Annotated in this window: 57 protein-coding genes, 1 tRNA gene and 1 pseudogene (1 of these 59 cut by a window edge); 29 read left to right on the forward strand and 30 right to left on the reverse strand. The window is 70.9% G+C overall.

Annotated elements, in window-relative coordinates:
- Positions 1–274: 274 nt before the first annotated feature.
- Genes AB0383_RS46130 through cobF form a run of 3 tightly spaced genes read right to left on the reverse strand, consistent with a single transcriptional unit; the run spans position 275 to position 2,671 of the window.
- The gene (locus AB0383_RS46130) at positions 275–808 is read right to left on the reverse strand and encodes a pyridoxamine 5'-phosphate oxidase family protein (protein WP_364173484.1); all 534 of its coding nucleotides are present in this window, start codon (positions 806–808) and stop codon (positions 275–277) included.
- 23 nt (positions 809–831) lie between these two features.
- Positions 832–1,902, reverse strand: a complete 1,071-nt coding sequence (locus AB0383_RS46135; RefSeq protein ID WP_366190792.1) for a serine hydrolase domain-containing protein — start codon at positions 1,900–1,902, stop codon at positions 832–834.
- On the reverse strand, positions 1,895–2,671 hold the full coding sequence (gene cobF, locus AB0383_RS46140) for a precorrin-6A synthase (deacetylating) (protein WP_366190794.1): 777 nt from the start codon (positions 2,669–2,671) through the stop codon (positions 1,895–1,897). Before cobF ends, AB0383_RS46135 begins: the two co-directional genes overlap by 8 nt.
- Before the next feature lie 112 nt (positions 2,672–2,783).
- On the opposite strand from cobF, the gene AB0383_RS46145 reads away from it, so the two are divergent.
- From AB0383_RS46145 to AB0383_RS46160, 4 genes are all read left to right on the forward strand, one after another.
- On the forward strand, positions 2,784–2,990 hold the full coding sequence (locus tag AB0383_RS46145) for a cation transporter (RefSeq protein WP_366190796.1): 207 nt from the start codon (positions 2,784–2,786) through the stop codon (positions 2,988–2,990).
- Between the two features lie 6 nt (positions 2,991–2,996).
- On the forward strand, positions 2,997–5,231 hold the full coding sequence (locus tag AB0383_RS46150; protein ID WP_366190798.1) for a heavy metal translocating P-type ATPase: 2,235 nt from the start codon (positions 2,997–2,999) through the stop codon (positions 5,229–5,231).
- A gap of 212 nt (positions 5,232–5,443) precedes the next feature.
- Positions 5,444–5,668 carry a helix-turn-helix domain-containing protein gene (locus tag AB0383_RS46155; protein WP_366190800.1) on the forward strand — a complete coding sequence of 75 codons (225 nt, stop codon included), beginning with the start codon at positions 5,444–5,446 and terminating at the stop codon, positions 5,666–5,668.
- Complete coding sequence (locus AB0383_RS46160; protein ID WP_366190802.1) at positions 5,632–5,928, forward strand: IS3 family transposase; 297 nt, start codon at positions 5,632–5,634, stop codon at positions 5,926–5,928. Before AB0383_RS46155 ends, AB0383_RS46160 begins: the two co-directional genes overlap by 37 nt.
- A 100-nt stretch (positions 5,929–6,028) precedes the next feature.
- On the opposite strand, the gene AB0383_RS46165 is transcribed toward AB0383_RS46160, so the two are convergent.
- The 4 genes from AB0383_RS46165 to AB0383_RS46180 all read right to left on the reverse strand — a co-directional run bounded on the left by AB0383_RS46165 (position 6,029) and on the right by AB0383_RS46180 (position 9,032).
- Positions 6,029–6,310, reverse strand: a complete 282-nt coding sequence (locus AB0383_RS46165; protein WP_220243036.1) for a metal-sensitive transcriptional regulator — start codon at positions 6,308–6,310, stop codon at positions 6,029–6,031.
- Between the two features lie 78 nt (positions 6,311–6,388).
- The gene (locus AB0383_RS46170) at positions 6,389–7,108 is read right to left on the reverse strand and encodes a CPBP family intramembrane glutamic endopeptidase (RefSeq protein ID WP_364173464.1); all 720 of its coding nucleotides are present in this window, start codon (positions 7,106–7,108) and stop codon (positions 6,389–6,391) included.
- Between the two features lie 126 nt (positions 7,109–7,234).
- Positions 7,235–8,191 carry a hypothetical protein gene (locus tag AB0383_RS46175; RefSeq protein WP_364173461.1) on the reverse strand — a complete coding sequence of 319 codons (957 nt, stop codon included), beginning with the start codon at positions 8,189–8,191 and terminating at the stop codon, positions 7,235–7,237.
- A gap of 121 nt (positions 8,192–8,312) precedes the next feature.
- A complete protein-coding gene (locus tag AB0383_RS46180; RefSeq protein ID WP_364173458.1) occupies positions 8,313–9,032 on the reverse strand; it encodes an MgtC/SapB family protein in 720 nt (239 codons plus the stop codon).
- A gap of 73 nt (positions 9,033–9,105) precedes the next feature.
- On the opposite strand from AB0383_RS46180, the gene AB0383_RS46185 reads away from it, so the two are divergent.
- Positions 9,106–9,726, forward strand: a complete 621-nt coding sequence (locus AB0383_RS46185) for an L-threonylcarbamoyladenylate synthase (protein WP_220243032.1) — start codon at positions 9,106–9,108, stop codon at positions 9,724–9,726.
- Between the two features lie 2 nt (positions 9,727–9,728).
- Here the strand turns inward: AB0383_RS46185 and AB0383_RS46190 are convergent, their stop codons facing one another.
- Positions 9,729–10,289, reverse strand: coding sequence for a TetR family transcriptional regulator (locus AB0383_RS46190; RefSeq protein WP_364173455.1), 561 nt, complete (start codon positions 10,287–10,289; stop codon positions 9,729–9,731).
- Positions 10,290–10,401: 112 nt separating this feature from the next.
- On the opposite strand from AB0383_RS46190, the gene AB0383_RS46195 reads away from it, so the two are divergent.
- Positions 10,402–11,757, forward strand: coding sequence for an FAD-dependent monooxygenase (locus AB0383_RS46195; protein ID WP_366190806.1), 1,356 nt, complete (start codon positions 10,402–10,404; stop codon positions 11,755–11,757).
- Positions 11,758–12,039: 282 nt separating this feature from the next.
- Here the strand turns inward: AB0383_RS46195 and AB0383_RS46200 are convergent, their stop codons facing one another.
- On the reverse strand, positions 12,040–13,155 hold the full coding sequence (locus tag AB0383_RS46200) for an FAD-dependent monooxygenase (protein WP_364173449.1): 1,116 nt from the start codon (positions 13,153–13,155) through the stop codon (positions 12,040–12,042).
- A gap of 142 nt (positions 13,156–13,297) precedes the next feature.
- Positions 13,298–13,501, reverse strand: a pseudogene (locus AB0383_RS46205) (MFS transporter); the annotation flags it as partial.
- Here AB0383_RS46205 and AB0383_RS46210 point away from each other — a divergent pair.
- Genes AB0383_RS46210 through AB0383_RS46230 form a run of 5 tightly spaced genes read left to right on the forward strand, consistent with a single transcriptional unit; the run spans position 13,446 to position 16,669 of the window.
- Complete coding sequence (locus tag AB0383_RS46210; protein ID WP_364173446.1) at positions 13,446–13,649, forward strand: hypothetical protein; 204 nt, start codon at positions 13,446–13,448, stop codon at positions 13,647–13,649. The pseudogene AB0383_RS46205 and the gene AB0383_RS46210 sit on opposite strands and share 56 nt — an antisense overlap.
- Before the next feature lie 39 nt (positions 13,650–13,688).
- On the forward strand, positions 13,689–14,072 hold the full coding sequence (locus AB0383_RS46215) for a YciI family protein (RefSeq protein ID WP_364173443.1): 384 nt from the start codon (positions 13,689–13,691) through the stop codon (positions 14,070–14,072).
- Positions 14,072–15,301 carry a sigma-70 family RNA polymerase sigma factor gene (locus AB0383_RS46220; protein WP_366190809.1) on the forward strand — a complete coding sequence of 410 codons (1,230 nt, stop codon included), beginning with the start codon at positions 14,072–14,074 and terminating at the stop codon, positions 15,299–15,301. The genes AB0383_RS46215 and AB0383_RS46220 overlap by 1 nt, the downstream gene beginning before the upstream one ends.
- Positions 15,302–15,360: 59 nt before the next feature.
- Positions 15,361–15,750, forward strand: coding sequence for an SgcJ/EcaC family oxidoreductase (locus AB0383_RS46225; protein WP_364173438.1), 390 nt, complete (start codon positions 15,361–15,363; stop codon positions 15,748–15,750).
- Between the two features lies 1 nt (position 15,751).
- Positions 15,752–16,669, forward strand: a complete 918-nt coding sequence (locus AB0383_RS46230; RefSeq protein WP_364173436.1) for a sigma-70 family RNA polymerase sigma factor — start codon at positions 15,752–15,754, stop codon at positions 16,667–16,669.
- Between the two features lie 3 nt (positions 16,670–16,672).
- On the opposite strand, the gene AB0383_RS46235 is transcribed toward AB0383_RS46230, so the two are convergent.
- From AB0383_RS46235 to AB0383_RS46250, 4 genes are all read right to left on the reverse strand, one after another.
- A complete protein-coding gene (locus AB0383_RS46235) occupies positions 16,673–17,005 on the reverse strand; it encodes a YciI family protein (RefSeq protein WP_364173434.1) in 333 nt (110 codons plus the stop codon).
- A gap of 33 nt (positions 17,006–17,038) precedes the next feature.
- Positions 17,039–17,506, reverse strand: coding sequence for a nitroreductase family deazaflavin-dependent oxidoreductase (locus AB0383_RS46240; RefSeq protein ID WP_366190813.1), 468 nt, complete (start codon positions 17,504–17,506; stop codon positions 17,039–17,041).
- Between the two features lie 10 nt (positions 17,507–17,516).
- Complete coding sequence (locus AB0383_RS46245) at positions 17,517–18,257, reverse strand: alpha/beta fold hydrolase (protein ID WP_366190815.1); 741 nt, start codon at positions 18,255–18,257, stop codon at positions 17,517–17,519.
- Between the two features lie 69 nt (positions 18,258–18,326).
- Entirely contained in the window at positions 18,327–19,511 is a 1,185-nt protein-coding gene (locus AB0383_RS46250) for a sialidase family protein (RefSeq protein WP_366190817.1), read from the reverse strand.
- 139 nt (positions 19,512–19,650) lie between these two features.
- Here AB0383_RS46250 and AB0383_RS46255 point away from each other — a divergent pair, with 139 nt between their 5' ends.
- The gene (locus AB0383_RS46255; protein WP_364173426.1) at positions 19,651–20,256 is read left to right on the forward strand and encodes a TetR/AcrR family transcriptional regulator; all 606 of its coding nucleotides are present in this window, start codon (positions 19,651–19,653) and stop codon (positions 20,254–20,256) included.
- 38 nt (positions 20,257–20,294) lie between these two features.
- Positions 20,295–20,909: an MBL fold metallo-hydrolase gene (locus AB0383_RS46260; protein WP_366190819.1), complete on the forward strand. Its 615-nt coding sequence runs from the start codon at positions 20,295–20,297 to the stop codon at positions 20,907–20,909.
- Positions 20,910–20,919: 10 nt separating this feature from the next.
- Here AB0383_RS46260 and AB0383_RS46265 read toward each other — a convergent pair whose 3' ends face one another.
- Positions 20,920–21,165 carry a hypothetical protein gene (locus tag AB0383_RS46265; protein ID WP_364173421.1) on the reverse strand — a complete coding sequence of 82 codons (246 nt, stop codon included), beginning with the start codon at positions 21,163–21,165 and terminating at the stop codon, positions 20,920–20,922.
- A gap of 193 nt (positions 21,166–21,358) precedes the next feature.
- Here AB0383_RS46265 and AB0383_RS46270 point away from each other — a divergent pair, with 193 nt between their 5' ends.
- Complete coding sequence (locus AB0383_RS46270) at positions 21,359–21,937, forward strand: TetR/AcrR family transcriptional regulator (protein ID WP_364173418.1); 579 nt, start codon at positions 21,359–21,361, stop codon at positions 21,935–21,937.
- Positions 21,938–22,014: 77 nt separating this feature from the next.
- Here the strand turns inward: AB0383_RS46270 and AB0383_RS46275 are convergent, their stop codons facing one another.
- The 6 genes from AB0383_RS46275 to AB0383_RS46300 form a co-directional block, all read right to left on the reverse strand.
- Positions 22,015–22,875 (reverse strand): alpha/beta hydrolase, encoded by an 861-nt coding sequence (locus tag AB0383_RS46275; protein WP_364173415.1) that lies wholly within the window; start codon positions 22,873–22,875, stop codon positions 22,015–22,017.
- A 103-nt stretch (positions 22,876–22,978) separates the two neighbouring features.
- Complete coding sequence (locus AB0383_RS46280) at positions 22,979–23,353, reverse strand: nitroreductase/quinone reductase family protein (RefSeq protein WP_364173413.1); 375 nt, start codon at positions 23,351–23,353, stop codon at positions 22,979–22,981.
- Positions 23,354–23,383: 30 nt separating this feature from the next.
- Positions 23,384–23,731 carry a hypothetical protein gene (locus tag AB0383_RS46285; RefSeq protein WP_366190823.1) on the reverse strand — a complete coding sequence of 116 codons (348 nt, stop codon included), beginning with the start codon at positions 23,729–23,731 and terminating at the stop codon, positions 23,384–23,386.
- Between the two features lie 230 nt (positions 23,732–23,961).
- A tRNA-Arg gene (locus tag AB0383_RS46290) sits at positions 23,962–24,038 on the reverse strand.
- A gap of 1,495 nt (positions 24,039–25,533) precedes the next feature.
- Complete coding sequence (locus AB0383_RS46295; RefSeq protein ID WP_364173407.1) at positions 25,534–25,962, reverse strand: peptidase inhibitor family I36 protein; 429 nt, start codon at positions 25,960–25,962, stop codon at positions 25,534–25,536.
- Between the two features lie 313 nt (positions 25,963–26,275).
- The gene (locus AB0383_RS46300) at positions 26,276–27,343 is read right to left on the reverse strand and encodes a LacI family DNA-binding transcriptional regulator (protein WP_366190825.1); all 1,068 of its coding nucleotides are present in this window, start codon (positions 27,341–27,343) and stop codon (positions 26,276–26,278) included.
- A gap of 84 nt (positions 27,344–27,427) precedes the next feature.
- Here AB0383_RS46300 and AB0383_RS46305 point away from each other — a divergent pair, with 84 nt between their 5' ends.
- The gene (locus tag AB0383_RS46305) at positions 27,428–28,609 is read left to right on the forward strand and encodes an MFS transporter (RefSeq protein WP_366190827.1); all 1,182 of its coding nucleotides are present in this window, start codon (positions 27,428–27,430) and stop codon (positions 28,607–28,609) included.
- Here the strand turns inward: AB0383_RS46305 and AB0383_RS46310 are convergent.
- Positions 28,583–29,221 (reverse strand): histidine phosphatase family protein, encoded by a 639-nt coding sequence (locus AB0383_RS46310; protein ID WP_364173398.1) that lies wholly within the window; start codon positions 29,219–29,221, stop codon positions 28,583–28,585. The genes AB0383_RS46305 and AB0383_RS46310 overlap by 27 nt on opposite strands.
- A 63-nt stretch (positions 29,222–29,284) precedes the next feature.
- On the opposite strand from AB0383_RS46310, the gene AB0383_RS46315 reads away from it, so the two are divergent.
- From AB0383_RS46315 to AB0383_RS46350, 8 genes are all read left to right on the forward strand, one after another.
- Positions 29,285–31,303, forward strand: coding sequence for a cytochrome c oxidase assembly protein (locus AB0383_RS46315; protein WP_366190830.1), 2,019 nt, complete (start codon positions 29,285–29,287; stop codon positions 31,301–31,303).
- A 100-nt stretch (positions 31,304–31,403) separates the two neighbouring features.
- A complete protein-coding gene (ettA, locus tag AB0383_RS46320; RefSeq protein ID WP_364173392.1) occupies positions 31,404–33,080 on the forward strand; it encodes an energy-dependent translational throttle protein EttA in 1,677 nt (558 codons plus the stop codon).
- Positions 33,081–33,094: 14 nt separating this feature from the next.
- Positions 33,095–35,656 carry a hypothetical protein gene (locus AB0383_RS46325; protein ID WP_366190832.1) on the forward strand — a complete coding sequence of 854 codons (2,562 nt, stop codon included), beginning with the start codon at positions 33,095–33,097 and terminating at the stop codon, positions 35,654–35,656.
- A gap of 459 nt (positions 35,657–36,115) precedes the next feature.
- Positions 36,116–41,101, forward strand: a complete 4,986-nt coding sequence (locus AB0383_RS46330) for an NAD-glutamate dehydrogenase (protein WP_366190834.1) — start codon at positions 36,116–36,118, stop codon at positions 41,099–41,101.
- Positions 41,098–41,520, forward strand: a complete 423-nt coding sequence (locus AB0383_RS46335; protein ID WP_366190836.1) for a thioesterase family protein — start codon at positions 41,098–41,100, stop codon at positions 41,518–41,520. Before AB0383_RS46330 ends, AB0383_RS46335 begins: the two co-directional genes overlap by 4 nt.
- Positions 41,513–42,163, forward strand: a complete 651-nt coding sequence (locus AB0383_RS46340; protein WP_364173380.1) for a hypothetical protein — start codon at positions 41,513–41,515, stop codon at positions 42,161–42,163. Before AB0383_RS46335 ends, AB0383_RS46340 begins: the two co-directional genes overlap by 8 nt.
- Positions 42,164–42,348: 185 nt before the next feature.
- Positions 42,349–42,618 (forward strand): hypothetical protein, encoded by a 270-nt coding sequence (locus tag AB0383_RS46345; protein WP_366190839.1) that lies wholly within the window; start codon positions 42,349–42,351, stop codon positions 42,616–42,618.
- A gap of 232 nt (positions 42,619–42,850) precedes the next feature.
- Positions 42,851–43,255, forward strand: coding sequence for a DUF6292 family protein (locus tag AB0383_RS46350; RefSeq protein WP_364173373.1), 405 nt, complete (start codon positions 42,851–42,853; stop codon positions 43,253–43,255).
- Here AB0383_RS46350 and AB0383_RS46355 read toward each other — a convergent pair.
- Both AB0383_RS46355 and AB0383_RS46360 read right to left on the reverse strand, forming a co-directional pair.
- Positions 43,242–44,138 (reverse strand): fatty acid desaturase, encoded by an 897-nt coding sequence (locus tag AB0383_RS46355; RefSeq protein WP_364055339.1) that lies wholly within the window; start codon positions 44,136–44,138, stop codon positions 43,242–43,244. The two genes, AB0383_RS46350 and AB0383_RS46355, sit on opposite strands and share 14 nt — an antisense overlap.
- Before the next feature lie 338 nt (positions 44,139–44,476).
- On the reverse strand, positions 44,477–44,680 hold the full coding sequence (locus AB0383_RS46360) for a cold-shock protein (RefSeq protein WP_220243000.1): 204 nt from the start codon (positions 44,678–44,680) through the stop codon (positions 44,477–44,479).
- A gap of 459 nt (positions 44,681–45,139) precedes the next feature.
- Here AB0383_RS46360 and AB0383_RS46365 point away from each other — a divergent pair, with 459 nt between their 5' ends.
- The gene (locus AB0383_RS46365; RefSeq protein WP_220242999.1) at positions 45,140–45,328 is read left to right on the forward strand and encodes a hypothetical protein; all 189 of its coding nucleotides are present in this window, start codon (positions 45,140–45,142) and stop codon (positions 45,326–45,328) included.
- Between the two features lie 18 nt (positions 45,329–45,346).
- On the opposite strand, the gene AB0383_RS46370 is transcribed toward AB0383_RS46365, so the two are convergent.
- Genes AB0383_RS46370 through AB0383_RS46380 form a run of 3 tightly spaced genes read right to left on the reverse strand, consistent with a single transcriptional unit; the run spans position 45,347 to position 48,348 of the window.
- On the reverse strand, positions 45,347–46,945 hold the full coding sequence (locus AB0383_RS46370) for a glycoside hydrolase family 13 protein (protein WP_366190843.1): 1,599 nt from the start codon (positions 46,943–46,945) through the stop codon (positions 45,347–45,349).
- Positions 46,945–47,334, reverse strand: coding sequence for a globin (locus AB0383_RS46375; RefSeq protein WP_285973727.1), 390 nt, complete (start codon positions 47,332–47,334; stop codon positions 46,945–46,947). The genes AB0383_RS46370 and AB0383_RS46375 overlap by 1 nt, the downstream gene beginning before the upstream one ends.
- 33 nt (positions 47,335–47,367) lie before the next feature.
- On the reverse strand, positions 47,368–48,348 hold the full coding sequence (locus tag AB0383_RS46380; RefSeq protein ID WP_366190845.1) for a mechanosensitive ion channel domain-containing protein: 981 nt from the start codon (positions 48,346–48,348) through the stop codon (positions 47,368–47,370).
- Positions 48,349–48,746: 398 nt separating this feature from the next.
- Between AB0383_RS46380 and AB0383_RS46385 the strand changes: the two genes are divergently transcribed.
- Positions 48,747–49,199: an HNH endonuclease gene (locus tag AB0383_RS46385; RefSeq protein WP_220246993.1), complete on the forward strand. Its 453-nt coding sequence runs from the start codon at positions 48,747–48,749 to the stop codon at positions 49,197–49,199.
- 167 nt (positions 49,200–49,366) lie between these two features.
- On the opposite strand, the gene AB0383_RS46390 is transcribed toward AB0383_RS46385, so the two are convergent.
- A complete protein-coding gene (locus AB0383_RS46390) occupies positions 49,367–49,729 on the reverse strand; it encodes a hypothetical protein (protein WP_366190847.1) in 363 nt (120 codons plus the stop codon).
- Between the two features lie 285 nt (positions 49,730–50,014).
- On the opposite strand from AB0383_RS46390, the gene AB0383_RS46395 reads away from it, so the two are divergent.
- The 3 genes from AB0383_RS46395 to AB0383_RS46405 all read left to right on the forward strand — a co-directional run bounded on the left by AB0383_RS46395 (position 50,015) and on the right by AB0383_RS46405 (position 51,170).
- Positions 50,015–50,269: a hypothetical protein gene (locus AB0383_RS46395; protein ID WP_220242995.1), complete on the forward strand. Its 255-nt coding sequence runs from the start codon at positions 50,015–50,017 to the stop codon at positions 50,267–50,269.
- On the forward strand, positions 50,256–50,750 hold the full coding sequence (locus AB0383_RS46400) for a DUF5130 family protein (RefSeq protein ID WP_366190850.1): 495 nt from the start codon (positions 50,256–50,258) through the stop codon (positions 50,748–50,750). The genes AB0383_RS46395 and AB0383_RS46400 overlap by 14 nt, the downstream gene beginning before the upstream one ends.
- A gap of 288 nt (positions 50,751–51,038) precedes the next feature.
- Positions 51,039–51,170: a hypothetical protein gene (locus AB0383_RS46405; RefSeq protein ID WP_366190852.1), complete on the forward strand. Its 132-nt coding sequence runs from the start codon at positions 51,039–51,041 to the stop codon at positions 51,168–51,170.
- A gap of 72 nt (positions 51,171–51,242) precedes the next feature.
- On the opposite strand, the gene pepN is transcribed toward AB0383_RS46405, so the two are convergent.
- Positions 51,243–53,810, reverse strand: a complete 2,568-nt coding sequence (gene pepN, locus AB0383_RS46410) for an aminopeptidase N (protein ID WP_366190854.1) — start codon at positions 53,808–53,810, stop codon at positions 51,243–51,245.
- Positions 53,811–53,993: 183 nt separating this feature from the next.
- Here pepN and AB0383_RS46415 point away from each other — a divergent pair, with 183 nt between their 5' ends.
- Complete coding sequence (locus tag AB0383_RS46415; protein WP_364173354.1) at positions 53,994–54,614, forward strand: DsbA family protein; 621 nt, start codon at positions 53,994–53,996, stop codon at positions 54,612–54,614.
- A 4-nt stretch (positions 54,615–54,618) separates the two neighbouring features.
- Here the strand turns inward: AB0383_RS46415 and AB0383_RS46420 are convergent, their stop codons facing one another.
- A protein-coding gene (locus AB0383_RS46420) for an MBL fold metallo-hydrolase (protein WP_366190856.1) crosses the window boundary here: on the reverse strand, positions 54,619–55,042 show its 3' portion. It continues 380 nt past the right edge of the window; the window shows 424 of its 804 coding nt (coding positions 381–804); the start codon falls outside the window, past its right edge — the gene reads right to left on this strand; the stop codon is at positions 54,619–54,621.

The raw sequence follows: 55,042 nt of genomic DNA on the forward strand, positions 1-55,042 counted from the left end.
GTACTGCAACCGAAGGGTTGTGGGAGAGTAGGACGCCGCCGAACTTACTTAGAGTAGGCCCCGGTCGAGAATCTTCACGGTTCTCCCGGGGCCTGCCTCTATTTCCCGACCTTTTCGACCGCAGCCGGCCCGTCTGACCCGGACAGGTGATCACCCCGGGATAGACAAACGTCGGCTTGTTTGAGACCAGTTACTCGATCACCGGGAAGCTACGCCCTTCACCGGCGACTCCACGGTTCTCAAGCATTGCACCGCTGCCAGCCGGGTCCTCGACTCAGCTCCACCGGTAGCGAGTCTGCGACGACTCGCTACCGGTTGTGAAGGCGAAAGCCTTGTCGGGCTGGACCCGGTAGAGCTGGACGTTCCCGGTCCTGATGGCGTCGCCCAGTTGGTACCACGTTCCGTCCTCGCGGCTGAGCTGCCAGCCGTAGGCCTGCTCGAACGCCGTCGCCGCGGTATCCCTGGTGGCCTGGTCGGTGACCAGGCTCGCGGTGCCTTCGATGACGTAGTCCATGCCGGTCAGGGTGCCGGTTCCGGTGCTCAGCGTGCAGGCCTGGTTGGAGCTGAGATTCTTGGCCTTCTGCTCGTTGTCACCTGTGGTGAACCACATCGCGCCGAGCGCCCAGATCGCCAGCAGCGGTGTCACGTGGGGGCGGCCGTCGCGACGCACCGTGCACAGGTGGAATTTCTGGATGTGACGCAGCGCCCACTCCGTGGCCTCCCACGGCGTCGGGCTGGCGCCCGGCGAGGAGAACGGGCCGAGGCTGGTCTGTGGGGCGCTCGAGTTGTCAGCCGTAGGAGTGGACATCAGTTTCCCCTTCGTGCGGAAGCTCAACGGGTTCCGGACAGATGGTCGGCGAGGATCGCGGTGACCGACAGCGCGGTGTCGAAGTTCGGTACGAGCCGGGTTTTCGTGAGGGCGAAGGCGACTCCGCGAGCGGGGTCGGCGTAGGCGTAGCTGCCGCCTCCGCCCGGCCAGCCGAAGGCCGCGGAGTTCTCCTCGGCCGGGGCGCCGATGCGGCCGATCGGGAAGCCCAGGGCCATACGCGCCGGATTGCCGAAGACCTGGTCCGTGCCCTCGAACGCGAGCGCGGACAGTTCCGTCAAGCGCGCGGAATCCAGGAGCGTGCCTTGCAGGACGGCGTTGTACATCGCGGCGAGGCCGTGCGCGGTGGCCGTACCCACGGACGGGATGTCGGCGCGCAGGATTGTGCCGGTGTTTCCGAAATCGGCACTCGGCCGGCTTTCCCACGGGGCGAGGATCGGGGCGGCCGGCCAGCGCGAAGTCTGCTGCTCGAGGCGAGCGAAACCCGCCAGCTCCTCCTCCGGAGCGGCGAAGTAGAGCTGCCCCTCGATCCCGAGCGGCGCCGTGATCCACTCGCGTAGCAACTCGGACATGGACCGCCCGGTCGCACGGCGGGCCAGCTCGCCGACGAGGTAACCGAAGGTGTACGAGTGATAGCCCGTGGCGGTGCCCGCCGGCCAGCGCGGCTGGGCGGCGGCCAGCGACTCGCACACCCGGGACCAGTCCGGAAGCTCGCGCGGGGTGATCTCGCGCGGCATGGCCGGCAGTCCGACCGTGTGGGTCAGCACGTGCCGGAGTGTCGCGGTGGCCTTGCGGTGTGCGCCGAACTCGGGCCAGAGATCCGTGACCGGGCTGTCGTAGTCGAGGAAACCCCGCGCGACGAGCAGATGGGCGAGCGTGGCCGCCACGTTCTTGGCGGTGGAGAAGCTGAAGATCGGCGTGCCGGAGGTGAGCGGTCGCCCCGGCTCGGCCGTGCCCGCCACCGCGTCGACGACGAGCGCGCCGTCCTCGTAGACGGCGACTTGCAGACCGGTCTCCGCGCCGGTGTCGACCAAAGTGTCGAGCCGGCGTTGAACCCGGTCCTGGAGCTCACCCATCGCTGCGGCCCACCCGCCGGCGCAGCAGGTACGTGTCCATGATCCAGCCGTGCTCTGCGCGGGCCTCCGCTCGGACCGAACGGAGGCGGGCGGCCAACGCGGAGTCCAGGGGGCCCGACAGCAGGATCTCGTCCGGGGTGCCGACGTACGCGCCCCAGTAGATGTGCAGCCCCTGGTCGGTGAACTGGTCGAAGGTGGTGTGCGCGTCGAGCAGGACGAAGACGTCGTCGGCGTCCGCGGGCCAGCCCGTGGCGAGGCGCCGGCCGGTGGTGAGCTGGACGGCGCGGCCGATCTGGTTCATCGTCGTGCGATGGCGGGCGGCCAGGGCGGAGATGCTGCTCACGCCGGGGATCACCTCGTAGTCGAAAGCGATGTTGCCGCGCGCGAGCACCGCCTCGATGAGGGCGATGGTGCTGTCGTACAGCGACGGGTCGCCCCAGACGAGGAAGGCGCCGGTGTCGTCGGGGCCGAGGGAGTCGCGGATGAGACGCTCGTAGACGTCCGTGCGGAGCTCGTGCCAGTCGGCGACGGCGGCGCGGTAGTCGGGCGGCGTGCGGTCGCGGTCGGGGTCCGTGGCGGTGACCACGCGGTAGCCGGGCCGTGTGACGAAGCGCGACAGGATGTCCTGGCGCAGCCGTACGAGGTCGGCCTTCGCGGAGCCCTTGTCGAGGACGAAGAACACGTCGACGCGGTTGAGGCGGTCGATCGCCTGGACGGTGAGGTGTTCCGGGTCGCCGGCCCCGATCCCGATCGCGTACAGCTTCCGCATCACCGCAGTCTGCCGGGCCGGGTAACCGGTCCCACAGGCGGCCCACGTGGTGAACCCCTACCCCCAAGGGGTATAAAGAGATCAGGGACGCCACAGCACGAAGGAGCCGGTGATGACCGAAGCCACCTACACCGTCGAGGGTATGACCTGCGCGCACTGCGTCGGCGCGGTGCGCGAAGAGGTCGGGGAGATCACCGGTGTCCGGGAAGTCGACGTGGATCTCGCGTCGGGCGCGGTGAAGGTCGTCAGCGAGCAGCCGCTGGCCGTGGCCGCCGTCTCGGCGGCCGTGACCCAGGCCGGCTACCGGCTCGTCGCGTAGGCCGCCATGACCACGACGACACACGCTCCGCAGACGGTCGAGCTCGTCATCGGCGGGATGACGTGCGCTTCGTGCGCCGCGCGCGTGGAGCGCAAGCTGAACAAGGTCGACGGGGTCACGGCGAGCGTCAACTACGCCACCGAGAAGGCCCACGTCGAGTTCCCCGCCACGGTGTCGGTCGACGATCTGGTCGGTGTCGTCGAGGCCACCGGCTACACGGCGCAGCGCCCCGAACCCGAGAAGCCCGAACCCCCCGAGCCGGGCGATGAGACGCGCCCCCTGCGGGACCGGCTCGTTTACTCGGCGCTGCTGACGGTGCCGGTGATCCTGCTCGCGATGGTCCCCGCGCTGCAATTCGACAACTGGCAGTGGCTCTCGCTCACCCTGGCCGCGCCGGTCGTGGTGTGGGGCGCGTTCCCGTTCCACCGCGCCGCGTGGACCAACCTGCGCCACGGCGCCGCGACCATGGACACCCTGATCTCCCTCGGCGTCTCCGCCGCCACGCTCTGGTCGCTCTACGCCCTGTTCTTCGGCACCGCCGGCATGACCGGCATGCGCGACGCCTTCACCCTCACCGTGACCCCGGGGATGGGTACGAACAGCATTTACCTCGAGGTCGCCTCCGGCGTGACCACGTTCATCCTGGCCGGCCGTTACTTCGAAGCCCGCGCCAAGCGCCGCTCCGGCGCCGCGCTGCGCGCGTTGTTCGAACTCGGCGCGAAGGACGTCACCGTCCTGGCGAGCGGCACCGAACGCCGAGTCCCCGTGAGCGAACTCCGAGTGGGCGACAGCTTCGTCGTGCGGCCCGGGGAGAAGATCGCCACCGACGGCGTGGTCACCGAAGGCAGCTCCGCGGTCGACGTCAGCATGATCACCGGCGAATCCGTGCCCGTCGAAGTCACCACCGGCGACGCCGTGACCGGCGCGACCGTGAACGTCGGCGGCCGCCTCGTCGTGAAAGCCACCCGGATCGGCGACGACACGCGCCTCGCCCAGATGGCGCGGCTCGTCGAGGAGGCCCAGAACGGCAAGGCCGCTGTGCAGCGGCTGGCCGACCGCGTGTCCGGGATCTTCGTTCCGATCGTCCTCATGCTCACCCTGATCACGCTCGTCGCGTGGCTGGCCAGTGGCGGCGACGTCGCCGAGGCCTTCACGGCCGCGGTCGCCGTGCTGATCATCGCCTGCCCCTGCGCGCTCGGCCTCGCCACGCCCACGGCGCTGCTGGTCGGCACCGGCCGCGGAGCCCAGCTCGGCATCCTGATCAAGGGCCCCGAGGTGCTCGAGTCCACCCGCCGCGTCGACACCGTCGTGCTCGACAAAACCGGCACCGTCACCACCGGCCGCATGAGCCTCACCGGCGTCCACCCCGCCGACGGCATCACCGAAGCCGAGGTCCTGCGCTACGCCGGAGCCGTCGAAGACGCCTCCGAACACCCCATCGCCAAGGCCATCGTTGCCGGCGCCCGCGACCGCATCGGCGAACTGCCCGCGGTCCAGGAGTTCCGCTCGACCGAGGGCCTCGGCGTCACCGGGCTCGTCGACGGCACGGCCGTCCTCGCCGGCCGCGCCACCTTCCTGGCCGACTGGGGCATCCACGTCGACGGTGCCCTCGCCGACGCCAAGGCAGCGGCCGAGGAGCAGGGCGCCACCGCGGTGTTCGTGGCCTGGGACGGCGCGGCCAAGGCCGTGCTGGTCGTCGCCGACACGATCAAACCCACCTCGGCCCAAGCCGTCGCCGAACTCCGCGCTCTTGGCCTCGCGCCGGTCCTGCTGACCGGCGACAACGCGGGTGCCGCTCAGGCGATCGCCGAAGCCGCCGGCATCGACGAGGTCATCGCCGAGGTCCTACCCGAAGACAAGGTCGCGGTGGTCAAGCGGCTGCAGTCCGAGGGCCGCGTGGTCGCCATGGTCGGCGACGGCGTGAACGACGCCGCCGCCCTCGCCCAGGCCGACCTCGGCTTGTCCATGGGCACCGGCACCGACGCCGCCATCGAGGCCGGCGACCTCACCCTCGTCCGCGGTGACCTCCGCGCCGCCGTCGACGCCATTCGGCTCGCCCGGCGCACACTCGGCACGATCAAGGGCAACCTGTTCTGGGCCTTCGCCTACAACGTCGCGGCCCTGCCCCTGGCGGCGTTCGGCCTGCTCAACCCGATGATCGCCGGTGCCGCGATGGCCGTCTCGTCGGTGTTCGTGGTCTCGAACAGTCTCCGTCTGCGCGGCTTCCGCGCCGCACGCTGAACCACGTTGAACCGCGCTGAAAAAAAGAGGGGCGCCCCGTGAAAGCTCCCCGGAAGTTGGACTGGGTTTCCAGTTCCGTTCTTCCGGGGAGTAGCGGTGTGCAGGGCGGAGTTCGCCGTCGCAGCGGAAGCGTGCAGCGGCGGTGCGTGGAGGTGGGGCGCTGGTGGACAGGTCGACCAAGCGTTCGTTCCGTTCGAGTTCAAGCTTGAAGTGTGCGGCGGTCTCTGGTCGGTGAGTCCAAGCTCGATCTGGCTCGCGAGTTCGAGCTGGCCTCGCCGAAGCTGATCGAGACCTGGGTGCGTGTCTACCGCAACGAGGGTGAGGACGGGCTGCGTCCGAAATCGCGGGGCAGACGCCCGGCCCAGAGGCCGCGGCCGATGAGGCGGGTGAGCTGCAGCGGTTGCGGCGCGAGAACGAGCGGCTGCGAGCCGAGCTGAAAGCCGCGATCACGGACGTGTTCACCCGCAACCATGTCCGTTACGGGCATCGCCGTGTCCACCACGCGTTGGTCAAGGCCGGTTGGCGGATCGCGAGGAAAACCGTGCTGAGTCTGATGCGAGGGCTCGGGTTGGTCTGCCGAGCCATCAGGCGGCGAGACCATGTGTCGATCGAGGTGACCCAGGCCAGATCGCCTCGAACCTGCTGTTCCAGAAATTCACCGCCGACGCGCCGAACCAGAAGTGGGTCGCTGACGTGACCGAGTTCCGCGTCGGAGACGACAAGCTCACTTTCAGCTAGCCAGTCCAACAACAGCGGACCAGTCCAGCCGGGGCGCCCCTCTTTTTCATTGTCCGGACCTACGAGCGGACCAGCCGCGCGATCGCGTCGGAGGCCTCGCGGACCTTCAGGTCGGCTTCCTCACCCCCGGCCGCGGCGGCCTGCACGACGCAGGTTGCCAGGTGCTCGTCGAGCAGTTCCAGCGAGAACGACTGCAGCGCCTTCGTGGCCGCCGACACCTGCGTGAGGATGTCGATGCAGTACTTGTCCTCCTCGACCATGCGCTGCAGGCCTCGGATCTGTCCCTCGATGCGGCGCAGACGCTTCAGATAGGCATCCCGCTCGTTGCCGTACCCCGTCATCGCGCATCGTCCCCTTCGTTCGCACCTGTACGTCGTCCAGTATACCCACCCCACGTATCCGATACGGGGTATGCGTATTCACGCCCGGACGGCCACCGCGATGACGAGCCCGCCGACGTTCGTCGTGAAGTGGACCAGCACCGACGCCAGCACTCCCCGGCCGAAGTGCCGCCACGCGTGGAGGAAGACGCCCGCCGCCGCGGCCGCGACCATGGCGAGCACCTGCAGCAGCTGCGTCGGGATGCCGCCGAGCGCCGCGTGCACGGCCGCGTTGCGCCCGACGGCCAGCGCCGGCAGGAAGTGCCACAGCCCGAAGAACGCCGACGCCCCGAGGATCGGGCCCCACCGCCAGCGGTCGTCGCGCGCGCCGAGCAGCGCCGGCAGCACGCCGCGGAACGCGATCTCCTCGACGATCACCGTGCCGAACGTGATCCGCCCGAGCGTGAGCCACAGCAGTTGCGGCAGGTCGGGGTCGCCGACGCGCCCGTCGTCGTAGACGGTCCGCAACGCCGGCACCGCGGCCGCGATGCCGAAGACGACCAGGAACAACGCCGCCCCGATCAGCCCGGTGACGGCCGCCCGACCGAGCGTCGCGCGGCTGACGCCGAGGTCGGCCGGCGTGTACCCGGCACCGAACGCCAGCGCGAGCAGCACCGCCGCCGTCACGGCTCCGCAGACCGGGTACGCCCAGCCCGGCAAGACCCGGTTGGCGAGCGTGGTCGCCGTCGCCAGCACCACCACGCACACGACGACGAGCAGCAACCGCGTCGACGTCGTCCTCGGCCCGGTGATGGTCATGGCCCCAACTTAGGGGCGCGCGTGATCTCGGCGGGGCGCTCCACGCGGGGCCGGCGTGAAAAGCCGGGCCGGCGACCCCGTGTTCAGGCCGCTCGGCAGAAGTTGTAGGAGTGAGACAACCGCAGGTCAGCCGGTTGTGGTCGCCTCGGTGAGCGCCGGTTTGCGGCGCTGGACGGGTACGGCGGTGCTGGTGTCGTCGGGCCGCGGGTCCAGCGCGGCGGTCGCCGACGCCAGGAGCTCGCGGGTGCCGGTGAGCGCCGTTTTCAGGCGGTGGTGGATGGCTGTCAGCTCGGCGACGCGGTCGTCGGCCCGGGTGACGATGTCGTTGGCGTGCTCGGTCGCGCGGCGGACCCGGGTGTCGGCCTCCGTCTGCGCTTCCGCGGTCTGCGCGGCGAGTACCCGGTGGGTTTCCGTGCGCTGGTTCTCCAGGTCGCGCAGGGTCTCCGTGCGCTGGGCGGCCAGGTTGCGCAACGTCTCGGTGCGGTGGGCGTCGAGCTCGCGCAGCGTTTTCGTGCGTTGGATGTCCAGTTCGGTGATCGTCGCGGTGCGGCGCCGGTTCAGGGCCTCGGTGAGGTCTTCCTCCATGCGGCGGCGCCGCATCACGGCGGCCTCGTCGGCGGCGGCGCGTTCGGCGGCGGCGCGGCGCATGAACTCCTCGTGGGCGGCGTGCCCGCGGCGGCGATCTTCCTCGGTCGCGGCGACGAGCGCGCGTTCCTTCTCGGTGAGCCGCACGGCCTCGGCCTCCGCGTCGAGCCGCGTCTGCTCCGCTTTTTCCTTTGCCCGCGCGATGATTTCCGAAGCTTCTTCGCGAGTCAGCTCGATCATGCGCCGTGATCGTTCCTGGAGCGCGTCGGCTTCTATGGGCGTGCGGCTGATGCGGTCGATCGTCGCGTGCAGCTCGCGGTTGTGCTCCGCCAGCCGGGCCACGCGCCACATCGCCGCGTCGCGTTCGGCCGCCACCCGGCGGAGCTCTTCCTGGGCCCAGACCACGAATTCCTTGACCTGGCCTCGGTGAAAGCCGCGCCATGCCGGGTCGAAACGGGGCTCGACGGACATCAGGTCCTCGCCATCTTCGGGGGCCATGGCCTCACCTCCCATTTGGATGGTTTCTCCCCGGGCGCGATGTTTCCTTTGCCGCACCGAGGTTTCCGTGTGCCGTCCAGTGTGCCCGAAGACCGGGCCGCTGTGGGGGGCGGGCACTCGATCAATCTTCGAGCGGATCTTGCGCGCCCGTCGCGGTGCTCCGCACGCCGGGCAGTTCCGCGAGTTCGGCCGTCAATTCCGCAAGATCACCGCGGCCTTGCAACCGCAGCGTGACGACCGCGATCCGTTGCCCCTCTTCGGAAACCGTCTCCCTGTCGACCGCCACCTGGTGGACCACCCAGCCGCGTTCGGTACAGCCTGCGAGAACGTTTCGCAAAACTCCGTGCCCGTCGGAGTAACTCAGCCGCAGAATGGGTGGTTCGCGCCGATGCCGTGCCACGAACCGGGAAAGCGGCGGGAAACCGCGGGTGATCACGATCAGTCCCACGGTCGTCGCCACCGCGAGCACGGGCAGCCCCGCGCCGCATGCGACGCCGACCGCCGCCGCCAGCCACACCGTCGCGGCCGTCGTCAGCCCGCGCACGGCGTCGCGGCGCACGAAGATCAACCCGCCACCGACGAACCCGATGCCCGAGACGATCTGCGCCGCGATCCGCGACGGGTCGAGCGCCACGTGCTCGGTGTTCAGCAGGTCGGCGAACCCGTACTTCGACACGAGCATGAACACCGCCGACCCCACGCCGACCAGGGTGTGCGTGCGCAGGCCGGCCTGTTTGTTGCCGACCTCGCGTTCGAGGCCGATCGCCGTGCTCAGCACCAGCGCGAGCAGCACGGGGAGCAGCAGCGACCACTGTTCGTCCGTGGACCAAAGAGCGTGCACGTCGACACTTTGCCTCGCCGCTCGCTGGCGAGCCCGCCCGGCCCCCGAGGTGGATCACCCCTAAGCTCGCCGCATGGCCCGCTACTTCGACGTGCACCCGCAGAACCCGCAGCGGCGCTCGCTGGCCCAGGTCGTGGACCTGCTTCGCGAAGACGGGCTCATCGCGTACCCCACCGACTCCTGCTTCGCGCTCGGCTGCCGGCTCGGCAACCAGGAGGGCATGGAGCGGATCCGGGCGATCCGCAAGCTCGACCACCGGCACCACTTCACGCTCGTCTGCCAGGACTTCGCCCAGCTCGGGCAGTTCGTGCACGTGGACAACACGGTGTTCCGGGCGATCAAGGCCACCACACCCGGGCCGTACACGTTCATCCTCCCCGCGACCAAGGAAGTGCCGCGGCGGCTGATGCACGCGAAGAAGAAGACCGTCGGCGTGCGCATCCCGGAGCACGTGGTCACGCAGGCGTTGCTGGCCGAGCTGGGGGAGCCGATCCTGTCGAGCACGCTGCTGCTGCCCGATTCCGGCGAGCCACTCACCCAGGGCTGGGAGATCAAGGAAGAGCTCGATCACCAGCTCGACGCGGTGCTCGACTCGGGCGACTGCGGCGTCGAGCCGACCACGGTGGTCGACTTCTCGTCCGGCGAGGCGGAGATCGTCCGCTACGGCGCGGGCGACGCCACGCGGTTCGAGTGAGCTCAGTACCCCACGAGGTAGCGCTGCAGGGTCGGCCCGAGCCAGCGCACGGCCTCGTCCTCGGTCATCTGGGCGACCGGCGGTAGCCGCAGCACGAACCGGCACAGCGCCAGGCCCAGCACCTGCGACGAGATCAACCCGGCGCGCACCGGCGCCTCGGCGGGGTCCGGGCACACCTTCGCGACCTGCGGTCCGAGCTGGTCGGCGAAGATCGAGCGCATGCGTTCGGCCGCTGTCTCGTTCGTGACGCCCGCGCGCAGGAGCGCGAACAACGTCTCGTCCCCCGCCCAGCGCGCCAGCACGTGCCGAGCGAGCAGCGTGCCGGCTTCTTCGAGTGGCAGCTGTGTGAAGTCGGGCAGGCGCAGGTCGAAATGGGCTGCGGCCGCGAAGAGCTTCTCCTTGGAGCCGTAGTAGCGCATCACCATCGACGGATCGATGGCCGCGTCGGCCGCGATCGCGCGGATCGTCGCGCGCTCGTAGCCGTCCGCGGCGAAGCGCTCGCGGGCGGCGTCCAGGATCGCCGCGCGCGTCGCGTCGGAGCGGCGGGGTCGGGTCGAGGTCATGCCAACAACTGTAGGCCAACGAGTGTTGACATAGCTAGTACCAGGGCGTCTACTGGATGCCAACAGATGTTGGCAAACGAATGTTGACTTGGGGGTCGACATGGAATCGGAAGTGCTGGTCGTCGGAGCCGGACCCGTCGGGCTGCTGCTCGCGGGCGATCTCGCCGAAGCCGGCGTGGCCGTGACGGTGCTCGAACGGCGGACCACGGGATCGAACCTGACCAGGGCGTTCGGGGTCCACGCCCGCACGCTGGAGCACCTCGACGTGCGCGGCGTCGCCGACGAGCTGATCGCCACGGGCGCGCGGCTGGGCGAGCTGCGGCTGTTCGACCGGGTCGAGATCGATCTCGCGAAGCTGCCCTCGCGCTACGGCTACCTGCAGATCACGCCCCAGCCCCACACCGAGGAGATCCTGCGTTCGCGCGCCGAGCGGCTCGGCGCGAAGTTCGTGTGGGGCGCCGAGGTGCGCACGCTGGCCCAGGACCACGACGGCGTCGACGTCACCACCGCCGACGGCCAGCTCTACCGCGCCCGCTACCTCGTCGGCGCCGACGGGCTGCACAGCGTCGTGCGCCGGCAACTCGGCCTGCCGTTCCCCGGCCGTTCGGTACTGAAGTCGATCATGCTGGCCGACGTCCGGCTCGACTCGCCGCCCGAAGACCTCCTCATGGTCAACGGCGTCGGCGACGGCTTCGCGTTCGTCGCCCCCTTCGGCGACGGCTACTACCGCGTCTTCGCCTGGGACCGGCGCTCCCAGGTTCCGGACGACGCACCGCTCTCCCTCGACGAGGTCCGCGACATCACCCGCCGCTCCCTCGGCACCGACCTCGGCATGCACGACGCGCGCTGGCTCTCGCGCTTCCACAGCGACGAGCGCCAGGCCCCGCACTACCGCTCCGGCCACGTCTTCCTCGCCGGCGACGCCGCCCACGTCCACTCGCCCGCCGGCGGCCAGGGCATGAACACCGGTCTGCAGGACGCGGCCAACCTCAGCTGGAAGCTGGCCGAGGTGCTGGCCGGTCGAATGCCGGAGACCCTGCTCGACACCTACGAAGCCGAGCGCCACCCGGTCGGCCGCCTCGTCCTCCGCAGCAGCGGCGCGATCATCCGCCTGGCGATGATCAAGCCCCTCGTTCTCCGCGAAGCCCGCAACCGGCTCGTCGGCGCCGCCTTGTCCGCGGCTCCGCTCGCCCGCCGCGTCGCCGGCGTGATCTCGGGTGTCGGGATCCGCTATGCGCCGCCGGCTGGTGCTGACCGCCTTGTCGGCGCTCGTGCTGAGGACCGCGACCTCCCGCGCGGCCGGTTGTATGAACAGTTGCGGGGTGGCCGTTTCGTCTACGTCGGTGACCACCGTCCGGCCGGGTTGCCGGACCGGGTGGTGTTCGCGCGGGGTGCGGGGGAGGTGCTGGTTCGGCCTGATGCGCATGTCGGCTGGGTGGGGGATCCGGTGGGGTACTTCGGGCGTTGAGTTCGGCTTGTCTGGTGGCCGCCCGTGTCGGTGGTTGCGCGGCAGTCATTTCTTCGTGACGACCACCGTCTCTCGCGTCGACCGGGCCAGGTGGGTGTTCGTGCGGGGTACGGGGGAGGTGCTGGTTCGGCCTGATGCGCATGTCGGCTGGGTGGGGGATCCGGTGGGGTACTTCGGGCGTTGAGTCCGGCTTGCCTGCTGGCCGCGTGCGCCGGCGGCCGCTGAGTCGGGCCGAGCGTCGGGGCGGGCGAACTTCGACGGGCGCCCGTCCCGGGTGAGTGATCACCCACCGACGGCCGCCGGTTGGCCGAGGATGCGGGCGCAGGCGTCGTCGAGGGGGGTGGTGCAGGACGAGTGCCATGCGACCACCGCGTCGGGGCGGAGGAGGAGGGCGCCGTCGGGTGTGAGGGCGACGGAGTCGAGCCAGGCGGGGTCGGGGACCGAAACAGTGCGGAGGCCGAGGTGGCGGGCCGTCGCTGTCCAGTGGGTGTCGCCGGGCGCGGTCAGGAGCGCGAAGTCCGGGCCGGCGAGGTCCACAGTGGACACCCCGGGCGAGACCCAGGCGTGGGGCACGCGGGTGCCGGGACGGCCGCCGGGGGCGTAGTGGTCGACGGGGGCGGAGCCGCGGTTGTCGGGGACGAAGGCGCCCTCGTCGTACTGCGCGCCGAACAACGCGGTGACCGGGTCGGCGGGGACCTCGCCGCTGGTCACGGACGCGATCATGGTGCCGAGGTGGCCGCTGACCCGGCTGGAGAACTCGGCCGTCGCGTAGCCGAGGGGGTGGCGTTCGGCGTGGTAGGTGTCGAGCTGTGCCGGTGACGCGGACCCGGCAAGCACGGCCGCGAGCTTCCACGTCAGGTTGTGGACGTCGCCGATCGCGGTGTTCGCGCCGGCCGCGGCCATGGGCGGCATGGCGTGCGCGGCGTCGCCGGCGAGGAAGACGCGGCCCTCGGCGTAGCGGTCGGCCACGTACATGCCCGACTCCCACGGCATCAGGCTCAGCACCTCCACGTCGAGGTCCGGCACGCCGACCGCGGCGCGCAGCAGGTCGCGCCAGCCGTCGTCGCCCAAGGTCCCGGAGCCGGGGAAGTCCGACGTGGAGAACAGCCAGCGGTCGGTGCCGTTCACCGACACGAACGCGCCCGACGCCGCCGGGTTCTCGATCTGGCACAGGTTGAACTTCTTGTCCCGCACCAGTTCCGTGAGGTCGGCGCGGAACGCGATGTCCAGGTTGTCCGCGAGGTGGCCGTAGCCGCTGCGCGGAATCCCCAGCGCCTCGCGGATCGGGCTGCGTGCCCCGTCGGCCGCGATCAGGTGGCGACGCCGAACACGACCCCGGCGAGCACTGCCAGAGCCGCCGTCGTTGCGCCACCGGTGGCCAGTTCCTTGATCCCCCACACCGCAGGCAGCACGGTGGCCAGCGAAAGTACAACGCTCGCCGGGTCGAGTTTCGCCCCATCAGCCCACCAGAGCCACCAGTGCCACCGGTCCCACGGTGCTCCGGAAGCACGAGCGGGCCGGCCACCAGCAGCAGGAGCATCACGGGCGCGCCGAGCAGGAACACCGAACCCCACCAGAAGTGCGCGAGCAGCACCCCGCCGAGTACCGGCCCCAGGGCCGCGCCGCCGAACTGGCACAACGCCCACAGCGAGATCGCCGTGCCGCGCTGCTTCACGTCGGGGAACAGGGTGCTGATCAAGGCGAGCGTCGAGTGCATCAACGTCGCGCCCGCGATGCCGAGCAACGCGCGGGTGACGATGAGCGTGCCGGCGTCGGGCGCGAACGCCGCCACGATCGACCGGGTGGCGGGCATTTCGGGTCCCCTTCCGAAAGGTGGTTTCGGGCGAGGGTCGGAGCCGCGAAGCGCTTCCGGACACGGTCGTTTCCGCTAGGTTGAGGCCGGTCAGGATCCGGCTCCTGGGGAGGACGACGTGAAGTTCCTGCTGACGATGCACATGAACCCCGAAGTCTGGGATGGACTTTCGAAGGAGACGAAGGACGCGGTGATGTCCGGGCACGGGGACTTCATCGCGAAGATCCGCGCGTCCGGGGAGATGATCAACACCCAGGCGCTCGGCGCGCCCGCGGACAGCGCCGTGGTGCGCGTGCGCGGCGGGGTTCCGGTCGTGACGGACGGGCCGTTCACCGAGTCGAAGGAGTTCCTCGCCGGCTTCTACCTCGTGGAGTGCGAGACCCGGGAACGCGCGCTCGCGGTCGCCGCGATGATCCCCGACGCCGGCATCGAAGGCCTCGGCATCGAGGTCCGCCCGGTCGCGTTCTTCGCCGGCGCCGAGGGCGACACCGAGCCCGGCTGATGGACGTGGACCTGCTCCGGTCGCTCGTGCCGCAGGTGCTCGGGGTGCTGGTGCGCCGGTACGGCCAGTTCGAGGCCTGCGAGGACGCAGTGCAGGAGGCGCTGCTCGCGGCCGTCGAGCAGTGGGCCGACGGGGACGTGCCGGACAACCCGCGCGCGTGGCTGCTCACCGTCGCGGCCCGGCGGCTCACCGACCTGTGGCGCAGCGAGAGCGCTCGCCGCCGGCGCGAAGAGAACGTGGCCGTCCAGGAGGTCACACAGGCGGTGCCGGGGCCGGGGGAGGACCGCGCGCCGGAGCACGACGACACGTTGACGCTGCTGTTCCTCTGCTGCCACCCGGCGGTGACGCCGAGCTCGCAGGTCGCGTTGACGTTGCGCGCGGTCGGGGGCCTGACCACGGCGGAGATCGCGACGGCGTTCCTCGTGCCCGAGGCCACGACGACGCGGCGGATCACGCGCGCGAAGGAGAGCATCGCGGCCGCGGGGTCGACGTTCGCCGAGCCTTCGGCCGAGGACTGGCCTTCGCGGCTGCAGGTCGTGCTCCACGTGCTGTACCTGATCTTCAACGAGGGTTACACCGCGTCTTCGGGCGAGGAACTGCACCGCGTGGAGCTGACGGCGGAAGCGATCCGGCTGGCCCGCGCCGTGCACACGCTCCTGCCCGACGACGGTGAGGTCGCGGGCCTGCTCGCGCTGATGCTCCTCACCGACGCCCGCCGCCCCGCGCGGACGCACGAGGGCGCGCTGCTGCCCCTGGCCGACCAGGACCGTCGCTTGTGGACGGTGCCGCTGATCGTCGAGGGGGTCGAACTCGTGAGCCGCACGCTCGGGCGAGGACCCGTGGGCCCGTACCAGGTGCAGGCCGCGATCGCCGCGCTGCACGACCGCGCGGTGAGCACCGAGACCACCGACTGGCCGCAGATCGTCGAGCTCTACGACGTGCTGGCGGAGCTCGCGCCGAGCCCGGTCGTGACGCTCAACCGCGCGATCGCCGTCGCGATGGTCGACGGGCCGACCGCCGCGCTGGCCCTGCTCTCCACCGTCGAGGACGACAGCCGGCTCAAGCAGGGCCATCGCCTCGACGCCGTGCGGGCCCACCTGCTGGAGCTCGCGGGCGACACCGACGCGGCCCACACGCACTACCTTCGGGCGGCCAAACGGACGTCGAGCCTGCCCGAGCGCCGCTACCTGCAATCGCGAGCCGAAAAGTTTCTGCCGGCGCAGCGATGAGTTCCACGCGGCCAGCCGGTATGTCCCTGCGAAACCACTTCAGGGAAGGGACCACCACGATGACCACCACCGCCACCCCCGCCGAGATCCACGACCTGCTCACCAGCCTCTACGCCGCCTGGGCCGACAACGACGCCGACGCGTTCGCCGCGCTGTACACCGAGAACGCGACCGTGGTGATGCCAGGCGTCTTCCACCAGGGCCGCACCGCAGTGCGCGAGTACATGGGCGCCGCGTTCGCCGGCCCGCTCAAGGGTTCCCGCGGCGTCGACGAGCCGCAGGACGTGCGCGTCGACGGCGACACCGCGATCGTCGTCAGCCGCGCCGGGATCCTGTTCGCGGGCGAGGACTCGCTGCCCACCGAACGCGAGCGCATCGCCACCTGGGCCCTGAGCCGCGCCACCGGCTCGTGGTCGGTCGCCGCCTACAGCAACGCCCCGGCGCACTGACGTGCCCGACTTCGCGGCGAGCACCGGTCCGCACCGGGCCGAGCTGGTGGTGCACTGCTACCGCCTGCTCGGCTCGGTGCACGAGGCCGAGGACCTCGTGCAGGAGACGATGCTGCGCGCCTGGCGCGCGTGGGAACGCTACGACAGCACGCGCGCCTCGATCCGGACCTGGCTCTACCGCATCGCGACCAACGCGTGCCTCACCGCGCTCGAAGGCCGCGCCCGCCGTCCGTTGCCGACCGGGCTCGGCGGCCCGAGCGAAGATCCGCTGCAGCCGCTCGTGCCGGCGTTCGACGTGCCGTGGCTGCAGCCGCTGCCCGACGACCCGGCCGCCGTCACCGCCGCCCGCTCGGGCGTGCGGCTCGCGTTCGTCGCGGCGATGCAGCTGCTGCCCCCGCGTCAACGCGCGGTTCTCGTCTTGCGCGACGTGCTCGATTTCAGCGCCGCCGAGGTCGCGAACTTGCTCGGCACCACCACGGCCTCGGTGAACAGCGCTTTGCAACGCGCGCGAAGCGGGGTCGCCGGGGTGTCGGCCGACGAGCTCACCGAATCCGGCGAAGAGGTGATCGACGACTACGTCCGGGCTTTCGAGGAGGCGGACGTCGACGCGTTGGTGGCCTTGCTGACCGACGAGGTCGTGCTGGAGATGCCGCCCGTCCCGCTCTGGTACCGCGGCCGCGACGACTACGCCCGCTTCATGGCGCGCGTGTTCGAGATGCGCGGCACGCGCTGGCAGCTGCAGCGCACGCACGCCAACGGCCAGCCCGCCTTCGCCGCCTACTGCTGGGACGGCGCGGACTTCCGCCTGCACACGCTGCAGGTGTTCTCGATCGCGGACGGCCGCGTCGCGCACACCGTCGTGTTCCAGGACCCCGCGGTGTTCGAGGTGTTCGGCCTGGCGCCGGTGCTCACGCGCTGAGGCTCAGCCGCCGAGCAGCGGCCGGACCTCGACGCCGCCGTCGAGCACCGGGACGAAACGGCCGATCTCCACGGCGTGGTCGAGGTCGCGCGCGTCGACGATGAAGAAGCCGGCCATGGCCTCCGGGCTCACCGCGAAGGCGCCGGGGGCGACCGACGCGCCGCGAAGCGATCGCGTCATGGCCGAAGGCTGCGTGGCGTACCCGGCGATCAGCGTGCCGCCGGAAGCGGTGATGCGGTCCTCGACGCGGGCGTGCTCGTCGAGCAGCTCGGGCGGGAGATCCGCGACGCCGCCGGGTGTCTCGCGCTCGTAGATCAGGATCGCGTAGTGCGGCATCCGCCTCTCCTTCGCTCGGCCGAATGGCCCAAGCTACCGGGGCGAGAGGAGGAACACCCGGATTTCGCGATGGGCGGCGCGCACGGCGTAGGTGTCGTAGGCGGGCCAGTACCGGGCCACGGCGTCCCACATCTCCTGGCGCTCGTCGCCTTCGAGCAGCCGCGCGCGGACTGCAGTGGTGCGCCCGCGCATGCTGACGGTGGCGTCGGGCTGGGCGAGCAGGTTCGCCGACCACGCGGGTTGTTTCTCCCCGCCCCAGTTGGAGCCGATCACGACGTAGCCCCCGTCGCGTTCGACGTAGAGCAGCGGCACCTGGCGCGGCTCGCCGCTCGTGCGCCCGACCGTGGTCAGCAGCAGGGCCGGCAGTCCCAGCAGCGTGCCGACACCCAGGCGTCCGCCGGTCACGCGCAACATCACGCGGTCGGCCGGGACGAGGGCCCGCCCGAGCGCGGCGAACGCGGTGGTCTTGCCGAACCCGGTGAGGAGCTTTCGCAGTCCCATTTCGCGCACCCTACTGGGTGATCGCGAGGGTCTTGCGCAGTGCCGCCACGACGTCCGGAAGCCGTTCGGTGAGGTAGAAGTGGCCGCCGGCGTGGGTCGTGAAGTCGAAGCCGCCGGTGGTGTGGGCGGCCCAGGCGCGAACGTCTTCGGGGGTCACGCGCGGGTCGTCGGCGCCGGCGTGCGCGTGGATCGGCGCGACCAGCGGCGGGGCGTCGGGGTGGGTGTGGGTTTCGACGGCGGTGTAGTCGGCGCGCAGCGCGGGGAGGACCACTGCGCGCAGTTCTTCGTCGGCGAGCACGCGCGGGTCGGTGCCGCTGAGATTCGCGACTTCGGCGAGCAGGGCGTTGTCGTCGAGCAGGTGTCGGGTGTCGTCGCCCGGGCGGGACGGGGCGCGGCGAGCCGAGACGACGACGGCGCGCGGCCCTGACCCGCGTGCTTCCAGCCGGAGGCCGACTTCGTACGCGAGAGTGGCGCCCATGCTGTGGCCGAAGAGCACCACGGGCACGTCGAGCCACGGCAGCAACGCCTGCGTGATCGCGTCGGCAAGGTCCGGGATCCGCGTGAGCGGGGGTTCGCCGAACCGGTCCTGCCGGCCGGGGTACTGCACGGCGAGCACATCGACGTCGGGCGAGAGCGCCTTCGAGAACGGGTGGAAGAACGACGCCGATCCGCCCGCGTGCGGGAGGAACACCAGCCGTGCCGGTGCGTCGTCCGCCGGGTGATAGCGCCGGATCCACCGGTCTTCGGTCATCGCCGTGCCCCCTTCTGCCCCGGCCCCGATCCTGCCGCACCCCCAGGCGCGGCAGGACCGAGGTGTGGGTCAGCGCACGTCGGTGAGCGGGACGCGCTGGAACACCACGCTTTCGTACGGGCCGGCGGTGCCCGTCTCGTAGAGCAGGCCGACGGTCGCCGGGTCGGCTTGCACGAGGTCGGAGTAGCCCGCCGGGTTGCTCGTCAGCGTGCGGCCCGCGCGCCACGTGCACCCGCCGTCGGAGCTGAGCCGCAGCTGCATCACCGCGCGGGTGGCCGGGTCGGCCGGGCCGGAGTACAGCAGCAGCCAGGGGATCGTGGTCTGCAGCACGCTGCCTTCCACCTTCGTGCCGGAGATCCCCGGCTGCACCTGGTACGGCCGCACGAGCGTCTTCCCGCCGTCGAAGCTGTAGCCGTCGACGCGGTGGTCGGCGGCGGAGCCCTGGTTGCGGCTGGTGAAGTACAGCGCGCCCGTGGGCAGTTCGGTCATCGACGTCTCGTTGGCGGCGATCACGCCGTCGGTGCGGTCGTCGGTGAAGCCGATGTGCCAGGTGCGACCGTTGTCGTCGCTGTAGAGGTCGTGGCCGCCGTAGTACTTCGCCTCCGTGCCGACGTCGGTGGAGCCGGCGGGCGGAGCGCTGGAGTGGTTGGCGGGCACCACGATCCGACCGGCGTGCGGGCCGTGGCGCAGCAGCGTGGCGTGCCCTGGACCGGTGGCGTACCAACGCCAGGTGGGCAGTTTGGTTTCGGAGGTGATGTCGCGGGCCGGCGTCCAGGTGCGGCCGTTGTCGCGGCTGCTGGACACGAACACGCGACGGGTGTCCTGGGCGGATGCGGTGCCGGACATGATCTGCGCTTCGCTGACCGGTCCGTTGTGGACGGTCAGCAGCACGAGCTCGCCGTCGCGCGCCACGGCCGGTGTGGGGTTGCCGGCGGTGTTGTCGCCGTTGGTGTCCACGACGGTCAGCGGGCCCCAGGTGCAGCCGCCGTCGCGTGAGGTTTTCGACACGGTCTGGATGGCGCCGGAGTCTCCGGCCGAATCGCGCCGGCCTTCGGCGAACGCCACGAGTGACCCGTCGGCGGCCCGCACCACCGCGGGGATGCGGAAGGTGTCGTAGCCCTCGGAGCCGGAGGTGAAGGGCACCGACGACGTGCAGCCGTGGTGCGCGGGTGCGGCCGTGGCCGCGGGGGTGAACGACAGCCCGAGTGCGGCTGCCGCGAGAAGAGTCGTCCCGAACCTGCGGATCGGTGACACGTTCCGCCTCCTCGTCAGTGGGGATGGGGGAGAGACACAGGACGTGGGATGTCCGACGTCCTATGTCCGGACAACCTAGGGAGCGGTGCGGGGTTCGTCAAGGTGTTGTCGCTGCCTACACTCGCGTAGGGTTCCGGCCATGACGGAGGCGCGCACCAGCTACCACCACGGCAACCTGCGGGCGGTGCTGCTCGAGAACGCCGAGCGGGTGCTGGAGGAGTCGGGGCCGGACGAGCTGTCGCTGCGGCAGCTGGCGCGCGACGCGGGAGTGAGCCACGGTGCGCCGCGCCAGCACTTCGCGGACAAGCGGGCGTTGCTCGACGCGCTCGCGGAGCGGGGTTTCGAGCAGCTGGGGCACGAGCTCGAGGTGGCGCGCGCGGACGACGGCGCGCCGTTCGCCGCCGCGCTGCTGGCCTTCGCCCGTGCGTGGGTCGGGTTCGCGACGCGGCGGCCGGCACTGCTGGACCTGATGTTCGCGGCGAAGAACCGCGAGGACGCCCGTGAGCTGCAGGCGGTGGCAGATCGGACGTTCGCCACGACGTCGGCGATGATCGCTCGCGCGCAGGCGGACGGCGACGTGGTGGGGGGTGAGCACGTGGCGTTCGCGATCTTCGCGACGCTGCAGGGGCTCGCGTCCCTGGTGACCAGCGGCATGAGCGGGGCGCGGCCGGTGGCGCAGCTGGTGGACGAGACCATCGCGACACTCGTCGACGGGCTGCGGCCGCGCGGAGCTGTCGCTATTTGAGACCGCCGCGGCTCGTGGTGCGTGCCATCGTCCCGGGCGTGGACGTCGATCTCACGGTGACCGCCGGGAACTACCGCTTCGACGGGGTGTCGTTCGCCGTCGACACGAACATCTGGCTCCTCGGCGACGAGGAGGAGGTGCTGGTGGTCGACGCCGGGTTCGACGCGACTGCCATCGCCGCCGCGATCGACGGGCGCGACGTGCTGGGCATCCTGTGCACCCACGCGCACAACGACCACGCCGACGCCGCGCTCACCCTGGCCGACGCGACGGGTGCGCCCGTGCTGCTGCACCCGGGCGACGCCAAGCTGTGGGCCACGGTTTACCCCGGCCGCCGCCCCGACGCCGAGCTGGCCGACGGGCAGGTGCTCAACGTCGCCGGCTCACCGGTGGTCGTGCTGCACACCCCGGGTCACACAGCGGGTTCGGTGTGTTTGCACCTGCCCGACGAAGGCCTGCTCTTCAGCGGCGACACGCTCCTGTCCGGCGGCCCGGGCATGACCGGCGACGTGATGTCGAGCCGATCGACGCTGCACGATTCTGTGCGCCGGAAATTGCTCGTGCTGCCCGATGAAACGGTGGTGCACCCGGGTCACGGATACGACACCGACATCGGGACCGAGCGCGTGGAATCGTGGGCCGGAAACATTTGAGCGGGCGTGGTCAGATTCTTTCGCAGGCGATCGTGAGGTCCACGCCGTAGAGCACGTAGAAACACTCGTGCGACGCGTGCTCGGCGTCGGTTTCCGTACAGGCCAACGGGAAACCGAGCACGTCGATGGAACAGTAGGCGTAGAACCGGTCCGGGTTGCCCGGCACCTGGTCGGCCGCCGCGGGCAGGGCTGTGGCCACCAGTCCGCCGCACACGAGTGCGCCGGCCGTGGCCCAGGAAGTGATTCGGGTTTTCATCCTCGCCGTCCTTTCCTTCGAACGCGGGGTTTCCGCTATTCGGGAAATTCCCGGATTCCGGTGGTTCCACCCCTCGAGTCACCCCAACGTGTCATGGAGTCCGTGGTCGGGCTGTCGTGGGCGTCACGGTCGTCGACGGCGAAAAGATGATGGTCGTCATATATCATGGGGAGAGGTTTACTTAGGAGGACGCATGGGACGCGTGTCGCGAGCCGAGGCCGATCGGCACCGCAGTGAGGTTGTCACGGCAGCCGCGCGGCTGTTCCGCGAGCGGGGTGTCGGCGGCGTCAGTGTCGCCGAACTGATGGGCGAAGTGGGCCTCACGCAGGGCGGGTTCTACCGGCAGTTCGCCTCGAAGGAGGCGCTGGCCGGGGAGGCGGCGGCGGAGGCGTTCGAACAGCTCGCGGCGGAGCTGCGGCAGATCCCGGAGGCGTCGGTGAGCGAGCGTCGCGCGGAGCTGGCGGCTTCGTACATGTCGCAGGAATCCCGGGACGCGCCTGGTGAAGGCTGTCCCGCCACGGCGCTCGGCGGTGAGGCGGCGCGGGACGAGCAGGGGAGCCCGCTGCGCAAGTCGTATGCCGACGGCGTGCGGACGTTCCTCGACGTGCTCGCCGAGTTCGACGGTGAGTCCGCCACGCGGGAGGACCACATGGCGACGCTGGCGACGTTGGTGGGCGCGCTGTACCTGGCCAGGGGGACGGCGGGGGATCCGCTGTCCGACGAGATCCTGGAAGCCGCGCGCCGGCGGGTGGTCGAGACCGCGCACAAGTGAGACCTTTGTGGAGTCTTGTTTGACCGAACGACAATGGTCCGGCACGGTGGTGCCGGACCATTGTCTGTTGTGGAGGGTCAGCCGAGGAAGGCGTTGACGTCGCCGGCGAACTCGGTGGCGTAGTGGAACAGGAAGCCGTGGCCGGCGCCGGGGTAGATCGCGAGGCGGGCGTTGGGCAGGTGGTCCGCCAGGACCTTCGAGTTGGGCGTGGGGACCATGATGTCGTTGTCCCCGTTGGCGACCAGTGTCGGCTGCGTGATGGCGGCGAGGCGCGCGAGGCGGCTCGGGTCCGGGATGCCCCACGCCGTGATCGCGTCGAGCTGCGCGTCGCGGGTGGCGAGCGAGACGCCCTCGTCGCGATCCTCGGTGCGCGTGAAGATGCGCTGCACGAACTCCCAGCCCTTCGCGACGCCGGTCGGGGTCTTCGCGAAGAACAGGTGCAGCAGGTGCTCGGCGCCGGGCTCGTCGGATTTGGCGGCGTTGCCGGTCTCGCCGGTCCAGGTGTGGAAGCCGAAGCCGCCTTCGTGGCTGGTGCCGGCGAGGACGAGCCGGTTCACCAGCAGGGGTCGGATGAGGGTGAGTTCCTGGGCGACGAACCCGCCGAGCGAGAAGCCGAGCACGTCGACGTCGGTGAGCCCGAGCGCGTCGAGGAAGGCCAGCGCGTCGTGCGCCATGGCGGTGATGGTGCGCGGGGTAGCGCCCGAGCTGCCGCCGACGCCGGTGTTGTCGAAGAGGATCACCTCGCGCTCGGCCGCGATCGCGTCGACCAGCTGCGGGTCCCAGTTGTCGAGGTTGCCGCGGAAGTGCTGCAGGAACACGAGCGGGCGCACGTCGCGCTCGGTGTTGCCGAAGCGGCGGTAGGCGTAGGTGACACCGTTGCCGGCCTCGATGGTGAGGTTCGGGGTGGTCAGCTGGCTGGGGGTGATGGTCTGCGACATCTCCGGGACTCCTTCGAGCGGGTCGATCTCCTTGCTTAGATTATGTACCTCATCTATTTGAGAGTGATAGATGATGTGCATCACCTAAACGGGAGGTCTCGGGCTAGTCCAGGAATTCCAGGCGCAGCACGGTCGTGGCCCGGCCGTCCGGGAAGTTCGCGGTCTGAGCCCGGAGCACGGGCTGTGCTTCTTCGTCGCCGACGGGCCGGACTCGCCGGACGGTGTCGCGGTCTTGGGGCCCGTCGCGCTCCACGCGGCAGTACCCGGCGGCGTGCAGGTTGCGCACCCAGCCACGGCCGTCGGGAGCGCAGACGTACTGCCGGCCGTCCAGCTCCGTCACGTTCAGCACCACCGGCCGCGACTCCCCGGATCGCCGTCCGACGACGTCGACGACCCGGAGCACCGGCACCCCGTCCGCGTACGGTTCGACGGCGGCTTCCCGCACCTGCTCGACGTCCACGACCTCTCCCTTCGTCACTCGAAGATACGGTTCGCCTACGGTCGGGCGTCAGGCAGCGTCCGATGTGGACTGAGCGGTGGTTGTCCTGTCGCTCTTCGGTTCTTCTTCCGCGGCGAAGTCGAACACCAGCTGAACCGCGGGTGGTGTGCGGCGGCGTCGGCGCGGTGTGCCGCCGAGCGGGAACGGCGCGACCGGGTTTTCATTGTGCTGCTGCGGGTGATCGGCGAGGTAACGCAGCTTGAGCAGGTGCCGCCGCACGAGCCCGACGCGGCGCGCCTCGTCGAACAACGCACGCGCCACCTGGTTCCCGGCGCGCCGCCGGTTTCGCGATTCGTTGTGGTTCGCGGGGTCCTCGATGGGTTCGTTGTGGCTGCGCGTGACCGCTCCGTCGCGCATTCCGCGTGGCGGCGCCAGATAACAAGCGTGTCTCAAGTGGAACTCGGCCCGGAGCTGTTGGCCCATTCGGACGCTGCGCGATCCGGCGTCCGGTCGTGTGGAAGATCGGCGGCCGCTGCGGGCCGTCCACAGTGGGCGCTCTCGACCGCGCCGACGCGACCCGTGGCGTGGCGCCGATTTCTCGGCCACGGCGAATGCCGCGCGCTGACTGCGCGCGGCATTTCCGCTGGTGGTGCCCCCGGCAGGACTCGAACCTGCGACCTAGAGATTAGAAGGCTCTTGCTCTATCCAGCTGAGCTACGAGGGCCCGGGTCGACGACGGTTGCCGATCTCCAGCACCGGCAGCTTAGTCGTCGCCATCCTCTCGATCGTTCGACACCGTCGAATCGTTTCAGGTCTCGTTCGCCGGATTCGCCGGATGCCGCGCCCCCGCCTGGTCCCCGCGCGGGTGATCTTGGTCGTTGCCGCGGCGGCCGGGCGGCGGCGCGTTCACCAGGGGTTCATCGGGCGCTCCGGGCTTCCCCGCGGCCGTTGCCCGCCCACGACATCTCGCTCGAACGGGTGGGATCGCCACGACCTCTTGTCGGCGTGCGCGGCAGGGGCCTCGGTGGGGTGGCGAGAGGCGTGGTTTCGGCAGGTCGTCGGGCGAGGGTCGGGGTGCATGGGGGAGTTCCTCTCGAGGTGAGGTCGGACTTCGGCCAGACGTGATGAATGGGGGGCTTGTCGGCGCACCGGGCTGGGGCGCTGGGACGGTCACGGTGGTCGAAATCGATCAGAGCGATCGACCGTGGCCGCCGCGGCTCCGGCTGCGACGCCCACCGCCCACCACCGCCCCCGGTCCGGCACCGGTCGCGAGGCGCGGCCGGAGCGCAGCGAAGGAGACGGGCGGAGATCGGAGCATCGGTGGCTGGATAGCGGTCGGGCAGCGGTGATGGGGTGGGCGGTATCTGCGGCCGCAGCGGATCTGGACCGGCGGTAGGCGGGGGACAGTGGCAGGGGCCGGGGAAGGCCCCGTGGGCGCGCTGGACACGGGGAAGGTGGCGCGCCCACGGGGGTGGGGCCGTTCGGGGGACGGCCCCGGGGGCCGGTGATCGGTGGGGCGGCGCGGTGGGGGCCGCGGGTGACCGATCAGCCGGTCCCGGTCGGGTGGTCGAGGTGGTGGAAGGTCCCGGGGCACGGTGGTGCGCGTGCCGCCAGGGTTGGTGGGCCGGGTGCGGCGGCTCCGGGGGATCAAGGCGGGCACGGGCACCTCGGGGTGAGGTCACTGGTGGGGAGCGCCGAGGAGCAGGCAAGTCGGGTGATGCGCCCCGGGTGATCGCCCGGGAGGTGGGTGAGCCCGGTGAGCACGCCGGATGAGTGCGCGTCGGGGTGGCCTCGCTGGTTGAGAGCGCCCCAGCGGCGAGGGAGCCGGGTGAGCTCGCCTCGAGGAGAACTCGTTGGTTGCCGTTGCCGTCCATGATCGTGCTGAGCGGCAGCTCGCCGGTCCCGGTCGCGGCGAAGTGCCACACCCGGTCGTGAGAGCGCCGAGGAGCGGGGCAAGTCGGGTGGGTGCGCCCCGGGGCGAGCGAGTCGGGTCAGGGCGCCCCGCAGTGAGCGAGCAGAGTGCGTGCGCCGTGGGGTGAGCACGCCGGATGAGGGCGTCCCGAGGCGGCAAACGGGGTGCCTGCGCCACGGGTGAGCACGCCTGATGAGGGTGCCCCGGGGCGGCGAGCAGAGTGCGTGCGCCGCGGGGTGAGCACGCCGGGTGCGTGTGCCCCGGGGCGGCAAGCGGGGTGCGTGCGCCCCGGGGTACGGCGCCCGCGTCAGTTCCAGATTTTGATGGCGCGAACCACGAAGGGGGATTGCGGAACGTAAGTGCCGCCACCCGGGTAGGTGGTGAAGTCTCCCTCGGTCGTGCATTCTTCGCTTTGGTAGACGGTGACGTCGCGGGTCAGGCGGTTGACGAAGGAATGCCCTTCGAATCCCTCGGGCAGGGGAATGCAGTCTTCGGGATTGGCGGTGCGGAGGTCGTAGTGCTGAGTGGTGCCGGAGTAGGTTTCGGTGTTCCAGAGGCACAGTTCGCCGACGGCGCAAGCCGGGTCGGAAGTGGCGGTCGGGGCCGGAATGGTGAGTGCCGGGCCCGGAGTCGCACGGGTGAGGTGCTCGGCCGCCGGGGAGGTGTGGGTGGCGCGGTGAGCCGACGCAGCGGCGGAACCGTGCACAGCCTGCCCGGAAGGTGCGGCAGAAGCCATCCCTGTCCCCGCCAGCAATCCGGCCGTCGCCAGGAGCAGGACGCGTGGCAGGCGCGCCGGCAAACCCGGCAGGCGGGACGGGGTCGTGGGCCGGCCGGAGTGGCCGGGGAACACGGGCAGCTTCGGCAGCAGGCGTCGGAACATCGTGGGAACTCCCCCCTCGGTGGCGGCCGGAGTGGGCCGCCGTGGAATGTGTGGTTCCTACGATGGCGGGTGGGGGTGAGTTTGTCTGCCCGCATTCCTACGTCTGTGGACAAGTAGTATTCCGTCGCTCGAACGGCGCGAGTTGTCCACAGATCGGTGAACGGTATTGCTAAACGGCGGCCGTGCTGTTTCGGCGGATCAACGACACCGGCAGCACCACCGGCGGAGGCGGATTCTCGCCGGCCATCAAGCGCAGGATCAGCTCGCCCGCAGTGCGTCCCTTGCCGGCGAGGTCCTGGCGGACGGTGGTCAGCGGCGGCTCTGCCCAGGCGGCCTGCGGGGTGTCGTCGAAGCCGACCACCGAGACGTCGTCCGGCACGCGCAGGCCCAGCTGCCGGGCGGCCGCGACGGCGGCCAGCGCCAGCTGGTCGGACATGCACAGCAGCGCCGTCGGCCGGGGCGTACCGGTCAGGAGCTCGGCCGCGCTCGCCCGGGCGGTGTCCGCCGACAGCCACGGCGCCTCGGACACCGCGACGTCGGTCACGCCCGCCGCAGAAAGCGTCGACAGGTAGCCCGCCAGGCGCTCGCGCGTGCCGTGGAACGAGCTCGCGCGCGCGGACTCCAGGCCGGAGGGGCCGTCGGGCGACAGCCGCGGCGCGGACAGGATCGCGAAGCGTCGGTGCCCCAGTTCCAGCAGGTGCCGCGCCGCCAGCGCGGCCCCGCCCCGGTCGTCGCAGCCGACGCGGGCGGTGCCGGGCAGCAGGGGCTGGTCGATCACCACCAGCGGCAGCCCCCGGTCGCGCACGGCCTCCAGCGCCGGGCTGCCGTCGGCCAGCGAGTAGGCCACCGCGATGTCCGCCTGCGCCGCCAGCACGCGCTCGGCAGGCGGCCCGCCGTGGGCTTCGCCGCCGGGCAACAGCAGCAGCGCGTGGCCGGTCGGCTCCACCGCCTTCGCGAGTGCGTCGAGCGTGATCGACAGCGCCGGGTCCGAGAAGGCCGCCGACAGCGATGCGTCGAGCAGGAACGCGATCGCGCCCGTCCGGCTCGTGGCGAGGCTGCGCGCGGTCGGGTTCGGTCCGGGGTAGCCGAGCTCCTTGGCCGCGCGCAGCACCTGCTCCCGCAGCTGCGCGGACAGCTGGTCAGGCCGGTTGTAGGCGTTCGAGACGGTCGCGCGGGACACCCCGACCGCCTCGGCGACGTCGTCCAGCGTCGGACGCCGGCGCCGGGTGCTCGTCATCGGCGGAGCATAGCGCGGCCTTGACCCTCTGAAGCGCTTAAGTCATTCTGGGCCAAGGGCTCCCGGGCAGAGAGGCAGGCGGCGATGCGCGACCGGACGGCGGTGTTCGCGGTCTTCGCGCTCAACGGGGCGGCCCTCGGTTCGTGGGCTCCGCGCACGCCCGCCATCGCCGCCCATGTGCACGCCGTGCCGGGTGTCTTCGGGCTCGCGCTGCTCGGCGCGAGTGTCGGGATGCTCTGTGCCGCACCGGTTTCCGGCCGGATCACCGAACGCGTGGGTGCCCGCGCGGCCGTCGCGGGCAGCACCGTGGTGGCCGCCGTCGCGCTCGCGCTCGTCGGGTTCGCGCCGAATGTGCCGTTGCTCGCCGGTGCCCTGTTCGTGCTCGGCGCGGGTGTGGGTTCCCTCGACGTCGCCATGAACATCGCGGGCGTCGCCGTCGAGCGCCGCACCGGTCGCGCCGTGATGCCGACGCTGCACGCCGGGTTCAGCTTCGGCGCGCTCGGCGGCTCCCTGCTCGCGGGGCTGGCCGCGGGGCACGGCTGGTCGCCCGCGCGCCATCTCTCCGTGGCCGCCGTGGTGGCCCTGCTCGTGCTCGTCGCCGTGCTCAAGGCTGTGCCGGGGGACCGGCCGCCGAAGGAGACCAAGCCGCCGGAACGGGGGAAAGCGCCGATCCGCCGGCCCGCGCTGTGGCTGCTCGCGGCCGTCGCGCTGTGCTCGGCGATCGCCGAGGGCGCGAGTTCCGACTGGTCGGCCCTGCTCATGGTGACCGTCCACGGCGTCGGCCAGGGCGCGGCGGCGCTGGCCTACTCGGGGTTCTCGCTGGCCATGGCGCTCGCGCGGCTCGGCGGTGCGTGGAGCCAGGAACGCTTCGGCGCCACGCGTTCGCTCGCCGTCGGCGCGGGCGTCGCGGCGGTCGGCCTCGTCTGCACCGCCGTGTTCACGCCGGCCGCCTTCGCGTACGTCGGCTTCGCGCTGGCCGGCGCCGGCCTCGCCGCGGCGTTCCCGCTGGCCCTCAGCCTGGCCGGCAGCGCCGGGAAACGCGCCGACGGCGGAGGCGGCGAACGCGAGCTGGCGTTCGTCAGCACCATCGCCTACTCCGGCTTCCTCGCCGGTCCGCCGATGATCGGCGGCATCGCGCAGGCGACGTCCTACTCCGTGTCGTTCGTGGTCGTCGGCCTCATCGCCGCGCTGATCGTGCCGGCCGCCCTCGTCGCAGCCCGTGCGCGCCGGCGTGAGGAGCTAGCCCTGGGTCTCCCCGTCCGGTGACTCGCGCCACTGCCCGAACGGCCGGTCGAGCGACCACTTGTCCCCGTCGTGCTCCAGCACTCGGTGCTCGCACGTGCGCAGGTTCGACAGAGACTCGAACAGATCCACGCTCCAGCCGAACAGCCGGCGGCACAGCAGCCGCAGCGTGAGGCCGTGGGAGACGATCAGCACGCTGCGCGGGTGAGTTCCGCCACTGTGCAGCAGCTCGGCGAGGAAACCGGCCACGCGATCGTCCACGTCGGCGCCCGACTCGCCGAACGGCAGCCGGTAGAAGAAGTGCCCGAACTCGTGCCGCCGCTGCCGCTGCACCTCCTGGTCCTGCGGGTCCTGCAGGTTGCCCCAGTCCTGTTCGCGCAGCCGCGGCTCCTGCACCACGCGGTCGCAGTCGCTGTCGATGCTCAGCAGCCGCAGCGTCTCGCGCGTACGCAGGTAGGGGCTCACGTACACGTCCGGACGCTCGCCCCGCAGCAGTTCCTTGATGACCGGTCCCGTCGCGACGGCCTCGGCCCGGCCGGTCTCCGTCAGCGGAATCGCGTGGTCCGGGATCCGGGTGTAGGCGAGTTGGTCGACGCTCCCGAGGGATTCGGCGTGACGCAGCAGGATGATCCGCACGAAACCATCATGCCCGTCCGCACCCCCGTGCCGCGGGAAACGGGACCGGCCTAGTCTCGAACGGTGAGCACGGACGCAGTGACGAAACCCGAACCGGCCGCGCGGCGCAGGACCAGCGTGCTGCCGCTGGTCTCGGTGGGCGTGGTGCTCGCCGCGGTCGTCGCGGTCGGGCTCGTGGCGCTCACCGGTGGCGCCGGCTACCTGATCACCGGTCTGCCCGACCCGGGCCTGGTCACGCGCTACGGCATCACGGTCGTCCGGGTGCTCGCCGAAGCCGCCTCCGTGGTCTGCGTCGGCGCGCTGCTGCTGGCCGCGTTCCTGGTGCCGCCGCAGAAGTCCGGCACGCTGGGGCCCGAGGGCTACGCCGCCGTGCGCGCGGCCGGCATCGCCGCCTGGGTCTGGTTCGCCTCGTCGCTGCTCTCGGTGGCCTTCACCGCGGCCGACGGCGCCGGCAAGCCGTTCCTGGAAGTCCTTTCGCCCCAGACGCTCCTGGACCTCGTCGACGCGATCGAGCAGCCCAAGGCGTGGCTGTGGACGGCGCTGATCGCGGTGCTGCTCGCGCTCGGCTGCCGGCTCGTGCTCACGTGGGGCTGGACGGCAGTGCTGTTCTTCGTGGCCGTCGCCGGCCTGGTCCCGGTGGCCGTCACGGGGCACTCCGCGAGCGGCGGCTCGCACGACATGGCCACCAACAGCCTGCTGTTCCACCTGATCGCGGCCGCGCTGTGGGTCGGCGGGCTCGTGGCGCTCCTGGCGCTCGGCTGGCGCCGGGGCGCGCACCTGTCGCTGGCCGCCCGGCGGTTCTCCAAGCTGGCCCTGGTCTGCTGGGTCGTGATGGCGATCTCCGGCGTGATCAACGCGCTGGTGCGCATCAACCTCGGCGACCTGTTCACCACCGACTACGGCTTGCTCGTGGTCGCGAAGGTCGTCGCGCTGCTGCTGCTCGGCGTATTCGGCCACCAGCAGCGCCAGCGCGGCGTACGGGACCTCGTCGACGGCAAGGGCGGAGGGCAGCTGCTGCGGCTGGCGGCCGTCGAGGTGCTGATCATGTTCGTGACACTCGGCATCGCGTCCGGCCTGGCCCGCACACCACCACCGGCCGACGCGGTCACGCAGCCCTCGACCACCGAGCTGCTCATCGGCTACAACCTCGACGGCGCGCCCACCTTCTGGCGCCTGCTCACCGACTGGCGCTTCGACCTCATCTACGGCACGGCCGCGATCGTCCTGGCCGGGCTCTATCTCGCCGGCGTATGGCGGCTGCGCAAACGCGGCGACTCGTGGCCCACCGGCCGGATCGTCGCGTGGCTCGCCGGCTGCCTGGTGCTCCTGATCGCCACGTCGTCGGGCATCGGCCGCTACTCGCCGGCGATGTTCAGCGTGCACATGGGCACGCACATGCTGCTGTCGATGGTCGTGCCCGTGCTGCTGGTGCTGGGCGGCCCCGTGACGCTCGCGTTGCGCGCCCTGCCGACCGCGGGTTCCGGCGCGCCTCCGGGGCCGCGTGAGTGGCTCCTGGCGGCCGTCCACTCGCCGGTGTCGCGGTTCCTGACGCACCCGGTCGTCGCGCTGCTGCTGTTCGTCGGCTCGTTCTACGCGCTGTACTTCTCCGGCCTGTTCGACGCCGCGCTGAACTACCACTGGGCGCACCTGGCGATGAACGCCCACTTCCTCCTCGCCGGCTACGTCTTCTACTGGCCGGTGATCGGCGTCGACCCGGCGCCGCGCAAGATCCCGCCGGTCGGGCGGCTCGGGATGATGTTCGCCGCGATGCCGTTCCACGCGTTCTTCGGCGTGATCCTAATGAACATGCAGGCCGTGATCGGCCAGGAGTTCTACACCTCACTGCGCCTGCCGTGGGTCGGCGACCTGCTCACCGACCAGCGACTCGGCGGCGGCATCGCGTGGGCCGCGGGCGAGGTGCCCGTGCTGCTGGTGCTGATCGCCTTGCTCGTGCAGTGGGCGCGCGCCGACGAGCGCGAGGCCAAGCGCAAGGACCGCCGCGAGGAGAACACGGGCGGCGAAGAGCTGGCCGCCTACAACGCGATGCTCAAGAACCTGGCCGACGGCAAACGGGCGGAATGACCGCGCCGATGATGTCGTCCGCGTGATGTGCGCATGACCCTCGGTAGCGCGGTGGTGACCGCCGTCGGGGCGCGGATCGGGCCACTCTACGATCGCTTTCATGGCCGAGTTCATCTACACCATGAAGAAGGTGCGCAAGACCGTCGGGGACAAGGTCATCCTCGACGACGTCAGCACCGCGTTCTACCCCGGCGCCAAGATCGGCGTGGTGGGGCCGAACGGTGCCGGTAAGTCCACCGTTCTCAAGATCATGGCGGGGATCGAGCAGGCCAGCAACGGCGAGGCGTTCCTGCAGCCGGGTGCCACCGTCGGCATCCTCATGCAGGAGCCGCAGCTGGACGACACGAAGACCGTCCGCCAGAACGTCGAGGAGGGCCTCGGCGAGACCAAGCAGAAGCTCGACCGGTACAACGAGATCGCCGAGCAGATGGCGACCGACTACACCGACGAGCTCATGGAAGAGATGGGCCAGCTCCAGGAGGAGCTCGACCACGCCGACGCGTGGGAGCTCGACTCCACGGTCGAGCAGGCGATGGACGCGCTGCGCTGCCCGCCTCCGGACGAGCCCGTCGACCACCTCTCCGGTGGTGAGCGCCGCCGTGTCGCGCTGTGCAAGCTGCTGCTGTCCGCGCCCGACCTGCTGCTGCTCGACGAGCCCACCAACCACCTGGACGCCGAGAGCGTGCTGTGGCTGGAGCAGTTCCTCATGAACTACGCCGGCGCCGTCCTGGCCGTGACCCACGACCGGTACTTCCTGGACAACGTCGCCGAGTGGATCATGGAGCTCGATCGCGGCCGCGTCGTCGGCTACGAGGGCAACTACTCCACCTACCTGGAGAAGAAGCGCGAGCGCCTCGAGGTCCAGGGCAAGAAGGACGCGAAGCTCGCCAAGCGCCTCAAGACCGAGCTCGAATGGGTGCGGTCCAACGCGAAGGCCCGCCAGACGAAGTCCCGCTCGCGCCTCGACCGCTACGAGGAGATGGCGGCGGAGGCCGACAAGCACCGCAAGCTCGACTTCGAAGAGATCCAGATCCCGCCGGGCCCGCGCCTGGGCAGCGTCGTGGTCGAGGTCGAGAAGCTGCGCAAGGGCTTCGACGACCGCGTGCTCATCGACGGGCTGTCGTTCGACCTGCCGCGCAACGGCATCGTCGGCGTGATCGGCCCCAACGGCGTCGGCAAGACCACGCTGTTCAAGACGATCGTGGGGCTCGAGGAGCCGGACGGCGGCACGGTCAAGATCGGCGAGACGGTCAAGCTGTCCTATGTGGACCAGAATCGCGCCGGCATCGACCCGAAGAAGACGGTGTGGGAGGTCGTGTCGGACAAGCTCGACTACATCCACGTCGGGCAGACCGAAATGCCTTCGCGCGCGTACGTGAGCGCGTTCGGCTTCAAGGGGCCGGACCAGCAGAAGCCGGCGGGCGTGCTCTCCGGTGGTGAGCGCAACCGGCTGAACCTGGCGCTGACGCTCAAGCAGGGCGGAAACCTGATCCTGCTGGACGAGCCGACCAACGACCTGGACGTGGAAACCCTGGGCTCGCTGGAGAACGCGCTGGAACAGTTCCCCGGGTGCGCCGTGGTCATCTCCCACGACCGGTGGTTCCTCGACCGGGTCGCCACGCACATCCTGGCGTGGGAAGGCACGGACGAAGACCCGGCGAAGTGGTTCTGGTTCGAGGGCAACTTCGAGGGCTACGAGAAGAACAAGGTCGAGCGCCTCGGCGCCGAAGCGGCGCGGCCGCACCGGGTCACTCATCGCAAATTGAAGCGCGACTGACGCCGGGGGCCGGAGTGGAAGCCAGCAGGCACAACCGGTCGAGCTCGCCCGCACCCGCGGGCGGGCGGCTCGCTGCTGCCGGCGGAGCGACCCTCTCCGACCTCGGGCGGCTGATCGAGCGCGCGGACGCGCTGCACCTGCGCGCGCCCGAACTCGCCTTGGTGCTCGGCGAGCGCGCCGCCGCGCTCGCCGAGACCGCGGGCGCGGACGAGCAGTGGATCCGCGCCGAAAGTCTCGTGGTCGCGGCGCGCGTGCGCCTCGGCGGTCGCACGTCGACCGTCGGGCGCGCCGTCGCCGCCCTGCGGGCCGCGGAGCACGCCGGGTACACCGACACGGCCGCGCGGCTGCGGATCGACCTGGCCGTGTGCGCGCGCAGCCTCGGCACGCCGCTGACCGGGCTCGCCGCGCTGCGGCCCGTGCTGTCGGAGCCGGCGGTTTCGGCCGTGCACCGCGCGGAAGCGCTGTGCCACCTCGTGGGCTGCCTCGCGCAGTTCGGCCGCAAGCCGGAGCTCGACCGCGTGCTCGTGGAGGCCGACAAGCTGGTGGTCGCCGACGAGTCGCTCGACGCCGACACCCGGCTGCTCGTGCGGGCGTTGCTGCGCAACGGAGCCGCAGCCCACCGGCGTCGCCACGGTGACCTCACCGCGGCCGCCGACGCCGCCCGTACCGGCCTCGGTTTCCTGGAGAAGCTGGACAAACCCGACGACGACGGCGGCCTCGTTCGCGTGCGGCTCGTGCTGCAGCTCGTGAGCACGCTGCTCGACCGCGGCGACACCGCCATGGCGTACGACATCGCCGAACCCATGCTGAACGAGCCCGTGCGTGCGGCCGGTGTCGCGCCCACGGCGTGGCTGAGGCTGGCCGTCGCGACGCGCATCCACCTGCCGGCCGGCGCCGGCGACGCCGCGGCCGAGCTGGTGCGCGAAGCCGTGGCGAGCACCGATCGCCACGGGCTGTCCGCCGTCACCTCACGGCTGTGGCTGGAACTGGCGCAGATCGAGGAACGGTTCGGCAGCGCCGAGGAAGCCATCGCGTGCCTGCACCGCTCGCGCGCGGCGGAACACGTCCACTCGCGGGCGCGCCGCCAGGCGTGCGGGCTGCTCGCGGGCGAGTTCGGCGCGGACACGGTGGCGCCACTGGACCTCGACGACGTGATCGCGCGGTCGGCGCCGCAGGGTGGCCGTCCGGTGCCGATGGCCGTCGAGCCGCCGCTGCGCGATGTCGAGACGACGGCGTTGATCCGGGCGATCCCCGCGGAACCGGCTGCCCCGGAACCGGCCGCTGCGAAGCCGGCCGTGGCGAAGGTTCAGCGCGCGGAAACCCAGCCGCGGAAGGAAACCCGGTCGCGGGCGGAAACCCCGGCGCGTCCGGAAGCACAGCCGCGGCCGGCCGCTCCGGCGGAGACGACGTATGTGCGCGCGGCCGGTTCGGTGCCGGAGAAACCCGTGCGCAAGCCGGAGAAATCCGGCCCGAAGACGCCGACGTGGTCCTTCGGGAGAGCGGCCGCGGAGTCGGAGGTCGAACGGACGTCGGTGATCCCGGTGATCCGTGACGAGCCGGAACCCGCGGCGCCCGCCGAGCGATCCGAGGCCCCGGCCGAACAGGTCGCGCGCTTCACACTGTCCGCACCGCGCGCCGAGGCTCCGGAACGACCGCGCGTCGCCGAGCCGCCCGCGCCGTCGGCCAAGCGGCCCGTGAACGGGTCGCACTCGTCTTCCCGTCAGACTCGTGCGGAAACGGGCCGTCGGGCGGCACCCGAGCAGCCGGCGGCGTTGCCGGGCTGGGTCAAGCCGTTCAAGAAGCCGGAAGCCGTGCCGGCTCCGAAGCCGGAACCCGTGGCCGAAGTCGTGCGCGAAGAACCGGCGCCGCAGCGCCCGGCCGAGGGCCTGCCGCGGCTGTCGCTGCCGGACCTTTCGAACATTCTGCCCGAGCTGCCGATGGCCCCCGCGCCCGCGGACGATCCCGCCGCGCCGCTCTGGGAGGGCGACGAGTGGGCCCGCGAGGAACGCGCCCGCCGCGACGAGGTCTCCCGCGGCCGCAAGACCCGGCACGACGCGGAACACGGTTCTGTCGCGGCTCGGTCCGTGCTGGACCGTCTGGGTATCTCCACCGGCGGCGGTGGCGGTCGCCGACGCGCCGACGAGGCCGGGGCACGCGAGGAAACCGCGCGCACGGAGGAACCCGAGGCGGTCTCCGACGTGACGGACCCGCCGTGGAAGCGCGAGTCCCCGGACCTGGCGCCGGCGCCGCGTGACGAACAGGTGTCCGAGGAAGCCGTGGACCCGTGGCTGCCCCGGCTGCGGATGCCGCCGGCTCTGGACCCGCTCGAGGACTTCGACTCGTGGACGCCGACGTCGCAGCCCTTCCCGGAGAGCTACGCCCGCGCGATCGCCGAGGACGAGCCACCCCCGGACGCCGGCCTGGCCGAGCTGCTGGCCCGCGCGCTGGCCGAACACCAGGCGGGAACGGCAAGTGCCGCCGCACTGGTCAAGCGGCTGGGCTCGGAAGAGGACGACAAGAAGCGTCGCCCGATCAACGGGCACGCGTCGGCGGAGCGCAACCGCAACGGGGACTGACGTCCTCGCCCGGACCACGAGCACCTTTGCGGCACCACGAAAACAGCGTTTGAGTGCCGTCGCTTTGGGGTACCTGGGCAACGGTGTCGCCCGTCCGGGCGGTTTCGGTGTGGGAATCCTCGCAGTCGGGCGAGGCAACCTTCTCCGGTTTGGCCGCCAGGCCCCGTGCGGCCTCCGGACGACTGAACCGATCACGAACCCGATCCCGCCGCCGCGGCCCCCGTCGCCCGGCGCTGCGGCGCGCCCGGTGCCAAGGGATTCCCCGGTGGACGAGGCCGTCCGGCGACCCGGCAGCTGAACCGATTAACACCGGGAAACCCCCAGTCACATAAGGTAAATTTAAGTCTGGACAACTCCTGGTCTTTGTTACGGGCCCGGCGGGGTCGGATTAGTGTGGGGGTGTCCGCCACGTTGTGGTGACGGACGCGTCTCGATCTCGAAACTGGAGAGTTGCCTCACATGAGCTCGACGGGAGTCTCGTCCCCGCCCGGAACAGATGTCGGTGCCGAAGTCGGCGCGTTGCGTCGCTCGGCCAGCCCGGAGCAGCTCCGGGACGAGCTGATCGACGCCGCGGCGGCGTTGGCGCCCGAGATCGGTGACCTGATCCGCCTGTACTACCGCCACATCCCGGCGGAGGAGATCGTCGGTGACGACCCCGTGGCGCTCGTCGGCGCGGTGCGCTCGCACCTGCAGCTGGCGAAGCAGCGCATGCCGGGACGCCCGGCGGTCCGGCTGCTGAACCCCAACGCGCCGCAGGACGGCTGGACCCGCGAGGCCACCGTCGTGCAGGTGGTCACCGACGACATGCCCTACCTCGTCGACAGCGTGGCGGCCGAGTTCGCGCGCGACGGCGTGCAGGTGCACCGCATCGTCCACCCGATCGTCGTGGTCAGCCGCGACGTCACGGGCGAGCTCGCGGGCCTGCACCCCGACGCCGACCCGGCCAACCCGCCCGCGATGTCGGCGGCCGAGTCGTGGATGTACCTCGAGATCGACCTCGTCACGGACCCGAACCGCGCCCGCGAGCTGGACAACCGGCTGGCCTCGGTGCTGGGTGACGTCCGCGAGGTCGTCGAGGACGCCGACAAGATGGCGCAGACCGCGCGCTCGGTGGCGGAGTCGCTGGAGCAGAACCCGCCGAAGCTACCCGACCCCACGCAGGTCGACGAGGGCGCCCGGCTGCTGCGCTGGCTCGCCGACGGCCACTTCACCTTCCTCGGCTACCGCCGCTACGAACTGGTCGAGAACCCGCACCGCGACTCCGACGAGCCGGCGTTGCGCGCGGTCCTCGCGTCCGGCCTCGGTGTGCTGCGCCAGGACAGCCTCGCCGCCCGCAGCCTCACCACGGGCCCGGACGCCTACGCCAGCGCGCTGTCCCCGACGCTGCTGGTGCTCACGCAGGCGAGCGCGCCCTCGACCGTGCACCGGCCGGTGTACCCGTACTACGTCGGCGTCAAGACGTTCGACGACGAGGGCAACGTGACCGGCGAGCACCGGTTCCTCGGCATGTTCACCACCACGGCGCTGCACGAGAACGTGCTCGACATCCCGGTGGTGTGCAAACGCGTGCGCGAGGTCATCCACCGCGCCGGCTTCCCGATGGAGTCCTTCTCCGGCCAGCGGATGCTGGAGGTGCTGCAGAACTGGCCGCGCGCCGACCTGTTCTCCGCCGACACGGATTCGCTCTACGCCACCACGACCGGTGCGATCACGCTGTCGGATCGCCGGCGGCTGCGGCTGTTCCTGCGCCGCGACCCGTACGGCCGCTTCTACTCCTGCCTGGTCTACCTGCCACGCGACCGCTACACCACGCGCTCGCGGCTGGCGATGCAGAAAGTGCTGCTGGAGGAGCTGGAAGGCACGCAGCTCGAGTACAGCGCACGCATCGGTGAAACCGTGCTCGCGCAGGTGCACTTCATCGTGCACACCGACCCGGCGCACCGGATCGAGCCCGACACCCTGCGGATCCAGGAACGCCTCAACACCGTGGTCCGCAGCTGGGACGACCGCATGGTCGAGGCGATCCTGGCCGAGCGCCGCGAACGCGCGGGCGACGGCCAGCCGATCGGCGTGATGGGCGAGGAGTCCGCCGTCGACCAGGGCCAGCGCTTCGCCGCGGTGTTCCCCGAGGGCTACAAGGAGGACTTCACCGCCGACGAGGCGCTCGCCGACCTGCGAAAGCTCGACACGCTGGACGACGAGGGCGACCTCGCGCTGTCGTTCTACCTGCCTGCCGACGCCGAGCCGGGCGAGCGCCGCTTCAAGCTCTACCTGCGCGGCGAAGGCGTCACGCTGTCGAAGGTTCTGCCGCTGCTGCAGGCCATGGGCGTCGAGGTCGTCGACGAGCGGCCGTACGAGCTGTTCCGCGAAGACGGCGGCGCCAGCTGGATCTACGACTTCGGCCTGCGCATCTCGGCGAAGTACCTCGACGAGAGCAGCACTGTCGCGCTCGACGCGCTGCGCGAGCGGTTCCAGGAGGCGTTCCACGCGGCGTGGCGCGGCGATGCGGAGGTCGACGGCTTCAACGGCCTCGTGCTGCGCGCCGGCCTCACGTGGCGCCAGGCCGCCGTGCTGCGCGCGTACTCGCGGTACCTGCAGCAGGTCCGCAGCCCGTTTTCCCAGGAATACATCCAGAACACGGTGCTCAAGCACACCGAAGTGGCCATGCGGCTGCTGAACCTGTTCGAGACGCGCTGCGATCCGCAACTGTCCGATGTGGACCGCAAGACGCGCGAGGACTCGCTCGTCGGCGAGATCACCGCGATGATCGACGAGGTCACGAGCCTCGACGAGGACCGCATCCTGCGCCGTCTCATGGCCGTGATCAACGCGACGCTGCGCACCAACTATCACGTGACCGGCGCGGACGGCGCCACGCGGCCCTACCTCGCGATCAAGCTCGACCCGAGCGGCGTGCCGGAGCTGCCGGAACCGCGCCCGAAGTTCGAGATCTTCGTGTACTCGCCGCGCGTGGAGGGTGTGCACCTGCGCTTCGGCGAGGTCGCGCGCGGTGGCCTGCGCTGGTCCGATCGGCGCGAGGACTTCCGCACGGAGGTGCTCGGCCTGGTCAAGGCGCAGGCGGTGAAGAACGCCGTGATCGTGCCCGTGGGCGCGAAGGGCGGCTTCGTGGTGAAGCGCCCGCCGGTCCCGACCGGCGACGCGAGCCTCGACCGCGACGCGCAGCTGACCGAGGGCATCGCGTGCTACCGCATGTTCATCTCGGGCCTGCTCGACCTCACCGACAACCGCGTCGAGGGCAAGACCGTGCCCGCGCCGGGCGTGGTGCGCTACGACGCCGACGACAGCTACCTCGTCGTCGCGGCCGACAAGGGCACCGCGAAGTTCTCCGACATCGCCAACGAGGTCTCGGGCCAGTACGGCTTCTGGCTCGGCGACGCGTTCGCCTCCGGCGGCTCGGTCGGCTACGACCACAAGGCCATGGGCATCACCGCCAAGGGCGCGTGGGAGAGCGTGAAGCGCCACTTCCGCGAGCTGGGCAAGGACACGCAGACCGAGGACTTCACGACCGTCGGCATCGGCGACATGATGGGCGACGTCTTCGGCAACGGCATGCTGCTGAGCGAGCACATCCGCCTCGTGGCCGCGTTCAACCACATGCACGTGTTCCTCGACCCGAACCCGGACGCCGCGGCGACCTTCGCGGAGCGGCGCCGTCTGTTCGACCTGCCGCGCAGCTCGTGGGACGACTACGACCGCTCGCTCATCAGCGAGGGCGGTGGCATCTACCCGCGCTCGGCCAAGACGATCCCGATCAGCCCGCAGGTGCGCGAGGCGCTCGGCATCGCCGAAGGCGTCACGCACCTGCCTCCGATGGAGCTCATCCAGGCGATCCTGCTGGCGCCGGTCGAACTGCTGTGGAACGGCGGTATCGGCACCTACGTCAAGGCGGAGACCGAGACCCACGGCGACGCGGGCGACAAGGCCAACGACGCGATCCGCGTCAACGGCAACCAGCTGCGCGTGAAGGTCGTGGGTGAAGGCGGCAACCTGGGCCTGACCCAGCTCGGCCGCATCGAGTTCGCGCGGGCCGGTGGCAAGATCAACACCGACGCGCTCGACAACTCCGCCGGCGTCGACTGCTCCGACCACGAGGTCAACATCAAGATCCTGCTCGACCACCTCGTGGCGACCGGGGACCTCGAGCACACGCGGCGCAACTCGCTGCTGGAGGAGATGACCGACGAAGTCTCCGACCTGGTGCTGGCCGACAACTACCGGCAGAACGCGGTGCTCGGCGTGAGCCGGGCCCACGCCGGCCCGATGGTGTCGGTGCACGCGCGGCAGGTGTCGTCGCTCGTGGCGAAGGGTGCCTTCGACCGCAACCTGGAAGCCCTGCCGAGCTCCTCGGAGTTCCGCGCGCTGGAGAAGGCGGGCGAAGGCCTGTCCTCGCCGGAGCTCGCGACGCTGCTGGCCCACGTGAAGCTCGACCTCAAGGACGAGCTGCTCGCCAGCGAGCTGGTCGACTCCGAGGTGTTCACGCGCAGGCTGCCCGAGTACTTCCCGAAGCCGCTGCGCGAGCAGTTCACCGACGCGATCTCGCAGCACCCGCTGAGCCGCCAGATCATCACCACGCTCGTGACCAACGAGCTGGTAGACGGCGGTGGCATCTCGTTCGTCTTCCGCCTGATGGAGGAGATGAACGCGACGGCCACCGACGCGGTGCGCGCGTACGCGGTGGTCACCCACGTCTACGACCTGCCGACGCTGTGGGCCGAGATCGACGCGCTCGACAACGTGGTGCCCACCGCGGTCGCCGACGCGATGGTGCTGGAGACACGCCGGCTGCTCGACCGCGCCGCCCGCTGGTTCCTCACCAACCGGCCGCAGCCGCTCGCGCCGCTGGCCGAGATCAACCGGTTCGGCCCGGTCGTCGCGGAGCTCGGCCCGAAGCTGGGCGACCTGCTGCGCGGGCGCGAGCTGGAGTCCGTGGAGGAAGACGCCGGCAAGCTCGTGGCCGACGGCGTGCCCGCCGACCTCGCCCGCCGGGTGGCGCTGCTGCTGCACAGCTACGGCCTGCTCGACGTGGTCGAGGTCACCGAGCTGGCCGAGCAGCAGGTGGGGCTCGACGCGCTGCACAGCCCGGCCGACACCGCCGAGCTGTACTTCGCGCTCTCGGACCACCTGGACATCGACAAGATGCTCACCGAGATCAGCAAGCTCGAACGCGGCAACCGCTGGCACGCCCTCGCCCGGCTCTCGCTGCGCGACGACGTGTACGGCTCGCTGCGTGCCATCACGCTCGACGCGCTGCGCCACAGCGACCAGGACGTGGAGGCCGACGCCCAGATCGCGCAGTGGGAGAAGACCAACGCGTCGCGGCTGTCGCGCGCCCGCGTGGCGCTCGACGAGATCACCCGCTCCGGGCGCCTCGACCTCGCGACGCTGTCGGTGGCGGCGCGCCAGATCAGGAGCACGGTGCGGTGACCTACGTTTCGCACGTCCGGCCGCGCTGGTCGGACATGGACGTGTACGGGCACGTCAACCACGCGAACATGGTGACGCTCCTGGAAGAGGCGCGGATCCCGGTGCTGTTCGGCGACGCGGTGAAAGCCGGTCTCACCGAGCTGCCCAAGGGCGTGGTCGTGGTGAAGCTCGGCGTGCACTACCGCGCGCCGATCGTCGTCACGCCCGAGACGACGGTGCGGGTGGAGATCACGCTCACCGAGGTGAGGGCGGCAAGCATCACGCTTGCCTACGTCGTGCACACCGGGCCCGAGGAGTCGGACCCGGTGGCCGTGACCGCCGAGACCGTGCTGGCGCCGTACGACACCGTCAAGCTGCGGCCGCGGCGCCTCTCCGCCGAGGAGACCGAGTTCCTCAAGAAGGTGTTCGCCGATGCCTGAGCTGCGCATTCCCGACGCGGGCGACCGCGACACGCTCGGCGCGTTCGTCGCCCGCGCGGTGCGGCTCGACGGCAACACCGCCGTACGCCTGCGCAACCGCCCCGACGGTGGCAGCGGTACCGGCACTGTCGAAGCGTGGACGGCCACGCCGTTCGAGGTCCTCGCCACCCGCGCGGTGGCGGGGACCGTGACCCCGGCCGACATCACGGTGTCGGGCAACGAGCTGCTGGCGGCCCTCACGGTCGCCGGCGGCGAGGTCATGGACCCGGGCCCCGCGCGCGACCTGCTCTGGCACGCGGAGCTGCCCGCGTCCGGCCGCTGGCAGCTCGTGGACGACCTGCCGGTCGGCGTAGTGTCCGACCTGGCCGACCGCGGCGTCACCCTGGCCCGCGACAACGTCGGCCCGCACGGCACGCCGCCGGCGTCGCTGATGGATCAGGCCGTGCTGACGGTGACCGGCGGCGAGCTCGAGGTGAAGGTGCAGCTGCGCTGCCTGTTCGCCTTGTCCGGCATGGGGTTGTTCGACTCTTCCATCACCGGTGACGTGGTCCGCGTGACGGCCACGGACTCGTGGCTGCGGCTGGACGCGCGGTATGGGGCGGTGCTGAAGCGAAGGCACGCGTTGTTGCCGCTTCTGTTCTGAAAAATCGTTGCGTGATTCCTGGGGTGAGCCTCGCCATTCCGCGGGGCTCGCCCCAGTCACATTGTCTGTTCGCTTTGTCTGGAATTGCGCGCAGCAGGCACCCGCCATTGCCCCTTCGCTTCTGATTTTCTTGCGATTTCCTTGTGGCCGTGGTGCATTCCCGGCGACAGTGCGAGGGTGGGGACATGACCGACCCCGACGGCGACCCGACGGCAGATTTCCTCGCCGACGTGCGTGCCGAGCAGACGCCGTGGCGAACCGACCGCCCGGCCGACGCCGAGGGACCCGAGCAGGCGGGCAAAACCGCGCGGCCCGGCCGTTTTTCGCGGGTCGGCCGAGCCGTGGGTGAGGCCGCTCCGTATGTGCAGGCCGCATTGTTCACGGCGTGGATCGCCACGTCAGTGGCCGATTCCGGCGACAGTTCGGGCGGGATGAACGGAGGTCAGAGCGGTTAGGCGGTCCCCGTGGACCGAAACTCCGGGTAGAGTCGGTGCCGGATCAGCCGCCGATGTCCGATTCGGCGCGACCTCGAACACCGCACCGCCGGTTGTCGTGGCTTTTTGCGCGCACGCGGTCCGAAGGCCGTTTCCGCCTGCCAGAGCCGAATTGCCGACGGTGGAGGGGAGACCCATGCTCCTGTCCGGTCCCGATCGTCTGACAACCGAAGCCGTACACGAAGACCCACTGGTGCTGAGACGGGCCCTGGTCGGCTACGTACGCGCGGTGGCCGAAGCCCTGGACGTCTCCGTGGAGGGAACGTCATGCGAGGTCGCCGACACGGTCACGGCCTACGTGGCGCTGAGCCGCCGCTCGCCGCGTTACCCCGGCCGTGACTTGATGTTGCTCTGGAACTACCGGCAGGGCTGGACGCTTTCCGTCGAGACGAGGCCGGCCGAGCCGCCGCTCGTCGTCGCGCGCCTGGGCGGAGACGTCGTCCCGGAACCCGCCCTCGTGGGCCGGTTCGTCGCCGAGGTCGTCTCGGCTTCCGACAAGGGCGCGTGGATCACGCCGCCCAGCCGCACCGCCGCCGATCGGGGCGAGCTGGCGGCCCGGCTGGAACGACGTGCCCGTCCCGTCGTCAGGCGGTCTTGAGCTTTCGCGCCAGCCGCTCCGGGCGGGGCCAGCGAACCTGAGACGCCCAGTTCAGCTTCTCGAACAGCCAGATGAGCCGAGCTGACGTGTCCAGCTGGCCCCGGCCCACGCCGTGGCGGGCGCCGGTCGGGTCGGCGTGGTGGGAGTTGTGCCACGACTCGCCGAACGACAGGATCGCCAGCGGCCAGAAGTTGGCCGAGCGGTCCCGCGCCTCGAAGGGGCGCTCACCGATCATGTGGCACAGCGAGTTCACCGACCACGTCACGTGGTGCAGCGCCGCCACCCGCACGAGCCCGGCCCAGAAGAACGCCGTGAGCGCGCCCCACCAGCTCATCGTGGCGAGGCCGCCGATCAGCGCCGGCGCCAGCAGCGTCACGGCGGTCAGCACGGGGAAGAGGCTGTCGACGCGGCGGATGTCCGGATCGTCCAGCAGGTCCGGGGCGAAGCGGCGCGAGTTGGTCTTGTCGCGGTCGAACAGCCAGCCCATGTGCGCGTGCCAGAAACCCTTCGCCAGCGCCGCCGGAGTGGTGCCGTAGCGCCACGGGGAGTGCGGGTCGCCGTCGCGGTCGGAGTAGGCGTGGTGGCGGCGGTGGTCGGCGACCCACGAGATCACGGGGCCCTGCATCGCCATGCTGCCGGCCACGGCGAGCGCGATCCGCAGGCCGCGACGGGCGCGGAACGAGCCGTGGGTGAAGTAGCGGTGGAAGCCGATCGTGATGCCGAGGCCGCTGAGGTAGTAGAAGCCGACGGCGAGGCCGATGTCGAGCCAGCTGAGTCCCCAGCCCCAGGCCAGGGGCACCGCGGCGACGACCGCCAGCAGGGGGAGCACGGCGAACAGCTTCACGAGGAAGGCTTCGGTGCCCGTCTTGCGGCCGGCGAGCATGGGCTCGGGTGCGGGCCGTTCGCGGAGGGCTGTCGCAGAGGGAGTGGGGGAGGGAAGGGTGGCGCGAGGGGTGTCGATGCTGAAACGCTCCTGTCGAGCTGGTCCGATCGCTGCACTCTGCAGGACCGAGGCCGGATCGAGGGTGTGCCCGGGCGCCATTGCCGTTGCGGGGGGATCACACCGTTCGTGCGGTCCGGCCCTCGCGGGCCGGCCGCGACCTCCTCTTTCAACGAACCGTTCTCAGGCAAGGTTCCCGGCGGAGAATTCCGGCAGTTCCCCGAGAACGGCCGAGGGGCCGGTGCACGTGGCACCGACCCCTCGGAGAAACCGTTGTGACGTCAGAGAATCGTGACGGAAGTGGCCTGCGGCCCCTTCTGGCCTTGGCCGATCTCGAACTCCACGCGCGCGTTCTCCTCCAGGCTACGGAAACCGTTGCCCTGGATCTCGGAGTAGTGCACGAACACGTCGCCACCGCCGTTGTCCGGCGTGATGAAGCCGAAGCCCTTTTCGGCGTTGAACCACTTCACGGTGCCTTGCGTCATAAATGTCTCCACCACTGAAAACGATCGAGGTGCCACTTCGGCACCCGGGTCGAAGACCGACGGTTTGATCTTCCGGTGACGGAGAACCACTACGCCCGCGCATCTTGCGAGCGTGGCTGCGGGGAGTACCCACCGCACGAACACAAAATATGACCGCGGCCAGTTAACCACGTCGGACGCGGTCGCACCAGCCCACTGATCAGGTGCGCCACGGCGGCCGGAACCAGTCCACACTGTCTGTCCCTTGTGGACCAAAGGCGGACCGGTGCCGGTGCTGACCAGTGCTTCATTGTGCCCGCGGGTGCACGTCGTGTAGCGTCGGTCACGTCGAGAGAGTTCCCCCGCGCGCCGGCAGCAGAGCCGGCGTCGTCTTCGGCCGACCGCGAGGCCCGAGCCGGCTGCTCGGTCCGGCCGTCGTCCCACTTGTATCTCGACGACTGTTTTTCACAGAGGAGCCTGATGCGCTCGGAACGCCGTCCGCTGTCCCCCGACACCAGTGAGTTCGCCCGAGCCCGCGTCTCCGCGGAGCTGGGCCTGCGCCACCAGCGCGACCAGGCGGCCCGGACCGTCGCCGGCCGTGCCCGCGACGTGGACGACCTGCGTGGCCTGCTGGCCATGCTCGGCCTCGAGGCCGGAGCCCGCGGCTAGCTTCCCGCTTCCCCACGCTCAGACCAGCCACGCCGCCGAGTCCGGTGGCAGCCTGCCGTCCACGAGCGGGCTGCTGGACACCAGCAGCTCGCCGGGCGGCAGGGCGATCGAGCTCGCCGACGTGTTGAGCGCACAGATCAGCCCGCCCTTGCCGCCTCGGCGGAACGCGAAGCAGCCGGCGGGCGCGCCGTACCACTCCAGCTCGTCCCCGGCGCGGAAAGCGGCTTGCGTCTTACGCAGCTCGACGGCTCGCCGGTACAGCGAGAGCGTGGACGACGCGTCTTCCAGCTGGCGTTCCGGGGTGAGCCCGGCCCACTCGGGCGGCATCGGCAGCCACGTCCGCGGGTTTCGCGAGAAGCCGAACGGCGGCAGTGAACCCTCCCACGGCATCGGAACGCGCTCCGGATCCCGGCTGAACTGCGAGCCTTGGCTGCGCGCCCGCGGATCGGCCATCGTCTCGGGCGGGATGTCGACGTTCGGCAGGCCCAGTTCTTCGCCGTTGTACAGGTAGACCGCACCTGGTAAGGCCAGTTCCACGAGCGCCATGGCCCGCGCGCGCCGCAGGCCGGCCGCGCCGCCGCCGTAGCGGCTCACGGTGCGCCACACGTCGTGGTTGGACAGCGTCCACGTGGCGGGCGCGCCGGCCGCGCGCGGCACGGCCAGTGAACGCTCGATCGACGTGCGCATCGCGTCGGCGTCGAAGTGAGTGAGGACCAGGCGGAAGTTGAACGCCAGGTGCAGCTCGTCGGGCCGCAGGTAGCGTGCGAGGCGGTCCTCGTCGTGCACCCAGATCTCGCCGACGGCCATCGTGTCCGGGTACTCGTCGAGCACCTTGCGGATCATCTGGTGGACCTCGTGCACGCCGTCGTCGTCGAAGCGCGGGTCGAAGTGCTCGCCGCCGCCGAACCCGGACGCGCGCGGGTCCATGTCGGGCAGGCCGGGCGGCTTCGCCATGCCGTGGGCCACGTCGATGCGGAACCCGTCGACGCCGCGGTCGAGCCAGAAGCGCAGGGTGCGCTCGAGGTCGTAGCGCACGTCCGCGTTGCCGTAGTTGAGATCCGGCTGCTGCGAGGCGAACAGGTGCAGGTACCACTGCCCGTCGGGCACCCGTGTCCATGCGGGCCCGCCGAACACGGAAACCCAGTTGTTGGGCGGTTCCGAGCCGTCGGGGCCGCGGCCGTCGCGGAAGACGTAGCGGTCGCGCTCGGGGCTGCCGGGCGCGGCGGCCATCGCCGACTTGAACCACGAGTGCTGGTTGCTGGTGTGGTTCGGGACGATGTCCACGGTCACCTTGATGCCGCGCTCGTGCGCCTCGGTGAGCAGCACGTCGAAATCGCCGAGCGTGCCGAACATCGGGTCCACGTCACGCGGGTCGGACACGTCGTAGCCGTGGTCGGCCATGGGGGAGCGGTAGAACGGCGTGAGCCACAGCGCGTCGACGCCGAGCAGTTCCAGGTATCCCAGCCGGCTGCGGATGCCTTCGAGGTCGCCGACCCCGTCGGCGTCGGAGTCGGCGAACGAGCGCACGTAGACCTCGTAGAAGACGGCGTCGGACCACCACGCCGGGCGGGGCGGGCCCTCCGGGGGCCGGCGGTGCCCCGCCACCGGGCGTCTCATCAGACGAAGCTGTTCATCATGCTGTTTGCCGCCATCTCGAGGTAAGCCCACAGCTGCTCGCGGTACGGCTCGGGCAGGTTCTCCTCGTCGACCGCCACGCGGATCGCGCGCAGCCACGCGTCGCGCTCGATCGGGCCGATCTTGAACGGCGCGTGGCGCATCCGCAGCCGCGGGTGGCCGCGGCGGTCGGAGTAGGTGTGCGGGCCACCCCAGTACTGGATGAGGAACAGCCGGAAGCGCTCCTCGGCCGGGCCGAGGTCCTCTTCCGGGTACAGCGGGCGCAGGATCTCGTCGGTCGCCACTTCCTGGTAGAAGCGCGCGACGATTCGCCGGAACGTCGGTTCACCGCCCACGGCCTCGTAAAGGTTCGCCGGTTCGGAGCCACTCACAGTCGACACCCCTCCATCTTGCCCTTACCCCGGCTACTTGTCGGCGCCCGGTGCGGACAGGAACCGGCCCAGCGGCGGCTCGAAGCCGGCCTCCTCGAGCGCGGCGAGCAGGTGCGCACGCAGCGCCCGCTGCACGGCCCACTGCTTGCCGGGCCGCACCTTCACCGTCAGGCGCAGCAGGATGCCCTCCGGTGTGACCTTCTCCACGCCCAGCATCTCCGGTGGCTCCATCACGTTGGTGGCGAGCGCTTCGCTCTCGGAGGCCTTCGTGGCCGCGGCGGTGAGCACGGTCGTGGCGAGGTCGACGTCGGCGGAGTAGCCCAGCGGCACGTCGACCACGGCCACGGCGAAGCCCTGGCTGGAGTTGCCGACGCGCAGCACCTCGCCGTTGCGCACGTACCAGACGGTGCCCTGCAGGTCGCGCAGCGTGGTGATGCGCAGGCCCACGGCCTCGACTGTGCCGGTCGCGGCGCCGATGTCGACGATGTCGCCGACGCCGTACTGGTCCTCGATCATCATGAAGATGCCGGACAGGAAGTCGCGCACCAGGTTCTGCGCGCCGAACCCGATCGCGACGCCGACGACGCCCGCGGACGCGATGATCGGCGCCAGGTTGATGCCCAGTTCGCCCAGCACGAGGATGAACGCCAGGCCGTAGATGAGGAACGTGGCCATCGACTTCAGCACCGAGCCGATCGTCGTGGCCCGCTGCCGGCGCCGCTCCACCACGGCCGGGCCGAGCACGTCGGGGGCGCGTTCGCGCAGCGGTCTCAACAGGGCGGGCAGCTTGCCGCTGCCGCCGCGCGGCAGCGTGGTCACGCGGTCGACGAGCCGGCGTGTGAGATACCGCACGAGGAACGCGAGCACCAGGATCAGGATGATCCGCAGCGGCTTGGTCACGAGCCAGCCCGCCGAACCGGCGAGCCACTCGTTGTGCGTGATCGAAAAGACCTGTGAGCACCAGGTGCTGGGGTCGGAGATGCACGCTGGCGGGGCGCTGAGCACGGCGTTCACGGGGTCGAACAGTCCTTCCGTCGCTTCGGTTCACCCAACGGCAAGTGGATGTTGGGTCGCAGGCACGTGACACGTCACGTAACACACGTGCACTTTGGGGCTGATGTGTGGTCGACTATGCCTGCACCGGTGGAGGTGGTCGAGTGCCAGACCGACAACCCGTCCCCCTCGGCGGCGCCGGCCAAGCCATGGCCGAGCAGTCGCCGGAGACGGTCCTGCGCGCCTGCCCGGGAGGTTCCGCACCCGGCGGAACGAACCCGGCCGGGCCGGGGACCCGACCAGGGGGAGTTTCCCGTCCGCCCGGACAGCGTAGAGGCCGGGACCCGGCGACCCCGCCCTGGGGCCGCCGTCGCGTATTGCTGCTGAACGCCACCTTCGAGCCCCTCACCGCGTTGCCCATGCGGCGCGCGGTGGTGCTCGTGATGTGCGGCAAGGCGGAAGTCGTCCACGGCGACCCGGGTGGCGTGGAGTTGCACGCCGCGACCGTGTCGCTTCCCGTCCCGTCCGTGATCCGGCTCAGCACGTACGTGCGCGTGCCGTACCGCGCGAAGGTGCCGCTGACCCGGGCCGGGCTCATGCACCGCGATCGGTACCGCTGCGCCTACTGCGGCGGCCGGGCCGAGACGATCGACCACGTCCTGCCGCGCAGCCGCGGCGGACCGCACAGCTGGACCAACTGCGTGGCGTGCTGCGCCAAGTGCAACCACCGCAAGGCCGACAAGCTCCTCTCGGAGCTGGGCTGGCGCCTGCGCGTGGTGCCGAGGGCGCCCCACGGCCCGCACTGGCGCCTGCTGGCGCACTCCAAGGAGGCCGACCCGCTGTGGCGGCCGTACTTGGGTTCCGCGGCCTGACGGACTGTCTGACGGCCCGTTGGGAAGGCTCTGACACGTCGGCGCCCCGGCTGCCTGTGCGGCGGCCGGGGCGAGCCGATGATTCGCTGAACGCTGCCCGTGCGTGGTCCGCGCGGCGGCTTCGTCTTCACGCGCGCGCCCTTGCCGGGTGCGCGCGTTCTGCTTTCTCAGGCGGCCAGCGCGAAGTCGGCCTGGAAGGTCACGCGGGTGCCCCGGGTGACGCGGGTGCCGTTGGTGACGCGGGTGACTCGGGTGCCGCACGTGACTCGCGTGCCACGGGTCACGCGGGTGCCCCTCGTGACGCGGGTGCCGGCCGTCACACGGGTGCCGTTGGTGACGCGCGTACCGCGGGTGACCCGGGTGCCGCGCGTGACTCGCGTGCCGCCGGTGACGCGGGTACCGCGAGTGACCCGAGTACCGCGGGTAACCCTTGTGCCGGACGTCACGCGCGTTCCGGGCAGGAATTCGGTCTCGCTGGGTGACGAAATGGGCTCGGTGATCGCCTGTGCGGGGGGCTGGACGCTCTGCATGAGGTGGCCTCCTGGGACCGGTGCGTGACCTGCTGGGGCTGAGGAGCGGACCGCAAGGCCCGTACAGGTGAAAAAGCTACGAGGATTTCAGTGCGCCGACAAGACGGGGGCGACCGGTACGGCCGCCTGTACGTTGAGTTGCAACCTTTCGGCCCGCCCGGCTTCGCCCCAACGTTCCAGCGCGCGCGGGCCAAGCGGCGGACGGGCGCTCCCGCACGACAAGCGGTCACCTCTCGGCGCGGCGCCGCGCGGTGGCTGCCAGGGTCATCCGATACGCTCACCGGCGTGAACGTTGTCGAGACGATCCTGGTCTACGCGGTCATCCCCCTGGCCATCTACTTGGTGGTCGGTGCGGCCACCCTGCGGAAGAAGTTCTCGGGGACGCCGCGGTACCGGCCGGGACAGCCGTGGGAGTACCCCGCGATGTGGTGGACCGCCAACCCGGAGGGTGTCGGTGCGGGTCACCACGCCGTCGATCCGGACTCTGTGGTGCCCTCGGGCACCGTGACTGCTGCCGGAGGCGCACGTGGCAAGTGGTGAACTCGCGCACTCGGCCACCGCGGTCGATGTCGCGGAGAAGGACCTGCCCTTTGGTGAGGTGATCACCAACAGCGGCCGCCGTTCGGCGGCCAAGATGTACGAGCCCGCCGAGCCGACCAGCCCGTTCTCGGTTCAGCAGCTCGCTCGCCTGGACGAGGCGCTGACCTTCGCGACGCGCGAGTCCGGCGTCGCCTTCAGCGTGTACCTCGGCGACCTCGGCGAGGACACCCGCGCCGGAGCCGAGAAGCTGCTGGCCTCGACCGAGGACCCGGCCAACTCCGTGGTCCTCGCGGTCTCGCCCGCGCAGCGCGCGATCGAGATCGTGGTCGGCGAGCGCTCGCACGTCCGCCTGCCCGACCGCGGCGCCAACCTGGCCGTGGCGAGCATGGTCGCGTCGTTCAAGGAGGGTGACCTGGTCGGTGGCCTCGTCAACGCCCTGCGCATGCTGAGCGACCAGGCCGGGCCGGACCTGAAGCACTGACGTCCGCCTGACGCACCGAAGGGGGCCTCCTCGACTGTCGAGGAGGCCCCCTTCGGCGTTCACGGGTGTTTCCCGGCGTTCTCGGTGGTGCTCGGTCAGGACCTTGTGCAGACGGCGTGCTCCGGCACCCCCCAGGGATCAAGAAGGGCATGGTGGCGCACGCGGCGAGGGCGGCGGCGCTCGGCCTCGCGCCGGCGCAAGCTCTTCGCGGCCGAGTAACTCGTCCCGGGACGCACCGGCGTTGCCACGGACGGCCCGGGCACCGAGGTGTTGCGACGCGAGAGCGCAGTGCCGCCTGAGGGAACCACGGTCACCTACGTCGAGACGCGCGCCGGCTGGGGTGTCGGGAGCGCCGCCTCCGCCGCGGAGGCGACCGCTCAGACGCTGGTCAGCGCGATGGCGCGAGCGGCCGGCCGGTGACGCGACGCGGGGCTTCCCGCTCCCCTGGAGAATGGGAGCGGGAAGCCCCGCGCGGCAGAGCCGTCGGACTTCTCAGACCTGGCTGTCGAACTCCCGCGCCGCGAGCGCGCGGACGATGCCGGCGCGGCCTTCGGACACGAGCCGGCGCAGTGCGGCCGCGTGCTCGGTCTTGAGCCACTCGTCGGACGCGGTCACCGTGGCCGGCTCGACGGCCCACGAGGGGTAGAGCCCGATCACGGTCGGCTGGGCGCGCTCGCTGGAGCGACGCGTCCACACCTCGTCGATGACCTCGAAGTAACGCTCGACGTAGCTGCCGAGCAGCTGCTTCTGGCCCGGGTGCGAGAAGCCCGAGATGAGGGCGTCGCTGACGGCGTTGGGGATCTCGTCGTCGTAGACGGCGCGCTGCCACGCGTCGGCCTTGGCCTCGGCGGTCGGCTGCAGCGCGCGGCACCGCTCGGCGTGCCGGCGGCCCGCGGCCGTGTCGTCCTTCGCCAGCTCGGCTTCGATGTCCGCGGTGCCGGCCTTGCCGTGGGCCACGAGCGCCTGAAGCAGGCGCCAGCGCAGGTCGGTGTCCACGGTGAGCCCGGGCAGCGGCGCGGAGCCGTCGAGCCAGCCCGCGACGACACCCAGCGTCGCCTCGTCGAGCACGCCGCCGGCCAGCGAGTTCACGAACGCCAGCTGGTGGTCGGATCCGGCTTCGGCACCCTGGGCGAGCTCCAGCAGCCGCCCGGTGAGCGCCGGCCAGCCCTGCTCGGCGGCCCACTTCTGGTCCGCGTATGAGTTCAGCGCCGTCTGCGCTTGAAGCAGCAGCCGCTGCACAACGCCGACCTCGCTCTCGGCGTGGATGCCGCGCGCCACCAGCGTCACGAAGTCGCGCGCCTTGAGCTCGGCCTCACGCGTCATCTCCCACGCGGCCGACCAGCACAGCGTGCGGGGCAGCGGCTCGACGATGTCGGCGATCCTGTCGATCAGCGTGGTCAGCGACGCCGGGTCGAGGCGCATCGTGCAGTAGGTGAGGTCGTCGTCGTTGACCAGCACGAGCTTGCCCGCCGGCTTGCCGACCAGCGCCGGCACCTCGGTGCGGTCCCCGGACACGTCCAGCTCCACGCGTTCGGTGCGCACGACCTTGCCCGCGCCGTCTTCGTCGTACACGCCGACCGCGACGCGGTGCGTGCGCAGCTCACCGGCGCCCGGCTTCGCGCCCGTCTGCACCACGGCGAACGACGCGAACGTGCCGTCGGCCGCCACCTCGTAGCGCGGGCTGAGCGAGTTGAGGCCCGTGGTCTCGAGCCACTGCGCGCTCCACCACGACAGGTCGCGCCCGGACGCCTCTTCCAGCGCGGCCAGCAGGTCGGCCAGCGTGGCGTTGCCCCACGCGTGCTTTCCGAAGTAGACCTTCAAGCCGTCGAGGAAGTGCTCGATGCCCACGTAGGCCACGAGCTGCTTCAGGACGCTCGCGCCCTTGGCGTAGGTGATGCCATCGAAGTTCACCTCAACGGCGTGCAGGTCGACGATGTCGGCCGCGATCGGGTGCGTGGAGGGCAGCTGGTCCTGCCGGTAGGCCCACGACTTCTCGATGTTCGCGAAGCTGGTCCACGCGTTCTTGTACTCGGTGGCCTCGGCCTGCGCGAACACGCTCGCGAAGGTCGCGAACGACTCGTTGAGCCACAGGTCGTCCCACCAGCGCATGGTGACCAGGTCGCCGAACCACATGTGCGCCATTTCGTGCAGCAGCGTCTCGGCGCGGCGCTCGTAGGCGTAGCGCGTGACGCGGCTGCGGAAGACGTAGTCCTCCAGGAAGGTCACGGCGCCGGCGTTCTCCATCGCGCCCGCGTTGAACTCCGGCACGAACAGCTGGTCGTACTTGGAGAACGGGTAGGGCGTGCCGAACTTCTCGTGGAAGAAGCCGAAGCCCTGCTTGGTCTCGGCGAACAGGCGGTCGGCGTCCATGTGCTCCGCGAGCGACGCGCGGCAGTAAATACCGAGCGGGATCGTGCGGTGGGCGTCGGAGAACTCGTCGCGCCACTCGGCGTACGGGCCGGCGATGAGCGCGACCAGGTACGTCGAGATCCGTTCGGACACGGCGAAGTTCGTCACACGGGCGCCGTCGGGAGTGTCCTTTTCGGTCTCGACGAGCGCGTTGGACACGATCTTCCAGTCGCGCGGCGCGTGGACCGTGAGCTTGTACACCGACTTCAGGTCGGGCTGGTCGAAGCAGGCGAACATGCGCTTCGCGTCGGCGGTCTCGAACTGCGTGTAGAGGTACACGCCGTTGTCGACCGGGTCGACGAAGCGGTGCAGGCCTTCGCCGGTGTTCATGTACCGGCAGTCCGCGGTCACCACGAGTTCGTTGTCCGAGGCGAGCTCCGGCAGCGCGATGCCCTTGTCCTCGACGTAAGCGCTCACGTCGAGGTCGGTGCCGTTGAGCACGGCGGAGCGGACGCCCTCGGCGACGAGGTCGATCCACGACGACTCGCCCGGCCGGGTGGCGGAGAAGCGCACTGTGGTGGTGGAGAGGAAGGTCTTCTCACCGGGACCGCCGTGGCCGTCGGTCAGGTCCAGCACGATGTCGTAGGACGCGACATCCAGCAGGCCGGAGCGCTGCTTGGCTTCGTCACGAGTCAGGTTGGGGGCGGGCACGGGCACCTCTGGTCTTCGATTACGGTTGCGGTTTTCGGGCTGTCGGTCATCCAATCATGCGAAGCGGTCCTCGGGCGACGGGGAACAACCGGGCCTATCGCGCGCGTTGGCGCTCAGTGTGGGTGACACCCACTCCGCAAAGGCATGCCTGCCGACGTCCAACCTCGCGAGGAGCTCGTTGAGATGACCGCTGCGTCCCAGCCCACCAAGGTGGACTTCTATTTCGACCCGATCTGTCCGTTCGCGTGGATCACCTCGCGGTGGATCCTCGAGGTCGAGAAGCACCGCGAGCTGGACCTGAACTTCCGGATCATGAGCCTGTCCGTGCTGAACTCGGGCCGGGAAGAGCTGCCGGAGCGCTACCAGGAACTGATGGACAAGGGCTGGCGCCCGGTCCGCGTGGCCACCGCGCTGGCCGCCGCGAAGGGCGAGGGGGCGCTGCGCGACTTCTACACGGAGTTCGGCACGCGCTACCACAACCAGGGCAACAAGGACTTCGACGTCGTCCTCAAGGAGGTCCTCGAAGTGATCGGCGCGCCGGCCGAGCTGATCGAGGCCGCCGACTCGACCGAGTACGACGAGGCGTTGAAGAAGAGCCACCACGAGGGCATGGATCCGGTCGGCATGGACGTCGGCACGCCGACCATCCACATCGACGGCGTAGCGTTCTTCGGCCCGGTGCTCAGCTCGATCCCGCGCGGCGACGACGCGCTGAAGCTGTTCGACGGCGCCGTCGCGATGGCGAGCTACCCGGACTTCTTCGAGCTCAAGCGCACCCGCACGGGTGAGCTGAACTTCGACTGAGGTTTCACGGGGTCGCGAACGCGGCCCTCGTGACGCCGGCAGGGTAGGGCGAGGCCGCCACGGCCTCGTCCGCCCCACTGGCCCCGGCCACCACGGCGGCCTTCAGCTCGTTGAGCCGGCGCAGCCCGTCGCGGTGCTCCCGGACGAACCCGGGGTCCACGGGCTCGCCGTGCCCGGGCACCACGATCCGCGGGTCGAGCGCGATGATCGCCTCGAGCGCGCCCGGCCACTCGCCGAGGTGGGTCTCGTCGCTGAACGAGTCCGCGGTGAAGCCCTTAGGCCCGTGCTCCACCACGTCGCCGGCGAACACGACGCCCGCGTCGGCCACGTGCACCACCAGGTCGTGGTCGGTGTGCGCGCGGCCCGGGTGCACGAGCGCGACGGTGCGGCCGCCGAGGTCGAGCTCGGCCCGGTCGATCACGAGCCGG

It is taken from the genome of Amycolatopsis sp. NPDC051373, from assembly GCF_040689465.1.
In the GTDB taxonomy this organism is placed as follows: Bacteria; Actinomycetota; Actinomycetes; order Mycobacteriales; family Pseudonocardiaceae; genus Amycolatopsis.

Coding starts and splice junctions, on each gene's coding strand:
- AB0383_RS46130 (WP_364173484.1), bottom strand. CDS start 808: ATGTCCACTCCTACGGCTGACAACTCGAGCGCCCCACAGACCAGCCTC.
- AB0383_RS46135 (WP_366190792.1), bottom strand. CDS start 1,902: ATGGGTGAGCTCCAGGACCGGGTTCAACGCCGGCTCGACACTTTGGTC.
- cobF (WP_366190794.1), bottom strand. CDS start 2,671: ATGCGGAAGCTGTACGCGATCGGGATCGGGGCCGGCGACCCGGAACAC.
- AB0383_RS46145 (WP_366190796.1), top strand. CDS start 2,784: ATGACCGAAGCCACCTACACCGTCGAGGGTATGACCTGCGCGCACTGC.
- AB0383_RS46150 (WP_366190798.1), top strand. CDS start 2,997: ATGACCACGACGACACACGCTCCGCAGACGGTCGAGCTCGTCATCGGC.
- AB0383_RS46165 (WP_220243036.1), bottom strand. CDS start 6,310: ATGACGGGGTACGGCAACGAGCGGGATGCCTATCTGAAGCGTCTGCGC.
- AB0383_RS46170 (WP_364173464.1), bottom strand. CDS start 7,108: ATGACCATCACCGGGCCGAGGACGACGTCGACGCGGTTGCTGCTCGTC.
- AB0383_RS46175 (WP_364173461.1), bottom strand. CDS start 8,191: ATGGCCCCCGAAGATGGCGAGGACCTGATGTCCGTCGAGCCCCGTTTC.
- AB0383_RS46185 (WP_220243032.1), top strand. CDS start 9,106: ATGGCCCGCTACTTCGACGTGCACCCGCAGAACCCGCAGCGGCGCTCG.
- AB0383_RS46190 (WP_364173455.1), bottom strand. CDS start 10,289: ATGACCTCGACCCGACCCCGCCGCTCCGACGCGACGCGCGCGGCGATC.
- AB0383_RS46220 (WP_366190809.1), top strand. CDS start 14,072: ATGGACGTGGACCTGCTCCGGTCGCTCGTGCCGCAGGTGCTCGGGGTG.
- AB0383_RS46225 (WP_364173438.1), top strand. CDS start 15,361: ATGACCACCACCGCCACCCCCGCCGAGATCCACGACCTGCTCACCAGC.
- AB0383_RS46235 (WP_364173434.1), bottom strand. CDS start 17,005: ATGCCGCACTACGCGATCCTGATCTACGAGCGCGAGACACCCGGCGGC.
- AB0383_RS46240 (WP_366190813.1), bottom strand. CDS start 17,506: ATGGGACTGCGAAAGCTCCTCACCGGGTTCGGCAAGACCACCGCGTTC.
- AB0383_RS46245 (WP_366190815.1), bottom strand. CDS start 18,257: ATGACCGAAGACCGGTGGATCCGGCGCTATCACCCGGCGGACGACGCA.
- AB0383_RS46255 (WP_364173426.1), top strand. CDS start 19,651: ATGACGGAGGCGCGCACCAGCTACCACCACGGCAACCTGCGGGCGGTG.
- AB0383_RS46265 (WP_364173421.1), bottom strand. CDS start 21,165: ATGAAAACCCGAATCACTTCCTGGGCCACGGCCGGCGCACTCGTGTGC.
- AB0383_RS46270 (WP_364173418.1), top strand. CDS start 21,359: ATGGGACGCGTGTCGCGAGCCGAGGCCGATCGGCACCGCAGTGAGGTT.
- AB0383_RS46275 (WP_364173415.1), bottom strand. CDS start 22,875: ATGTCGCAGACCATCACCCCCAGCCAGCTGACCACCCCGAACCTCACC.
- AB0383_RS46285 (WP_366190823.1), bottom strand. CDS start 23,731: ATGCGCGACGGAGCGGTCACGCGCAGCCACAACGAACCCATCGAGGAC.
- AB0383_RS46295 (WP_364173407.1), bottom strand. CDS start 25,962: ATGGCTTCTGCCGCACCTTCCGGGCAGGCTGTGCACGGTTCCGCCGCT.
- AB0383_RS46300 (WP_366190825.1), bottom strand. CDS start 27,343: ATGACGAGCACCCGGCGCCGGCGTCCGACGCTGGACGACGTCGCCGAG.
- AB0383_RS46305 (WP_366190827.1), top strand. CDS start 27,428: ATGCGCGACCGGACGGCGGTGTTCGCGGTCTTCGCGCTCAACGGGGCG.
- ettA (WP_364173392.1), top strand. CDS start 31,404: ATGGCCGAGTTCATCTACACCATGAAGAAGGTGCGCAAGACCGTCGGG.
- AB0383_RS46330 (WP_366190834.1), top strand. CDS start 36,116: ATGAGCTCGACGGGAGTCTCGTCCCCGCCCGGAACAGATGTCGGTGCC.
- AB0383_RS46340 (WP_364173380.1), top strand. CDS start 41,513: ATGCCTGAGCTGCGCATTCCCGACGCGGGCGACCGCGACACGCTCGGC.
- AB0383_RS46345 (WP_366190839.1), top strand. CDS start 42,349: ATGACCGACCCCGACGGCGACCCGACGGCAGATTTCCTCGCCGACGTG.
- AB0383_RS46355 (WP_364055339.1), bottom strand. CDS start 44,138: ATGCTCGCCGGCCGCAAGACGGGCACCGAAGCCTTCCTCGTGAAGCTG.
- AB0383_RS46360 (WP_220243000.1), bottom strand. CDS start 44,680: ATGACGCAAGGCACCGTGAAGTGGTTCAACGCCGAAAAGGGCTTCGGC.
- AB0383_RS46365 (WP_220242999.1), top strand. CDS start 45,140: ATGCGCTCGGAACGCCGTCCGCTGTCCCCCGACACCAGTGAGTTCGCC.
- AB0383_RS46370 (WP_366190843.1), bottom strand. CDS start 46,945: ATGAGACGCCCGGTGGCGGGGCACCGCCGGCCCCCGGAGGGCCCGCCC.
- AB0383_RS46385 (WP_220246993.1), top strand. CDS start 48,747: ATGCGGCGCGCGGTGGTGCTCGTGATGTGCGGCAAGGCGGAAGTCGTC.
- AB0383_RS46390 (WP_366190847.1), bottom strand. CDS start 49,729: ATGCAGAGCGTCCAGCCCCCCGCACAGGCGATCACCGAGCCCATTTCG.
- AB0383_RS46415 (WP_364173354.1), top strand. CDS start 53,994: ATGACCGCTGCGTCCCAGCCCACCAAGGTGGACTTCTATTTCGACCCG.